Annotated in this window: 57 protein-coding genes; 46 read left to right on the forward strand and 11 right to left on the reverse strand. The window is 46.6% G+C overall.

The window, feature by feature from the left end:
- The first annotated feature begins 18 nt into the window (after nucleotides 1–18).
- The 7 genes from ACDJ59_RS29970 to ACDJ59_RS30000 all read left to right on the forward strand — a co-directional run bounded on the left by ACDJ59_RS29970 (nucleotide 19) and on the right by ACDJ59_RS30000 (nucleotide 4,356).
- On the forward strand, nucleotides 19–342 hold the full coding sequence (locus ACDJ59_RS29970) for an ArsR/SmtB family transcription factor (protein WP_036606795.1): 324 nt from the start codon (nucleotides 19–21) through the stop codon (nucleotides 340–342).
- A gap of 315 nt (nucleotides 343–657) precedes the next feature.
- Nucleotides 658–846 carry a hypothetical protein gene (locus ACDJ59_RS29975; protein WP_074096524.1) on the forward strand — a complete coding sequence of 63 codons (189 nt, stop codon included), beginning with the start codon at nucleotides 658–660 and terminating at the stop codon, nucleotides 844–846.
- Nucleotides 847–929: 83 nt separating this feature from the next.
- A complete protein-coding gene (locus tag ACDJ59_RS29980) occupies nucleotides 930–1,850 on the forward strand; it encodes a helix-turn-helix transcriptional regulator (protein WP_413407137.1) in 921 nt (306 codons plus the stop codon).
- Nucleotides 1,851–1,878: 28 nt separating this feature from the next.
- Nucleotides 1,879–2,877, forward strand: a complete 999-nt coding sequence (locus ACDJ59_RS29985; RefSeq protein WP_413407138.1) for a hypothetical protein — start codon at nucleotides 1,879–1,881, stop codon at nucleotides 2,875–2,877.
- A 24-nt stretch (nucleotides 2,878–2,901) separates the two neighbouring features.
- Nucleotides 2,902–3,714 carry a hypothetical protein gene (locus ACDJ59_RS29990; protein WP_413407139.1) on the forward strand — a complete coding sequence of 271 codons (813 nt, stop codon included), beginning with the start codon at nucleotides 2,902–2,904 and terminating at the stop codon, nucleotides 3,712–3,714.
- Nucleotides 3,699–3,926: a hypothetical protein gene (locus ACDJ59_RS29995; protein WP_413407140.1), complete on the forward strand. Its 228-nt coding sequence runs from the start codon at nucleotides 3,699–3,701 to the stop codon at nucleotides 3,924–3,926. Before ACDJ59_RS29990 ends, ACDJ59_RS29995 begins: the two co-directional genes overlap by 16 nt.
- A 238-nt stretch (nucleotides 3,927–4,164) precedes the next feature.
- Nucleotides 4,165–4,356, forward strand: a complete 192-nt coding sequence (locus ACDJ59_RS30000; RefSeq protein ID WP_341129914.1) for an aspartyl-phosphate phosphatase Spo0E family protein — start codon at nucleotides 4,165–4,167, stop codon at nucleotides 4,354–4,356.
- A gap of 45 nt (nucleotides 4,357–4,401) precedes the next feature.
- On the opposite strand, the gene ACDJ59_RS30005 is transcribed toward ACDJ59_RS30000, so the two are convergent.
- A complete protein-coding gene (locus ACDJ59_RS30005; protein ID WP_047841631.1) occupies nucleotides 4,402–5,280 on the reverse strand; it encodes a carbohydrate ABC transporter permease in 879 nt (292 codons plus the stop codon).
- 34 nt (nucleotides 5,281–5,314) lie between these two features.
- Nucleotides 5,315–6,235: an ABC transporter permease gene (locus ACDJ59_RS30010; RefSeq protein WP_036668173.1), complete on the reverse strand. Its 921-nt coding sequence runs from the start codon at nucleotides 6,233–6,235 to the stop codon at nucleotides 5,315–5,317.
- Between the two features lie 318 nt (nucleotides 6,236–6,553).
- Between ACDJ59_RS30010 and ACDJ59_RS30015 the strand changes: the two genes are divergently transcribed.
- The 3 genes from ACDJ59_RS30015 to ACDJ59_RS30025 all read left to right on the forward strand — a co-directional run bounded on the left by ACDJ59_RS30015 (nucleotide 6,554) and on the right by ACDJ59_RS30025 (nucleotide 11,654).
- Nucleotides 6,554–8,314, forward strand: a complete 1,761-nt coding sequence (locus ACDJ59_RS30015) for a sensor histidine kinase (RefSeq protein ID WP_221820682.1) — start codon at nucleotides 6,554–6,556, stop codon at nucleotides 8,312–8,314.
- Nucleotides 8,289–9,881: a response regulator transcription factor gene (locus tag ACDJ59_RS30020; RefSeq protein WP_413407141.1), complete on the forward strand. Its 1,593-nt coding sequence runs from the start codon at nucleotides 8,289–8,291 to the stop codon at nucleotides 9,879–9,881. The genes ACDJ59_RS30015 and ACDJ59_RS30020 overlap by 26 nt, the downstream gene beginning before the upstream one ends.
- A 120-nt stretch (nucleotides 9,882–10,001) precedes the next feature.
- Nucleotides 10,002–11,654, forward strand: a complete 1,653-nt coding sequence (locus tag ACDJ59_RS30025; RefSeq protein WP_413407142.1) for an extracellular solute-binding protein — start codon at nucleotides 10,002–10,004, stop codon at nucleotides 11,652–11,654.
- A gap of 367 nt (nucleotides 11,655–12,021) precedes the next feature.
- On the opposite strand, the gene ACDJ59_RS30030 is transcribed toward ACDJ59_RS30025, so the two are convergent.
- A complete protein-coding gene (locus tag ACDJ59_RS30030) occupies nucleotides 12,022–12,264 on the reverse strand; it encodes a hypothetical protein (protein WP_047841627.1) in 243 nt (80 codons plus the stop codon).
- A gap of 286 nt (nucleotides 12,265–12,550) precedes the next feature.
- Here ACDJ59_RS30030 and ACDJ59_RS30035 point away from each other — a divergent pair, with 286 nt between their 5' ends.
- The 3 genes from ACDJ59_RS30035 to ACDJ59_RS30045 all read left to right on the forward strand — a co-directional run bounded on the left by ACDJ59_RS30035 (nucleotide 12,551) and on the right by ACDJ59_RS30045 (nucleotide 16,104).
- Nucleotides 12,551–14,269 (forward strand): DUF6138 family protein, encoded by a 1,719-nt coding sequence (locus tag ACDJ59_RS30035; protein WP_413407143.1) that lies wholly within the window; start codon nucleotides 12,551–12,553, stop codon nucleotides 14,267–14,269.
- Nucleotides 14,270–14,359: 90 nt separating this feature from the next.
- On the forward strand, nucleotides 14,360–15,412 hold the full coding sequence (locus ACDJ59_RS30040; RefSeq protein WP_413407144.1) for a hypothetical protein: 1,053 nt from the start codon (nucleotides 14,360–14,362) through the stop codon (nucleotides 15,410–15,412).
- Between the two features lie 35 nt (nucleotides 15,413–15,447).
- Nucleotides 15,448–16,104, forward strand: a complete 657-nt coding sequence (locus ACDJ59_RS30045; protein ID WP_413407145.1) for a hypothetical protein — start codon at nucleotides 15,448–15,450, stop codon at nucleotides 16,102–16,104.
- Between the two features lie 122 nt (nucleotides 16,105–16,226).
- Here the strand turns inward: ACDJ59_RS30045 and ACDJ59_RS30050 are convergent, their stop codons facing one another.
- Nucleotides 16,227–17,321, reverse strand: a complete 1,095-nt coding sequence (locus ACDJ59_RS30050; protein ID WP_413407146.1) for a stalk domain-containing protein — start codon at nucleotides 17,319–17,321, stop codon at nucleotides 16,227–16,229.
- 202 nt (nucleotides 17,322–17,523) lie between these two features.
- A complete protein-coding gene (locus ACDJ59_RS30055) occupies nucleotides 17,524–17,730 on the reverse strand; it encodes a hypothetical protein (protein ID WP_017692174.1) in 207 nt (68 codons plus the stop codon).
- Nucleotides 17,731–18,065: 335 nt separating this feature from the next.
- Here ACDJ59_RS30055 and ACDJ59_RS30060 point away from each other — a divergent pair, with 335 nt between their 5' ends.
- The 6 genes from ACDJ59_RS30060 (at nucleotide 18,066) to ACDJ59_RS30085 (ending at nucleotide 23,176) form a co-directional block, all read left to right on the forward strand.
- Nucleotides 18,066–19,688: a copper amine oxidase N-terminal domain-containing protein gene (locus ACDJ59_RS30060; protein ID WP_413409944.1), complete on the forward strand. Its 1,623-nt coding sequence runs from the start codon at nucleotides 18,066–18,068 to the stop codon at nucleotides 19,686–19,688.
- 188 nt (nucleotides 19,689–19,876) lie between these two features.
- Nucleotides 19,877–20,326: a disulfide oxidoreductase gene (locus tag ACDJ59_RS30065; protein WP_413407147.1), complete on the forward strand. Its 450-nt coding sequence runs from the start codon at nucleotides 19,877–19,879 to the stop codon at nucleotides 20,324–20,326.
- A 19-nt stretch (nucleotides 20,327–20,345) separates the two neighbouring features.
- Nucleotides 20,346–20,789, forward strand: a complete 444-nt coding sequence (locus ACDJ59_RS30070; RefSeq protein WP_413407148.1) for a FixH family protein — start codon at nucleotides 20,346–20,348, stop codon at nucleotides 20,787–20,789.
- Nucleotides 20,790–20,959: 170 nt separating this feature from the next.
- Nucleotides 20,960–22,447 (forward strand): alpha/beta hydrolase family protein, encoded by a 1,488-nt coding sequence (locus ACDJ59_RS30075; protein WP_413407149.1) that lies wholly within the window; start codon nucleotides 20,960–20,962, stop codon nucleotides 22,445–22,447.
- Nucleotides 22,448–22,473: 26 nt separating this feature from the next.
- Entirely contained in the window at nucleotides 22,474–22,875 is a 402-nt protein-coding gene (locus ACDJ59_RS30080; RefSeq protein WP_413407150.1) for a MerR family transcriptional regulator, read from the forward strand.
- Between the two features lie 166 nt (nucleotides 22,876–23,041).
- Complete coding sequence (locus tag ACDJ59_RS30085) at nucleotides 23,042–23,176, forward strand: hypothetical protein (protein WP_413407151.1); 135 nt, start codon at nucleotides 23,042–23,044, stop codon at nucleotides 23,174–23,176.
- Between the two features lie 158 nt (nucleotides 23,177–23,334).
- On the opposite strand, the gene ACDJ59_RS30090 is transcribed toward ACDJ59_RS30085, so the two are convergent.
- The 4 genes from ACDJ59_RS30090 to ACDJ59_RS30105 form a co-directional block, all read right to left on the reverse strand.
- Nucleotides 23,335–24,012 carry a succinylglutamate desuccinylase/aspartoacylase family protein gene (locus ACDJ59_RS30090; RefSeq protein ID WP_413407152.1) on the reverse strand — a complete coding sequence of 226 codons (678 nt, stop codon included), beginning with the start codon at nucleotides 24,010–24,012 and terminating at the stop codon, nucleotides 23,335–23,337.
- Between the two features lie 96 nt (nucleotides 24,013–24,108).
- On the reverse strand, nucleotides 24,109–25,077 hold the full coding sequence (locus tag ACDJ59_RS30095) for an ATP-binding cassette domain-containing protein (RefSeq protein WP_413409946.1): 969 nt from the start codon (nucleotides 25,075–25,077) through the stop codon (nucleotides 24,109–24,111).
- Between the two features lie 22 nt (nucleotides 25,078–25,099).
- A complete protein-coding gene (locus ACDJ59_RS30100; RefSeq protein WP_124118164.1) occupies nucleotides 25,100–25,900 on the reverse strand; it encodes an ABC transporter permease in 801 nt (266 codons plus the stop codon).
- A complete protein-coding gene (locus tag ACDJ59_RS30105; RefSeq protein WP_036606839.1) occupies nucleotides 25,897–26,673 on the reverse strand; it encodes an ABC transporter permease in 777 nt (258 codons plus the stop codon). The genes ACDJ59_RS30100 and ACDJ59_RS30105 overlap by 4 nt, the downstream gene beginning before the upstream one ends.
- 305 nt (nucleotides 26,674–26,978) lie before the next feature.
- Here ACDJ59_RS30105 and ACDJ59_RS30110 point away from each other — a divergent pair, with 305 nt between their 5' ends.
- The 10 genes from ACDJ59_RS30110 (at nucleotide 26,979) to ACDJ59_RS30155 (ending at nucleotide 36,030) form a co-directional block, all read left to right on the forward strand.
- Nucleotides 26,979–27,830 (forward strand): DegV family protein, encoded by an 852-nt coding sequence (locus tag ACDJ59_RS30110; RefSeq protein WP_307542048.1) that lies wholly within the window; start codon nucleotides 26,979–26,981, stop codon nucleotides 27,828–27,830.
- A 152-nt stretch (nucleotides 27,831–27,982) separates the two neighbouring features.
- Nucleotides 27,983–28,699 (forward strand): response regulator transcription factor, encoded by a 717-nt coding sequence (locus ACDJ59_RS30115; protein ID WP_340028326.1) that lies wholly within the window; start codon nucleotides 27,983–27,985, stop codon nucleotides 28,697–28,699.
- Entirely contained in the window at nucleotides 28,696–29,628 is a 933-nt protein-coding gene (locus ACDJ59_RS30120) for a sensor histidine kinase (protein ID WP_413407153.1), read from the forward strand. The genes ACDJ59_RS30115 and ACDJ59_RS30120 overlap by 4 nt, the downstream gene beginning before the upstream one ends.
- Before the next feature lie 126 nt (nucleotides 29,629–29,754).
- Entirely contained in the window at nucleotides 29,755–30,678 is a 924-nt protein-coding gene (locus ACDJ59_RS30125; RefSeq protein ID WP_413407154.1) for an ABC transporter ATP-binding protein, read from the forward strand.
- Entirely contained in the window at nucleotides 30,662–31,369 is a 708-nt protein-coding gene (locus ACDJ59_RS30130; RefSeq protein ID WP_413407155.1) for an ABC transporter permease, read from the forward strand. Before ACDJ59_RS30125 ends, ACDJ59_RS30130 begins: the two co-directional genes overlap by 17 nt.
- A 105-nt stretch (nucleotides 31,370–31,474) precedes the next feature.
- Nucleotides 31,475–32,287 (forward strand): bifunctional hydroxymethylpyrimidine kinase/phosphomethylpyrimidine kinase, encoded by an 813-nt coding sequence (gene thiD / locus ACDJ59_RS30135; RefSeq protein ID WP_017692191.1) that lies wholly within the window; start codon nucleotides 31,475–31,477, stop codon nucleotides 32,285–32,287.
- A 251-nt stretch (nucleotides 32,288–32,538) separates the two neighbouring features.
- Nucleotides 32,539–33,219 carry a response regulator transcription factor gene (locus tag ACDJ59_RS30140; RefSeq protein ID WP_036606855.1) on the forward strand — a complete coding sequence of 227 codons (681 nt, stop codon included), beginning with the start codon at nucleotides 32,539–32,541 and terminating at the stop codon, nucleotides 33,217–33,219.
- Complete coding sequence (locus ACDJ59_RS30145) at nucleotides 33,216–34,964, forward strand: HAMP domain-containing sensor histidine kinase (RefSeq protein ID WP_341073975.1); 1,749 nt, start codon at nucleotides 33,216–33,218, stop codon at nucleotides 34,962–34,964. The genes ACDJ59_RS30140 and ACDJ59_RS30145 overlap by 4 nt, the downstream gene beginning before the upstream one ends.
- 21 nt (nucleotides 34,965–34,985) lie before the next feature.
- Nucleotides 34,986–35,531, forward strand: a complete 546-nt coding sequence (gene pssA, locus ACDJ59_RS30150) for a CDP-diacylglycerol--serine O-phosphatidyltransferase (protein WP_036606859.1) — start codon at nucleotides 34,986–34,988, stop codon at nucleotides 35,529–35,531.
- A 13-nt stretch (nucleotides 35,532–35,544) separates the two neighbouring features.
- Nucleotides 35,545–36,030 carry a DedA family protein gene (locus tag ACDJ59_RS30155; protein ID WP_413407157.1) on the forward strand — a complete coding sequence of 162 codons (486 nt, stop codon included), beginning with the start codon at nucleotides 35,545–35,547 and terminating at the stop codon, nucleotides 36,028–36,030.
- A 214-nt stretch (nucleotides 36,031–36,244) separates the two neighbouring features.
- On the opposite strand, the gene ACDJ59_RS30160 is transcribed toward ACDJ59_RS30155, so the two are convergent.
- Nucleotides 36,245–37,435 carry a cation:proton antiporter gene (locus tag ACDJ59_RS30160; RefSeq protein ID WP_413407158.1) on the reverse strand — a complete coding sequence of 397 codons (1,191 nt, stop codon included), beginning with the start codon at nucleotides 37,433–37,435 and terminating at the stop codon, nucleotides 36,245–36,247.
- Nucleotides 37,436–37,809: 374 nt separating this feature from the next.
- Between ACDJ59_RS30160 and ACDJ59_RS30165 the strand changes: the two genes are divergently transcribed.
- From ACDJ59_RS30165 to ACDJ59_RS30190, 6 genes are all read left to right on the forward strand, one after another.
- On the forward strand, nucleotides 37,810–38,382 hold the full coding sequence (locus tag ACDJ59_RS30165) for a DUF420 domain-containing protein (protein ID WP_017692198.1): 573 nt from the start codon (nucleotides 37,810–37,812) through the stop codon (nucleotides 38,380–38,382).
- A gap of 73 nt (nucleotides 38,383–38,455) precedes the next feature.
- Nucleotides 38,456–39,199, forward strand: coding sequence for a 2,3-diphosphoglycerate-dependent phosphoglycerate mutase (gpmA, locus tag ACDJ59_RS30170; protein ID WP_076328872.1), 744 nt, complete (start codon nucleotides 38,456–38,458; stop codon nucleotides 39,197–39,199).
- 173 nt (nucleotides 39,200–39,372) lie between these two features.
- Nucleotides 39,373–39,546, forward strand: coding sequence for a hypothetical protein (locus tag ACDJ59_RS30175; RefSeq protein WP_179088546.1), 174 nt, complete (start codon nucleotides 39,373–39,375; stop codon nucleotides 39,544–39,546).
- A 179-nt stretch (nucleotides 39,547–39,725) separates the two neighbouring features.
- Nucleotides 39,726–40,634 (forward strand): aldo/keto reductase, encoded by a 909-nt coding sequence (locus ACDJ59_RS30180; protein WP_413407159.1) that lies wholly within the window; start codon nucleotides 39,726–39,728, stop codon nucleotides 40,632–40,634.
- 85 nt (nucleotides 40,635–40,719) lie between these two features.
- Complete coding sequence (locus tag ACDJ59_RS30185) at nucleotides 40,720–41,046, forward strand: thioredoxin family protein (RefSeq protein WP_047841605.1); 327 nt, start codon at nucleotides 40,720–40,722, stop codon at nucleotides 41,044–41,046.
- Between the two features lie 224 nt (nucleotides 41,047–41,270).
- Nucleotides 41,271–41,453 (forward strand): hypothetical protein, encoded by a 183-nt coding sequence (locus ACDJ59_RS30190; protein WP_036606873.1) that lies wholly within the window; start codon nucleotides 41,271–41,273, stop codon nucleotides 41,451–41,453.
- 281 nt (nucleotides 41,454–41,734) lie between these two features.
- On the opposite strand, the gene bacA is transcribed toward ACDJ59_RS30190, so the two are convergent.
- Nucleotides 41,735–42,544 carry an undecaprenyl-diphosphate phosphatase gene (bacA, locus tag ACDJ59_RS30195; protein WP_017692204.1) on the reverse strand — a complete coding sequence of 270 codons (810 nt, stop codon included), beginning with the start codon at nucleotides 42,542–42,544 and terminating at the stop codon, nucleotides 41,735–41,737.
- A 214-nt stretch (nucleotides 42,545–42,758) separates the two neighbouring features.
- On the opposite strand from bacA, the gene ACDJ59_RS30200 reads away from it, so the two are divergent.
- From ACDJ59_RS30200 to ACDJ59_RS30250, 11 genes are all read left to right on the forward strand, one after another.
- Complete coding sequence (locus ACDJ59_RS30200; RefSeq protein WP_339191351.1) at nucleotides 42,759–43,391, forward strand: TetR/AcrR family transcriptional regulator; 633 nt, start codon at nucleotides 42,759–42,761, stop codon at nucleotides 43,389–43,391.
- Nucleotides 43,392–43,507: 116 nt separating this feature from the next.
- On the forward strand, nucleotides 43,508–44,359 hold the full coding sequence (locus tag ACDJ59_RS30205) for a substrate-binding periplasmic protein (RefSeq protein WP_076253558.1): 852 nt from the start codon (nucleotides 43,508–43,510) through the stop codon (nucleotides 44,357–44,359).
- A gap of 32 nt (nucleotides 44,360–44,391) precedes the next feature.
- Entirely contained in the window at nucleotides 44,392–45,036 is a 645-nt protein-coding gene (locus tag ACDJ59_RS30210; protein ID WP_017692207.1) for an amino acid ABC transporter permease, read from the forward strand.
- Between the two features lie 16 nt (nucleotides 45,037–45,052).
- Entirely contained in the window at nucleotides 45,053–45,799 is a 747-nt protein-coding gene (locus tag ACDJ59_RS30215) for an amino acid ABC transporter ATP-binding protein (RefSeq protein ID WP_047841601.1), read from the forward strand.
- A 278-nt stretch (nucleotides 45,800–46,077) separates the two neighbouring features.
- Complete coding sequence (locus ACDJ59_RS30220) at nucleotides 46,078–46,500, forward strand: OsmC family protein (RefSeq protein WP_036606882.1); 423 nt, start codon at nucleotides 46,078–46,080, stop codon at nucleotides 46,498–46,500.
- A 326-nt stretch (nucleotides 46,501–46,826) separates the two neighbouring features.
- A complete protein-coding gene (locus ACDJ59_RS30225) occupies nucleotides 46,827–48,617 on the forward strand; it encodes a sensor histidine kinase (protein WP_413407160.1) in 1,791 nt (596 codons plus the stop codon).
- On the forward strand, nucleotides 48,610–50,208 hold the full coding sequence (locus ACDJ59_RS30230) for a response regulator (protein WP_413407161.1): 1,599 nt from the start codon (nucleotides 48,610–48,612) through the stop codon (nucleotides 50,206–50,208). The genes ACDJ59_RS30225 and ACDJ59_RS30230 overlap by 8 nt, the downstream gene beginning before the upstream one ends.
- Nucleotides 50,209–50,362: 154 nt before the next feature.
- A complete protein-coding gene (locus tag ACDJ59_RS30235) occupies nucleotides 50,363–53,293 on the forward strand; it encodes a glycoside hydrolase family 2 protein (protein WP_413407162.1) in 2,931 nt (976 codons plus the stop codon).
- Between the two features lie 278 nt (nucleotides 53,294–53,571).
- Nucleotides 53,572–54,555 (forward strand): ABC transporter permease, encoded by a 984-nt coding sequence (locus ACDJ59_RS30240; protein WP_169481450.1) that lies wholly within the window; start codon nucleotides 53,572–53,574, stop codon nucleotides 54,553–54,555.
- A gap of 15 nt (nucleotides 54,556–54,570) precedes the next feature.
- Complete coding sequence (locus tag ACDJ59_RS30245) at nucleotides 54,571–55,473, forward strand: carbohydrate ABC transporter permease (RefSeq protein ID WP_036606894.1); 903 nt, start codon at nucleotides 54,571–54,573, stop codon at nucleotides 55,471–55,473.
- 186 nt (nucleotides 55,474–55,659) lie between these two features.
- Nucleotides 55,660–57,348 (forward strand): ABC transporter substrate-binding protein, encoded by a 1,689-nt coding sequence (locus ACDJ59_RS30250; RefSeq protein ID WP_340018542.1) that lies wholly within the window; start codon nucleotides 55,660–55,662, stop codon nucleotides 57,346–57,348.
- Nucleotides 57,349–57,671: the final 323 nt, after the last annotated feature.

A 57,671-nucleotide genomic window follows, 5' to 3' on the forward strand; every position in this document is an offset into this window, starting at 1 on the left:
AAAAAAGGAGACTACAATATGAAGATTTTACATCATCCACAAGTATCAGATATTGAACTTTCCTCCGTATTGTATGCGTTAAGCGACCCGACCCGTCTTGGGATTGTTGCCGAAGCAGCGAGAAGCGGGGAGCAGCCGTGCAGTCATTTTCATGCACCTGTTGTGAAGTCAACGATGTCGCATCACATTCGGACCCTGCGAGAAGCTGGAGTCATTCGGGTCAGAGTGCAGGGCACACAGCATTTTCTCACCCTGCGATCCGATGATTTGGAAACGCGCTTTCCAGGACTCCTGCAACCGTTATTGCAAGCCGCAGCTCAGTCGAGCACAGATCCTTCCTAAATGTTGTCCTTTCTTCAGGTCGAAGAGGGGACATTTTTATTGTCTGATACTGCATGTTCAAAAAGTTAACGATTCAGCACCGAGAAGGTTGCGAGAACCTGAAGGAGGAGGAGCGGAGTGTAGGCAAACCTACATGAGCACCGGACTCCGAAGGTGAACGCAAGATTCGATGTCGAGTTCGCTTCGTGGTCTACTTCGTGATCAATTGGGGACTTTTTGAACTACCTCTAATACTGCTGCGACATTCTGTGTCGTACCTTGCCCTATATAATAACGGTGAACACACAAACCATATCGAAAAGAGGTTCACAACCATTGGCAAAAACTAAAAGAGGACGCGTTTTGTGGAGTCTTCCTTCCAGGGGCCGGGGAACATGCCCGGTGTGCAGCAGTACCCGAATTAAATTGTTGTATACGCAAACAAAAACAGACGGTACAAGTCTGAAAGTATGCAAGAAATGCTTCAAAGCCGTGCAATCCAGAGTGGATAAGGCACATGTATAACATAACTGGCCTGTTCTTCGGAACGGGCCATGTCTTTTGATATAATCGAATATATTAGGAATGGATGAGATGGGGGCGGGAAGATGAGTAACATGCATCGGATTCACTGGTTTGACGAACAGATTCGGGGGGGACGTTTTCCGAATAGTAGCTGGCTTGCCCGTGAATTTGAAATCTCCCGTCGTCAGGCTCAGCGTGATATTGAATATATGGCAAGTTCCTTGCGAGCCCCTTTGGTGTATATGGCAAAATATCGGGGCTATTGTTATGAGGATCAGACTTTTCGATTGCCCCATTTGTATATGACCGAAGAAGAGCAGCGTGTGCTGAAATATCTGGCGCATCGTTACCGGCATTACGATTATGATCAATCGGACGCAGTGAAACGTGTAGCGCATTTGCTGGAGCGTTTTACGTTGGAGGAACAACAGATGGGAAGTAGCGAGCTTCCGGTATTTTCGGCGCAACCGAAGCAACTGCAATTCTTTGAATTATTGTCCCATGCCATAACTGACTTGCGCAGAGTACATATTCATTACAGGGATCACGATGGAGAACGGCAGTTTTCCTTGTGTCCATTAAAGATGATATCCCAGTTTAACGCCGATTACGTGGTGGGTTATGAAGCAGATCCTGTGCAGCAAGTGGCGATTCGCTTGGAGGGCATTGTTCATGTATCGATCTTGGATGAGAGATTTGAGTACAGGTCAGATGCCCTCCTAGGTGGATGGGAAGAACCACTGCCTGTGCGTAAACCGTTTGTAGCTGAGATTCGCTTGAAGGAATTGCAGCACATGGACCTATGGCAAGGATATCGTATTCGGGCTAGGCAAGATCAGATTTATTCAATTGAATTTTATGACACGGATGCTTTCTTGCAGCATTTGTTTGTTAGCGAATGGGAGGAACTTTTATCTCCTGGGTGGCTTAGACGCAAGCTTCAGCAAAGCGCAGAAGGATTAATGGACAGGCTCGCGATACAACGTAAGCAAAACGTGGAATAAAGCAGCATAGAGAGGAGAAGATACTTCCTTGGCTGAGAATATTTTAGATAACCTCGTCATGAAGCGGGAGTCCAAATCATACGTGGATAGTTTGCATGCGATACTCACCCATACAGGCCAGTTTCAAGGTTCCAAGGTTGTACTTGCCGGATATACGGGCATGGCTTTCAAGCTGTCGGTGCATCGCAGACTACTTCCCATGTCGGTTACAGCGTATGGACAATGGGGGGAAGCGCATCGTCCCGGAGTTGATAACCTGGGGATATTCACGATCTGGGATGGGGGACGTACACGTCATTCCACGTTTGGTTATTATCAGCAGGATGCAGTGAATTGGGTGAGACGGAGTATTGATGAAGGCACTGGTGTGATTTACTGGATTCCTGAGTTCGGTGTTATTCATGGATATGATGACAGTGACCGCATCTTTTATGTGCAAGACGGATGGAGCAAGGAACCTCAGATTTTGTTGTATGACAATTTCGGTTTGAACTTTACCGGATTTTGGTATTGTCAGGTGTTTGGTGATCAGGTCCGCATCCCTGAACAACAGATGCTGCTGGAATCCCTGCGACTGGCGATTGAGGATTGGGATACCCCCTATCGTCTGTTACCTGATCAGAATATTGCTTCAGGTAAAAAGGCATATGATGTGTGGGTGGAGGCCCTGCGGAGTGGGGATTTCGATGAATCCGGTGCAGGTTATATTTTGGAATCCTTCTGCCATTCGCGAACCGAAATAAGGATGTATTTGCAGGGTGTTCGAGGGATATGGAACGAACTGGACCAGACTTGTGCATATTATGAACAGCTTGGGACGTTAATTGACCAAATGAAAGGATATATAGTTCAGCAGGAAAATAGACGTGTCTTGCGATCAGATACGACAGAAGATCTAGCACAGGTACTCGTGAAGGCGAAAGTACTGGAAGAGCAGGCTATTGATTATTTTCGAGTGATATCCAGGAAGTATCCTGACCGTAAAAGGTCCACTATACCACGGTGGGGAGCACATTCCGCGCGATAGGATGAGAGAGGAAGGGAGTGAAGGATGATGGCGACAAAAGTAGTATTACAGGACTGGATTCAATCCCCGCAAGCTGTGAATTTTGCTGATGAATGTAGATCATGGAGCGGTGTGAGCGCGTATACAGATGCGTTGTATCGCATTTTATTACATAAACAGTGGATGGATTTCCCGCACCACATGATTGCAGGTATGACGGCAAGTGCATTCCGATTAGTGGTGGATCGGCGTCTGACCGCAGAATCAATTCCGACATACAACTGGATGGCAGAGAACTTTGTCGCAGCAGACTTCATTGGTGTGAAAACGGGACAACATGGTGGATTTTCATTTGAACCGACTTTTCCGCTCTATCAGAAGCATGCTCTGCTGGACATTAAAGCTTCCATTGACCGGGGCGTAGGTGCGATTCTCTGGCACGATCAATTTGTCATTGTTACTGGATATGATGATGCGGAACGGGTGTTATTCATCTGTGAAAGTAAAGGTAATGAAATCATTCGTCTGCCCTATGATTCGTTTGGGAGGAACAGTACACCCTACTGGTATTATCAGATTCTGGAAGCCTGTGCACCTATCGATTTATGGGAAGTTTGCAAGGAATCGTTAATCCAGGCCGTGTACAAATGGGAAACTCATGACTATATGCTGCCGCCCCAAGATTATGCCTGTGGGGCGGCTGCGTATGCCGCTATTGCTGCTGCTTTGCAGTCAGGAACATATGACGCTGAACAAGCGGCAACTGTACTTTTTGCTATTATGCCAAATCAAGATTGGATATTTCCCCTTATGTTGCAGGACTTAAGCATCTGTCCATTCAAATGGACCAGGTCATAGACGAGTATGAGCTACTCGCAAACCTGTACACAATGATCATTGAGGAAATAGACAACTTCATCTCTTGGGATTCGAGAGAACCGGAATGTGTGCAAAGGGTAATTGAGCTTATCCGGAAGGCAGGGGCTACGGAACAACGTGCCATTGATGCCATTAAACGTGCCTTTCCAGAGACGATAGGCAATCGTTTTAAGGATGTTGGATTAAGATGAATGGAGCATGATAGAGAAAATTGAAAAACTCAGCAGGAATAAAACCGGACAGGCTACAGCCGATCCGGTTTATTTGTAATGAACATCAACTCATGTGATCCAAGCTAATCATAACTTTTACAAGAAAAAATAACCAAAATTTTAATTTTGGGGTAATCCAAATCCCCTCTTGTTCCGAATATTATATTAGATGGTCTTTTTTGGATGATGATATTCAAGGACAACAGGGGGCGGGAGTATGGTACATAATCCGGAAACCATTCAGGAATGTATCGAACATGCACGGCAAAGGCTCTACCAGATTGCAAGTCAATACCCGGAACTATGGCATCCGGAGGTTATTCGCCAATCCATGGTGCTGGATGAGTTAATTAATGAATATAACAATGCAACTCGCGGGAGAACGATCTCGAATCAACTGAAATCATGATCTTTCTGAACAAAGAATTCCAAGAAGGGATTCCGTGTGTTTGCCTTACTCTTTTACCGCCCCGAGCACAATCCCCTTTACGAAGAAACGCTGCAAGAACGGATATACGAGCAGAATCGGCAGAGCCCCAATAAAGATCTGAGCCGCGTTCACCGTACGTTGAGACATGTTCTGGAGCTGCGTTGCATCCACGTTCATGTTGGAGAAATCTTGCTGTACAATTATGGTCTGCATTAACGTGGCGAGTGGATATTTGGAAGCATCATTCATATAGATCAAACCGTCAAACCAGGAATTCCATTGACCTACCATGGTGAATAAGGAGATCGTGGCAATGGCGGGCATGGAAACAGGCAGATAGATTTTGAACAGGGTTGTGATATGGTTGGCTCCATCGATGAATGCGGCTTCTTCCAGCTCTTTTGGCACGTTGCGGAAAAAGTTCATCATGAGAATCAGGTTCCAGACAGCCACCGCTCCCGGCAAAATGAGAGCCCACATCGTATTCATCAATCCAAGCTTCTGGATCAAAATATAGGACGGAATCAATCCCCCGCTAAATAGCATTGTGAAGATGAAAAACCACGCATATAACGAGCGCCCCTTGAAGTGAAGACTTTCCTTGGATAACGGATAAGCTGTCAGGAAGACAAGTGTCATACTGAGCAGTGTGCCCAGAACCGTACGTTGGACTGAGATCCAGAGTGCACTGAGAAAGTTACTGTTACCAAATGTTTTGGTATAGGCGTCCACCGTAAAATCAATCGGCCACAGTGTCACCAGATTGGCGGATGCTGCCGCTTTACCACTGAAGGAAACCGCCAGAATATGGACCAGCGGCAGGATGCACAGGATCGAGACGGCCGCGATGAATATCAGGTTAAAACCATTGAATATACGGTACCCGGTTGTTTTGTGATACACCTTGATTCCTCCTTAATGCGTTATGCTAACTCTTTTAGAAAATACGGTAATTGGCGATTTTGTACGCCATCCGGTACGCAGAGATGACCAGGAACATCGCGACAAATGATTTGAATAGTCCAACGGCGGTCGCAAAGCTCATTTTGCCATTCAGAATCCCCATCCGGTAAACAAAGGTATCGATAATATCGCCTTTTTCATATACCAGCGGATTGTACAGGTTAAAGATCTGGTCAAAGCCTGCATTCAGGATATTGCCCAGCGATAACGTACCTACCACGATAATCATCGGCACGAGTGCGGGCAGGGTAATATGTAATGTCTGTCTAAGTCGTGTTGCCCCATCTACCTCCGAAGCCTCATACAATGCCGGGTTAATACCCGCCAGTGCTGCTAGAAATACAATCGTACCGAATCCAAACTCCTTCCACACATCACTGACAACCACCGTTACACGGAACCAGTCGCCATCCCCCAGAAAGAAGATCGGTTCAACGCCAGCCGCCGCTAACACCTGGTTTACCAGCCCACCTTCCGGTGATAACATATCGAGCAGAATGCCGCCCAGGACAACCCAGGACAGGAAATGGGGCAGATACACCAAGGTCTGTGAGAAACGTTTGAACGTAGAGTTCCGAACCTCGTTTAGCAAAATGGCGAACACCACGGGGGCCACAAGTCCGGCCACAATTTTCATCGAAGCAATCAACACCGTGTTCCAGATGACCTGAACGCTGTCGGGATATTCGAACATGAACCGGAAGTTGTCCCAGCCCACCCATTTGGAGCCAGTGAACCCCAGCCACGGTTTGAAGTCCTGAAAAGCAATAATAATGCCGCCCATGGGCACATAGGCGAACAGTAAAGTGAGCAGTACAGCAGGCAGCAGCATCAGATGCAGCGGCCACGTGCGTTTGAAATTCCAGCGGGTACGTTTGCGTGGATGGGGTGTCATCTTTCGTACCGGCGTATTGGTTGTTAACGGTTGTTCGATAGCCATCAGGGTCCCTCCTTTATCTCGTCCAGCCCGGGCAACATGAGGCGAGAAAGCCTCAGCACAGAGTGGAGCAACTGAATTATAGCAACGGAAAAGGGCGGACTATAGAACAACATTTCAATGCGGATGTTGAAATATTAACTTGTTGATGGGAATAGAGGATTTCAAGCCACTGGAAAGCGAGAGAACATAAAATCATATAGAAATGTAAGGGTTTTCAATATAAAATAGGACTTCGGTGTAGAAAGACTTCAAATTCAGAGACAGGGTGAAACGATGAAATTCACAGTATTTGCGAAGACGGTCATTCTCTTAATCTGCCTGCTCGTACCCATTCTGCTGCTCTATACATACGCGAATCAGGCAAATGTGGATATGGTCGTTGAAGAGAAACAGCAGTCGAGTCTGAACCAGTTCAATTATTTCAGTTCCCAGGTGGATAAAAATATTGAACAGCTCTCACTGTATGGTCTGACATTGTTGCGAGATCCGAGTATCCTGCATTACCGTTACATGACGGACTCAACCAGCCAATATGAGAAAAACAGCATCTATCTGGATATTCTCGACAAATTATCGTTGTACCAGTCTACCAGCCGCTGGAAGAACGATATTACCATTGTGCTGCCGCAAGCGGAACTTGTGTTATCCACCATGTCCAGCCGGACAGTCTACGATGAGAAGATGTTGACGTTCCCACAACCTGGCCAATGGCAGCTGGAGCAGGGGAGTTTCACCTACTTTTTCACGGATAACTACGAGTGGAATGAAAAACCGGTGAACACAGGTGTACGAACGGTGATGGAGATTAATTTTGACCCGATGAACGTGGTTGCCATGTTGGATGATTTCAAAGAAACGCAGGGAGGAGATCCCTTCTTGCTGGTACCAGGTAACGATCCGTTGCTGAACCGTACGGCGGACCCCGAACTGGTCGAAGCAATCATGCGTGATATGCCTTTTAACGGGCCGGAGAGGGAAGGCAATCATCAATTGGAGGTGGGCGGTAAACAATATCTGGTCAGTTACGTGCACTCCAAACAACTGCAAGCGGTATACGTGAACCCGGTGGTATTGGATGATTTGTTAACCCCGATGGACAAGAGCCGAAATATGTTTATTACCTCCATTCTGTTACTGCTCGTACTGAGTATCGGGGCCGCACTGCTTTTGTATCGAAAAGTTCAGGTGCCCATCCATCGCTTGATGAGAGGGCTGCAACAAATTCGCAAAGGCCAGCTGTCCACTCGGATTCCGGTCGATCACTCCCGTGACGAATTCGCGTATCTCACCCAGAGCTTTAACCATATGGCAGAGCAGATTCAGGAACTGATCGAAAAGGTATACGAGGAACGTATCCGCTCACGGGAAGCCACACTGAAGCATCTGCAATCACAGATCAATCCGCATTTCCTGTACAACTGCCTGTTTTATATTAAAAATATGACCCAGCTCGGCAACCGTGAAGCGGTTATTGCCATGTCGCTAAGTCTGGGAGACTACTATCGCTACATTACGCGGGGCGAGAATGATATGACGACAGTAGAGGAAGAAATCCGGCTGCTGGACCATTATCTGTCCATTCAACAGATGCGGACCAACCGGCTGACCTACGAGATCGCCGTACCGCAGCAACTGATGTTGCTCCACATTCCGCGGCTACTCATTCAACCGATCGTAGAGAACGCGGTGATCCACGGCATTGAGCCGATGGAAGGCAGTGGGCATGTCGTCGTAACGGGGATGGCGGTACCCGAACATATTGAGGGACGAAAATATACAAGATATAGCCTGTTTGTAGACAATGACGGTGTCACGCTGACAGCGGAAGAGATTGCGGAATTGGAACGGGAGATCAATGAACCAATGGGCGAGGAGATTGGAACAGGCACGTGGAATGTGCACCAGCGTCTCGTTACGCGATATGGGCTGTCGTCCGGGCTTCATTTTGGAGCGATTCCCTATGGTGGACTTAGTGTAGAAATTCGATGGTTTGAGGAGGAACAACCGCATGATGAATCTGATGGTCGTGGATGATGAACATTCCGCAGTAGAGTCGATCGCTGTCTCGATACCGTGGAGAGAACACGGGATTGGTCAGGTATTCAAAGCCTATTCAGTCAAAGAGGCACTGGAACATATGGCAACACACCAGGTCCATATTATTATCACGGATATCCGCATGCCGGGTCTGTCCGGTCTGGATCTGGTCAGTCATATCCGGAAAAAGTGGGAACAGACGAAATGTATTATTTTATCGGGGCATGCTTCCTTCGATTATGCGAAGCAGGCGCTCAAACATGGGACAGTCAGTTATCTACTCAAACCGGTTCGGGATGAAGAACTGATCGAATCCGTACAGCAGGCCGCAGTGCAGATTCGTCTGGAGGGTGAGAAACAAATGCTGCATCAGCGGGCCATGTATTCGGTAAGGGAACATCTGCCCGAGAAGCGGGCGGAGCTGATGAAGGATGTACTTTTAGGGCATAAATGTGCGGATGCTGAACTCGAAGGCAAGCTGGAGCAATTGGAGATCGGGTTCCGTCCACAGGATAAAATGCAACTGTTGCTCATCCGATATGATGACCATCAACCCACACATAAAGCGTTTCGACTGATGAAGTACGCCATCTCCAATGTGGTGGAAGAGATCTACGGCAGTACCTACCATCTCTGTCACACGGATGACGCCTACGATGATCTGGTCTTCATGGCCAGTCCCAAACAAACCCAAGCCGAACCGGAAATTTTAATGGGCCGACTTGGGGAACGATTGCTTCACAGTGTGAGGCAGTATCTGAACGCGACCATTTCCCTGTCCGTTAGTCGTATGGGGCGTTTCCCAGATCAGGTGCCGCAGTTATATCATCAAGCCGTCAGTGCGCTTCGCAAACAGGCCGAGGCGGGCAAAGGATTACATCTGAATGCGGCGGCAGGAACCAACGGGGCCACGTTGAAGTCTCTTGCAGCGCTGTATGAACCGCCGGGTCTGACGACGTTACTGGAAGCCGGGCGCATGGAGGATGCACACCGTAAGATTGATCAGATCTTTGCCGAACTGTCGAACAGTGTGTTTCCGGAACATGTGTATGTGGCTTTTCATTATTTGGCGGCGGCATTCTCCTATATGGCTCATCGGGAAGGAAGGCAGTTAGCTGAAGTGCTTGGGGAGCAGTACCAGCAGCTGCTCAAGGATGGTTATGGTATCTCGCTGCGTAGTCTGGAAACGTGGACTCGGTCTGTAATGCAGCAGTGGGCAGAGAGTGCGAACGATACGGGACAGGATGCGGGATCAACCCTCATTAGGCAGGTGCAGCAATGGATTGACCATCATCTGGGCGAGGATCTATCGTTGCAGGTCATTGCCGGAGAAGTGCATCTGCACCCGGTATATCTGTCGAAAATGTACAAACAATCTACAGGTGAAGGCATTAGTGATTATATTATCCGTTCCAGAATGGAACGTGCGGTTCATTTGCTGAAGCATACGGCGATGAAGATCTATGAAGTTGGTCAGGAAGTGGGGTACAACAACACGCCTTATTTCATTCAGGTGTTCCGCAAACATTATGGACTGACCCCGCAGGATTTTCGGAACGGTTAACAAATCAATATGAACATTGAAATTGTGATATATGTTTGCCTCCCCGGCTGCACTATCCTTTTCATGTAAGGTGCATTTGGCACATAAGGGTATCCAAGTTACCTGAGGAGGGGTTAGTTCATGTATAGAAAAATGATGACGGCATTGCTCGCAATCACGATGGTTGCTGTAACGGCATGTAGTTCGGGAGCCAAGGAAGAACCGGCGAAGGAAGCCGCTGCACCACTTGCTCTGCAAGACGGGAAGTATGAACCGGCGGTACAGATGAGTTATTTGCGGGCCTGGAATGATGATACAAAGTTCAAGAACGGGGAAACGGCACAGAACAATGTGCATACGAAATGGGCCAAGGAACGACTTGGCATCGATCTGACCACGCCATGGGCCGTATCGGTGACCAATGATGCATTTTACACGAAATTGCGCTTGTCCCTGTCCGCTAACGAAGAACTGCCGGATATCGTCTCCATTCGGGGAGACTACAATCTGGTACGAGAATTAATTGAGTCTGGCAAATTTGCCAATGCAGGCGAGTTGTTTGACAAATACGCTTCGGACACATGGAAACAGGCATCCGAATCAGCATCCGAGGAATGGTATCCATACATGTATGAGGGCGAGCGTTATGGCATTCCGATCTTCGATTATGCCTACAACGGCGATTCTGTCATGTTTATTCGGGAAGACTGGCTGAAGAAGCTGGGACTGGAAGAACCGAAAACCATGGATGAGCTGGTTACGGTCATGGATGCTTTTACGAATCAGGACCCGGATGGGAACGGCAAGAAAGATACGTATGGTCTGACCGTGGGCATGAAGAATGCGCTCAATACCTGGATGACAGAATCGGGCTGGATCTTCGGCATGTACAACACCATGCCTGGACAATGGAATGATGCTGGAGACGGCACACTGCAATATGGCTCCATTCAGCCAGGTGTGAAGGAAGGCCTTGCGACGATGAAAGATTGGTTGTCCAAAGGCTATCTGCCCAAAGAAGCGGGTGTCTATGACGAGATCAAGGCAGCAGAACTGTTCACCGCAGGCAAAGCTGGCATTATCGTGGGACCACACTGGATGCCAAATTGGCCGATTGATGATGTGAAGAAAAATGTGGACGGTGCCACGTACAAGGCCATTGCCCTACCTACAGGACCAACAGGCGAGAGCCACCAACATGGATCTGGTGCAAGTAACGGGGTGGTGCTGATTAACAAAGACATGGCGAACCCGGAGATTTTCTTCACGTATCAGAATTATCTGTTCGACAACTTTGCCAATCCAGAAGTGGGCAGCGAATTCGAACATGGCTTCGCGCAAGGATATGACTATGACATCGTGGATGGCAAAGTCGTTGGTGAAGCTGAAGTGAAGGACGGCGTATCCCCGCTCAAATATACGATTACGTATGATGGTGCGCGAATTCCGAATCTGATGATGGATACGCTGGCGGAACTTGCGAAGGGTAAAGAGCCGGAGACCCCTTTTGAGAAAAATACGAAAATTGCAAACAAACCGGAAGTGTTTGTAGCCGCTGAAGTCGTCGTTGCAAATAAAGATAATGCGATCAAGAGCAAGTTCACGGGAGCACCGACCGAGACGATGAAAATGAAACAGGATGCGATCGACAAGCTGGAGAAGGATACGTTCAGCAAGATCATCTATGGTCAGGTGGGCATTGAGGAATTTGATGCATTTGTGACGAAGTGGAAGTCCATGGGCGGCGATGATATTACCGCCGAAGTGAACGAGTGGTATAAGACAGTTAATTAATTTACAAAGCAGGGGAGAACTGATGAGTTCATCAGTTCTCCCCTGCTTTTTTAGTAGACATTTTAATAACAAAAAACAACAAGGATAAGAAAAATAGAGCCTTTGAAGTAAATACCAATAATCTATATAAATTGAACTAAAACATTCACACGAGAACGAAGAGGGCAGAAATAACCTGAAGAAGCGAAGCTAAAAGCTTTCTGAAAGAAAGCTGCATCGGAAGCATAGTCTCGCCTTTATCCCTAGATTTTCACCTTTGTAAGAGTGAATGAAAAAAATCTGGGGATAACAGCGATCGGAAGGTTGTTCTGTCATTGGAGTTGTAAGTGTGAATAACCTTTAGTTCAATCTATATCGTACAGATCGATTATGACTCGCAGCGAACAAAAGTAACGTTTTTTCCTAAAATCACATTCTCAACCTTCCATCCAGCATTTAACCAGGATAGTGCTTGTGTATGATTATTGGAATTATTCACCCACCATTGTTCGCGATTATACGCTGTAGGGGGTAACGTAAACCCGAGAATCTCCTCAAGCTCTGCATATGTAAGGGTGATTGAAACCTGATTCAAATAGTTTTCCAAGGGGAAGTATTTGCTGTAGCTCATTTAGTCGGACCTCCTGAAAAGGAATACAATGATTATACAACGTGGGGATGATGATAGCGAGGGCATGCCGAGAGCGTACATAGTTATGAAAGCAACCGTAGATCTCTTTTACTGAACAACCGTGCATAAGCCTTATTGTTCCGGGTGTACTTGAGAGAGTAAAATAATAGGTAATATACGAACATCAATACGTATTTATAAAATAGGTGCCTCGGATTGATCCGGGATTTATAGAGGTTCAAGTGTGGTTGGTGAACATTAGATGCATGGGAAGGCAGGAGATTAGATGAGTACACTTTATGATCAGGCGATGGAAGAGATGATTACGACGATCCATGAATGGTTTGATGAACAGGAAAAGCGGGATGACCTGGAAAGTGTTGTGAAGCGAACAACGCTGCAAATGGGTATTTTTAATGATATTGTACTGGATTATAGTCCTGGCCGGACCACCGTAGACAGCCTGGATCTGGGTTTGGATGATGATGATGTGAAATCAAAGCAGGGAGGAGCCTTTACGGAGGAACAGGTACGGAACGAGATCGGGCCTAAGCTTGTAGAGGTTATTCAAGGAAGATTGGACAAGCTGGCTGACACACCTTTGATTGACTACCGCTTCACCTTTCGCGGGAAATTCCCTACAACCGAAGGCAAGCTGCAACTGACTTTATTGGAATGGATAAACGAAGAGAAAAGAAAGCTGCTCCTTGAGCGTATTCATACCTATGTAGATAAGAATTTGGAGAACAGTACATATCCAACGAAGCCATTGGAATCCTTCTTTTTGACGAGTCATCTGCTCGATCCAAAGCTGTTCCCGGAGTTGGATGTAGCATGGACCATCAGGCAGTATGACCGGATTCAAGAGTTGAATCAGGGGCGTCCGGAGGCACTTGCGGAACATCGTGGTGAGATAACTCGTGCGGTGACGGCATGGGCGGAGAATCAGTTTTTGCCACAGTATTATGATGTTCAGTCTTCGCCTTATCGTACCAATGAGTATTCACTAAAACCAGGAGCAACGCTGGAGTCGAACGTTGAGACACAGGAAGGCCAACATTTGGACGAGCCTGGGAAGGCGCAAACATCCGAAACTCAACCAATCGATCTGCTATTATACGCGGCGGTCATGATTCTACGTTTTGAGCCCAGTTATAGCAAATCCAAAGGTGTGACTTTTCTGGAGCTCGCGAAGCAACTCGGTAGCAAACGTGCGGCGCGTATGATGACAGAAGGTAGCGGAACGTATGCGAAGGACGGTATTCATGTGAGAACGGAAGAAGTGGAATGCAAAGCAAATGATGTATTTGCTCTGATGACCATTCACATTCGTAAGGAAGGGGCTGGTGCCTATCAACAGGCACTTACCTTTATCACTCATTTATTGAAACAGGGCTTTCCGAAAAGTTATAAGATCAAGCTCAAGTCCAGCGTAAAGCGGTATTTGCCGATCAAAGGGCTCGCGAAGTCGGATACCCACCGAATCTTTGCCAATGCACTGGAGTACCCGGAATTGCATCCACTTCTGGAAGAGTATGCGCGTGAGGCTATCCAGGAGTTTGAGTTCTACGAGGATACAGAGGGAGAGAAAAGCTGTATGCCGGGCAGTTATGCAACCTTTGGACTGGGGCTTGTGGATGAGCAGTATTTCCCGTTGGTTGAATATTACATGGGTGAAGTGGATGATGAGCATCAGTTGATTCAGGATAAGTTCATTGCGGCATTTCTGGAAAAACAGGGTGTCACGGCTCAAGCCATACCTGCATTAGTCGCCAGCTTGCGTCGTTCGACCGATAGTCTGAAGCTGAAGATTCAGCCCGAACTGGAGAATGAGGAAATACTTGAACTGTTGGTTAGACAGATTCAAGGACTTGAGCATTATGAAGCGGAACATGTACTCTATCCGATCTTCGGCAAGGTGGAGAAGCTCACAACGCTCGCTCGCAAAGCGGAGGGAAGACGGAAGGAATTATTGCTGGAACTGTTGCAAGTCGCAGGGAAATGAAGATGTGCACAAGACAAGTAAGATTGTGATGTGCGAGCCAGTAAAGCATTTTAGAGAAGTGAAAGTGTATAAGGAAAGGTGGGGAGAGTTATGGAAACATTGAGACGAAACATGTGGCAGGGGTTGAATGCTCGGGACAAAGAGGCTTGGATGCGTAAGCTTGTTCGTCAGTTACCAGATGCTATGGTATATGAGGGTCTCGAGACATTTGAACGATTCGGTCAGCGGATGGAGACAGGTGTATTTACGGAGGATGGGCTGAGATTTGTGTTTGTGCCTGGGGATCAAGTAACACTCGGCTGGGATCGTTGGCAGCATGGTATGAACGAAGAGACCTCAACCGACTTGCATGAAACGGTCAGTGAGTATGGTGTCGAGGATGTGGATTCGTTTCTGGCGAGTCAAATGTCACCCGTGAGAGAAGTTACTATTGCACCGATGCTTGTTGAATGCGAACTGATCTCGCTAGGCTGGATTGAAGTGTCCGAGGAGGAAGCATTTGCACAGGAAAATCCTGATTTCCCGTCAGCACTGGAGCAGTTCAAGCAATCGGAAATACGTGAATATGAATTGCATCAACAATTCCGTCTGATTCGCCAAAGTGAGAATGAAGTCCAAATCCTGTGGTTCAACGAAGGAATAGAACTGGAAGACGTTGTGAGGGAGGAAGCTGCGGCGGGTTTTGGTTTGCTGACCGAAGACGAATGGGAGTATATCTATGGCGGCGGTTGTCGCACGTTATTTCCCTGGGGTGACAGCTTCGACTATACGATGAGATTGAAGCACTTTGGAAGTCTGGAAGGCGTGGATGAGATTGTGGATGGATCGGCAGAGACGGCCTCTTCACGGGTTGAAGAAAAGGATGATCGTCCTTATGATCTGGAAATGCCAAATTTCTTCGGGGTGCAATTTGCTGGTGATCCCTACAAGTATGAGCTTACGCTCGATTCGTCTGGGGATGTGATGCCCAAAGGCGGAGACGGCGGGAGCCTGATATGTGGTGGAACAGGGCCGCTGGTTGGTTTCTTGCCTGCTGCTGCGGTCTATTATCGAGACGTTAATGCAAGTGAACTTGACTGGGAGGATTTGATGGATGCGATGATGTATCGCAGGGTTATTCGTTTGGCTGAACTGGCATTGTAGTCATGACGAAACGAATCTATCAAGGAAGAGCTATAATGGCGAACAATAAACGTTCAAAACCGTATGATGATTCACCTTATGTTATCTATACGGTAGATGGTATTCGGCTGAGTGCAGGCATACTTGTCCTGTTTTTTCTTAACGTATTTCTGCTTATTCCCGTGTTCAGTGTCCCGTTCCAATCGCTGTATACGTATATTCTCTTGCCACCGCTGGGCTTTATGAATACATGGGCGATTGCCCTGATTGCTGCCCCACGCAGACTCCAACTGAATTATGTATTGTTCCGAGGTGTATTTGGCATCGTTTGTTCTGTGGGATTTATGGTAATTATACAGAAGTTTGCCTACGGGATACTTGGTCTGTCGACACCTTGGTACGCTATTGGATCATTTGTGGTATATGGTTTTGCCGTGTTCCAGTACGTGAAGTTTCGTTTGCGTAAGCTGCAGCAGCCCCCTCAGCGTAAAAAAGGGGATAAAAGCACGGATGTGCCTGGTGCCACAATAACGATGATTACGGGCGGAGCATATCTCCTGGCCAATATTTCACTGGCCTTTGTTACACAGCAGACTGTGGCTGTTGTGCTAATGTGTGTATACATTATGCTGGCTTTTGTGGTATTTCATTTTATCATGGACTTGCATCGGTATTACTGGCTTCGCCAGATCATGAATAAGGCAGAGAGTTAATTGCAGGATAGGGACAGACGAACAGGAAGCGGTCTTTGTAGCAGAGCTTGAGCATACGTAACACACATCAAATCAGCCCCAGCTCATAGAGCGGGACCGAAATGATGTGTGTTTATTTTTGTTTATTTCACTTTTTGTACGGATACCGCCATTTGCTCCAGTTGAGTATGAGTTAATTGGTTATTCGGTGAGCTGAGTGTTACATAACGATCATCCAGCTTGAATGTGAGCATGTCCGTTTGATCCGGTGTGTACCATTTGGCTGATACGCCATTAGGCAGTTTTACCGTTTTACCATCATAGCTGAACGAGTAATCTTTAGGGGATACCGTTACATTCATACGATTAAAAACAAAGTTTACACCATCACCGCCTGCACCTACGCTTATGAACGTATCTCCAGCAACCATATGTTGTGGGGCATAGGCTGTTGTGAACCCGTCAAACTTCGCAAATGCTTTGCGAATGTTATCCAATTGTTGTTTGCTATAGTTCACATCTGCGAATGCAGTGATCCCTTGATCATTGTTGCTGTTGGCTTTTTGAACAGAGACAGCGACTTGTTGCAACTGAGCTTGACTCAGCTTATGATCCGGCGAGCTAAGGGTAACGTAACGATCATCCAGTTTGAATGTGAGCATACCCGTTTGATCTGGTGTGTACCATTTGGCGATAACGCCATTGGACAGTTTCACGTCTTTGCTCGTATAGCCGTCCGAATAATCTCTTGGAGATACATCCACTTTCATATGGCTAAAAATAAAGCTTACACTGTCGCCACCCGCACCTACACTTTTGAACGTGTCACCTGCGATCATCTGCTGAGGGGCATAAGCTGTCTCGAACCCATCGAATTGTGCAAAAGCCTTTTGAATCGCCTCTTTTTGTGCTGCGCTATACGTTACATTTGTCAAAGCTGATGGGTTGCTTGTTGCTTGGCCGATAATGACCTGTCCTTTTTTGCCGTCATAGGATACAGGCACATGCAGTGCATCGGCAAGTACTCGTACGGGCAGATAAGTAGAGTTGTTATAAGTAATTGGCGCAAGTTTGTTGCCATTGCCATCCGTTGGTGAGTAAGCCGCTCCATCGACATTAAAGCTGATTCCATGGTTAAGGTATGCAGAGATTTTCTCTAGTTGCGTTCCGGCGAATACACCCGTTGCTCCTGTTAATGTCATGCCCAGTACCATCATCGTAGCTACGGATTTCTTCATGTTTTTTTTCATCATATATCTCTCCTTCAAGGTTGGGGTTTGTTTTGTTTAATGGGCTCGCTGTCCCTTATGACTTTATATTAAACCCCGAACATATCCAGAATAATTCTGAATTATCTCCAACTTGTAAACATGTGTATATATACGGAGAATGTAGAACGAAAACTGAAGCTGCCTGGCGTGTTTGCCGAATCGAAACATTTTAGTTAAAAAGATAGAGGATTAGTCCGCCAAAACCAAGTACAATCGCACCAACGTATACATAGGAAAGTTTGCTTAGGTTTTGCTTTGTGCGGCGGTCATATTCGGGGTTGCTGGTCTGATTGGCTTTGGAATTTCCGATGATCATGGTAGCAATACCTCCAAATAAGGCGATACCCACAATTAAAACATAAGGCAACCAGGTCATGAATGGACCTCCTTTGCGAATAATATGATATGTCTTTATTGTACTTCAAGTTAACCTTTGATGTAAGATTTAGTTGATAAAATAAGGTAAATGAAGTATCTGTCTTACAGTGTGTATGTAGTCTTGGATCGCAAAGATCACTACAATTTTATATTTTTTTAATTCAAAAAAACCTTGATACAACAGGCATTCGCAGCTTTCTTCGCTGAAGGCTGTGAATTTTTTTGTCCACAGAGTGATCTAGAATAGAGAACCCTGCGTTACACCCTATGAAGACAACGACGAGGAAAAAAATTATACACAAAACATAATCGAGGAGTGAACACGTAATGAAAATGAAAATGAAGAAATTTATCGCACCTGTACTTAGCTTGACACTGTTGATGCCGGGGATCGCTGGAGCAGCTGCCGCACCACAGACACCAATGACCATAATGAAAGCATCCGTGAACACACCTGCGGCTGACTTGAGAGCAAACCTGGACCACCTGTTGTCCGAGCACTTTGCACTCGCAGTAACGGCAATGGCCAAAGCATATGACGGAGCAAAAGATGCAGATGCAGCCTACAAAGCACTCGACCAGAATGCACTGGATATGCAACCAGCAATCGCTTCCCTATACGGTGACGCAGGTGCCAAAGAATTCGAACGCATCTTCCGCGCTCATAACAAATACACAGATGATCTGGTGAAAGCAACCAAAATGGGCAACCAGGCTGGAATCAAACAAGCACAGGCAAACATCAACGGTTTCGTGGATGAGTTCTCCACATTCCTGAGCACAGCAACCGAAGGCAAGTTGCCAAAAGCAGCAGCTAAACAGGCTCTGCAAGTGCATGAAGATCTCGTGCAAAAAGTATTTGATGAGTATGTAGCTGGAGATTACGCTGATGCATACAAGGCTTACCGTGAAGGTTTCAAAGAAATGTTCGACGTAAGTAAGGCACTCTCCACAGCAATTACGACACAAATGCCTGAGAAATTTGAAAATACCAAAGCGGATACAAAAGCAGCTGATCTGAGATCTGCACTCAACCACTTGGCTTCCGAGCACTTTGCGCTTTCGGCTCTGCAAATGCAAGAGCAATATGATGGACGTACAGCCGCTTCCAATGCACTGATTACAGCTGAAGCTGGAAACACAGCTGACTTCAAAGCAGCGATTGCTTCCGTTTACGGTAACGATGGTGCCAATGCTTTCGAGAAAATTTGGGTAACCAATCACGTTAACGCGCAAAGCGATTATGTAAAAGCTGTTAAAAACAACGATGCTACGGCTCGTGCAGCAGTAGAGAAACGTATTGATGGATTTACAACAGAGTTCGCTACATTCCTGGATTCAGCAACAGCTGGCAAGTTGCCAAAAGCAGCAGGACAACAAGCGCTGACAACACATGAAAATCAAGTGCAAAACGTATTGGATCAATATGCAGCAGGTAACTATGGTGCTTCGTACACAACGAACCGTGAAGGCTTCAAAGTGATGTTTGGTGTAGGTCAAGCCCTGGGTAACGCCATTGTGACTCAATTCAACGACAAATTCCAAGAGCCAGCAACACCTGCACCAGCGCCAGAAATGACAACGGTGTGGATGCAATTGAACAGCAAAATGCTGAAAATTAACGATAAAACAACCAACATGGATACCACACCAGTGCTTTGGAAAAACACAACATACATTCCATTGCGTTTCCTGAGTGAAGGTATCGGTGCAACGGTGAAATGGGACAAAAAAGCACAACAAGTAACGGTAATGGCTGGCGATGATACCCTTGAATTCTGGGTGAACAACAACGTTATGGAAGTGAACGGCGTGAAGAAAAACGTAGGTGCAACTGTATTTGTAAACAAAGATGGACGTACGCAAGTACCCCTGCGTTTCATTGCTGAACTTTTGAACTGGGACGTGAAATGGGCACAAAAAGATGGTTCCATTACGTTGACTAAATCGATGTAATCCAACGTTTTTCATATGAATCAAACAAAAGAGCTGCCCCATACGGCAGCTTTTTTGCATTCACCCAAAAGTTCAAAAATTTGGTATAATCATCGAGTAATGACCTACATAACAGCTTGAATAGCCGATGGAGTCTAGAATGATGTATGATAATTTGGTATAAGCAAAATGAAGAGGGGGACAGAGGAATGAGTACATCATCAAAATCGGAGCGTCCAGAGAGAAATGTGGATACCCGGTTATTTGTTGCTTGGGCCGTTTCCGTTATTGCAACAGGGGGCAGTCTCTATTTCAGTGAGATCAAGGGCTTTCTTCCATGTGATCTGTGCTGGTACCAGCGCATATTCATGTATCCACTAACGATTTTGCTGGGCATTGCCTACTTTAAAGATGACGTGGGTATCACAAAATACGTACTCCCACTGAGTTTCGTCGGTGGCGGCATTTCGTTATATCATGTAACGATCCAGCGTATTTTTTCAGCTACAGGTAATGCCGTCGCGTGTGGTAAGGTCCCATGTTATACCGACTATTTGAACTGGTTTGGTTTCATCACGATTCCATTACTGGCACTGATCGCCTTTATTATCATCATCGTGATGCTGTGGGGTATCGGCAAAACACCAAAATCTTCTTAATAAGAAAGGATAGATGGTGATGAGCGGACTAGCTCGTTGGTTCATGCCCTTCCTGGTGCTAATACTTTTGGTCGCTGGCTGCTCCTATGAGGAGCAATCTGCTTCTGGGGAGATGCCGGAGATGATCCGGGTGAAACTCATGATGCCGGATAAGGCGAAAGTGAATGAAGAGGTCGCTTTGCAGATCAAGCTGACACAGGGAGAACAGCCTGTAAATGATGCCGATCATGTGCAGTTTCAGGTATGGAATGAACAGGATGAGCCCGAAGCACCTTCATTCGATCAAGGAATGATGAGTGCCGAAGAACTTGAATCTCGGGGAGCGACGAAGGCTGTATCTATAGGCGATGGTATATATGAAGTAAAACATGCGTTTCAGGAACCCGGAGTGTATGTCGTTCAGGCGCATGTAACCTCAGGAGCGATGCATACCATGCCTAGAACAAAGGTAACCGTGGAGTAATCGTTGTAGTTCACCCGATGAATATACCGTGCAAGCTCTTCCAGGCGGGTATGGCATATTTACCGGGTGTTTCAGTGTGTCTACGATTTTTCGTCATATATTCAGCCTTGACCTTGAAGTATACTTCAAGGTTTATTCTTTTTTTATCAAGAAATATTGGAGGCTGAATAATGAGAATTTTAGAATGGATTTTGGTATTGGTAACCGTAGCTGCTACGGTACTCATGCTGGTGTTTCCGAAGCGCCGAGCAATGACAGTGGGGACACTCACAGCTCTGGTTCTGGCAGTGCTTCTGCATGGCTTGATCAATTCATTTCGCGTGCAGATGATACCAACCTATATCGTTACACTTGTATTATTCATTACGTTAATCATTCAACTCATGAAATCATACCGCGGTGATCGTTATGTTCAGAGCGTGCGGAGACCCAACCGTCTTTCAAGAATAAAGATGACGCTGATATTGATTCTGCTTCTGGCCTTCAGTGCAGGTTCAATCATACTGACCTGGCTCTTACCTGCTTTTACGATGCCTGAACCAACCGGCACATATGCCATTGGCACATTCTCTCAACACCTGGTGGATGAATCTCGTGAAGAGACCAAAACACCCGAGGCAGGAGATAAGCGGGAGCTTATGATTAATGTGTGGTATCCGGTGGATCAGGAGGCCGCTCAAGGTCTGCCACTGGAGCATTACCCTAGTGAGCTGGGCGAAGCGATTAGTCTGGTGTTTGGCATTCCGTCTCAGGTGTTCAGTTATCTGGATACCATTCCAACACATGTGGTGCAAGGAGCTGAGATGTCCGCCGTCCAAAGCAAGTATCCGGTTTTGCTATTCTCGCCGGGTATCCGCTCAGCCCGTTTTCAGAGCATGACGATGATTGAGGAGCTGGTTAGCCACGGTTACATTGTCGTGGGGATAGATCACCCTTATACGTCAGCACAAGTGACATTCCCCGATGGACGTGCAGTCTCCTATCAGGCTGACCCTGAATTTGCAACGTCAGCGGAATTATATCAATATAATGTAGAAGGCATAGGTATCCGTGCAGATGATGCAAGCTTTGTTCTCAATACGCTTACCCAGTGGAATTCACATGACCCGAATCAACTGCTGCAAGGCAACCTTGATCTCGATCACGTCGGCATCATGGGTCACTCTTATGGTGGAGCTACGACAGCGGAAGCCTTGGCACAAGATGATCGATTCAAAGCAGGACTTAGTTTGGAAGGCGGTTTCTGGGGTGAAGTATCCACAACAGCCTTGAAACAACCGTTTATGTATATCATGTCGGGTGGAACGGCCAAAAGTCTGGACCCGGAAGCCACTGCCAAGGATAAAGTATTTTATCCCGAGTTTGAGCCTGATTTGGATCGGGTGATGTTAAATAGTCTTAATGATACCTATTATCTGACAGTGGAGAATTTCTTCCATCAAAGCTTTACGGATATTTCGTTAATTTCACCGAAAATGTTTGCCAGAGGCATGACGCCAGAACATAATGTGGATATAACAAGATCCTATGCGTTGGCATTCTTTGACCGTTATCTGAAAGGGAAAGAGCAGCCATTGCTGCAAGGTTCTTCAGCGCAATTTCCCGAGGCCACCTATGATGCCACATATACCAAGATACGCAACGAACAAACACAATAAATCCGCAGAAGGGTGGAGGAGCAGACATGGAAACCATGACAAGAGGAACGTTGGCTAAGCGTACCGGTGTGAGTATGGCAACCCTCCGTTATTACGAAGATAGTGGAATTCTGCCTGCTCCCCGTCGTTCCTCCAACGGATATCGGGTGTATACCGAGGATTATCTGGTCAAAATTAAGTTCATTAAGGATGCCCAGTTGCTGGGTTACTCCTTAAAGGAGATACAAGAGACCCTGCAACTACTCAGCCAGGAAGACATGGAAAAGGATACGTTAAAAACCCTTGTACGCGAACGCATCGCTGACATTCAGACACATATTGACCATCTGGAACAGATGCAGATTCATCTGGCACGACTGTTGCATACACCGGAGGACGATATCGATAATTATATTCAATCGTTCAGGGTGCAAAAGAAAGAGCCGTAATCGCGGCTCTTTTCCTGTTTAGGAGAAAACAGGCGTGGACTATTGAGCAGGGAAACGGAGATTTAGAAAGAATACATAGTGTAGTTTGCCAATACATAATGGTGGTTAACGTGATTTCAATAATTTCAATAATGAAATTCACACCACAAAAGGAGTAACATTTTCTATGAGGGATTTACAAGGTTTTGTATCCGATTACATCAAAGGAAAGAAACATCTGCATCTTGAGATTGGCGTTATTACAAAGGGAGATATCGAATATCATTCATTAGGCAATCCCCAAAAGAAGAGCGTGTACTAAAAAAGACCTTTATCCACTCATGCCGCTAGACCCTGTGGGTATAAAATACTGGAAGCCATGATGCAGAGAAAAAAAAACACCTCCAACAGAGAGCACCTGAGGATGTACTTCGGCGCTCTCTGTTGGAGGTTTTTTTCGTTCTATCTTAATAGTCTTGATCATGACATACTCGCTTCACGCAGAAAATGGTGCACAATCTTCGTCTGATACTTGATACGGGTCGAGCGTTTCAGACTCCAACAGGTCTCCACCGTGACGGAACGGGCTTGTAATAGTCTTGAAGCCGCTGTACGGGCAGATCCCGGCAATTCATGCTGCTTGAGGTTAAAATGACGATCACGAATGGCAATCGACCAATTCATCCGTTCGATAACTCTTCTGCAAGCTCGAATCGTCCGACTGCCGGGATTAGTGATCAACGTCTGTCCAAGCACCCGTGAACTAAGCTGTGACAGGCCGTTGGCTTCATGCAGATCGAGCCACCAGTCGGCCCGATGTTCACGCGCCAGCTGAAAAACTGCCGCAGCTAGCGGATGCTTGGCCTTGCCTGACATACGGCGTGGAAACGTACGATTCAGATCTGGTTTGCCTCTGATTTTCTTAGCGTAGGCTTGCTGGTTCACGCGTGGCACGATAATTAACAGCCCTCGCTGAATGGCGTGACGACCTGTCGCAATATCATCTGCGAGTTTTTGCGCAGCGGCCATACTCGCCGTTTCATTCCCGTGAACCCCGGATGTAATGAACATCACGGGTCCCGGCATCATGCCACGTACAATGAAGTAGGGAGTAGCGTGTACGGTGGATGCTAGAAGGACATGTTTGGTCACAAGCATGACGCTTCACCTCCATTATTACAGTACGCCATGTCCCTCTTTCATGTAACGGCGTAAGAACAGGTCTTCATCCTATTTCCTCACAAAATGGGCCGACTAATACACCCGATGAATGATATCTTCAAAATCGGGTTCTTTCATCTCTACATCTTCAATCTCACCCCAGTGCTCCAACTGTTTCAGAGTGTCCATTGTGCTCCATTCCTTCCGGTTCACTTCGACGGTGACAATCTGTCCTTCCATTCCAGTAATATGTATCGCGGACGACACAACATCCGGGATATGAAACGCTCCTCGGAACGTTACCCGAATCAGCGTAGGTAGTCCGATGGTTTCGCGAAGTGACGAGATCGTGCCGTCATAGGTCAGTTGACCATGGTTAATCACCATGACCCGGCTGCATAACTGCTCAATGTCGTCCATGTCATGTGTGGTCAGCAGAATCGTTTTACCAAACGTTTCATTTAATGTACGTAGAAACTGGCGAATGTTCCGCTTGGCGTTCACATCCAGTCCAATCGTCGGTTCATCGAGAAAAAGCAGTTCCGGATCATGCAGCATGGAAGCTGCGAGATCCGCACGCATGCGCTGTCCAAGCGAGAGCTTGCGGACAGGCGTGGCCCAGAACGATTCGAGGTCCAGCAGCTCGGCGAACTGGGACAGCCGTTTCTTTTTATCCTCGGCACGCACGCCGTACATCTCGGCCAGAATATCATATGAATCTTTCACGGGCAGATCCCACCAGAGCTGGCTGCGCTGTCCAAACACAACGCCCAGTCGACCAACGGTCCTGCGCCTGTCCTGATGCGGGTTCATACCGTCAAGCCTTACCTCACCCGAGGTTGGGTGGAGGATACCTGTAAGCATTTTAATCGTGGTAGACTTGCCAGCTCCGTTCGGACCGATGTAACCCACAAATTCCCCTGGGCCGATATCAAAACTGATATCGCGTACCGCTTCCTTGGACACATACTCACGTGAAAATAACGTACGTAGACCTGAGAAACGTCCTTCGCGAATAACAGGAGTTTTGAATTCCTTTTGCAGATGCCGTGCTGTGATCATGTTCATGATTCGTTACGCCTCCTTAGCTACCTGTACTTTGATATTTGGTCATGCCGAATTGCCAGAAACGCAGACTTGCAGCCAAACTCAGTACGGCAACCGCCGCAACAGCAACAAGAATCCACGCTCCTCCTTCACCCCGTAACAGGTAAAGTGACGGAATGTAGTTGACGAATCCTACCGGAATCACCGTTAACAGAATGCCAGACATCCATTTGGGATATAACGTTAGCGGATATTGGGCAGCCGTTCGAGCGGCATCTTCAGTGATCGTCTGTAATTCCTCGATACGTGTGGTCCAGAATCCCAGTGTGGCGGTAGCAAGTCCGATGGAAAAGAGAATGACTGCACCGGTCAGGATAATGAACAGGGAGAAGGGAATGGCTATCCAGCCAATCTGTCCGCTATGCATCATGCCTGCCAATGACCAGCAGAGAATGAACCCGCCTTGCAGGACTTCCCCAGCCATGATGCGGAAGTTTTGCGGCAGCAGTGCCAGCAATACGGGCATGGGACGAGTTAACAGTTGATCAAGCTCACCATTAACCAGGTATTTTTCCAGATGGTGAACCTCATTGCCAAATGTGCGGTACAGTGTTTTGGATAACGTCATGATGGCAAAGAGATAACCGATCTCATGGAGGGACCAGCCTTTAATTGCTCCGAATTTGTGCAGCACGAGAGCAACCATCAGAAACTCGGAGATCTGAATTAAAGCGGCCAGTACGGACGCCATGATGAAATTGAACTTGTATTGCATCCGGCTGCGGATGCTTGTTCGAATGAGCATTTTATATAAATTGAACCAGGAAGTCCGTTTCATCCGCCTTGTACCTCCACTTTACGACGTAACACTTGGGTAATCGCAAGACAGATCAACGTCATGAAGACACACCAAAGCAAGGTTCCCCATAACAAGGAGCCATCTTCGAAACCAAGATAGATTCGAGTAGGTACATAGAGCAGGAAAGGGTAGGGAGATATCCAGGCAAGTTGTTCAAGCCAGTTCGGTAGCCATTCCAGCGGAATGAAAAAACCAGCCAGCAGATTCATCATCGCGTGATTGCCCCAGTGAAGCCAAGAGGACTCCGTGGTCCACATCGACGTGGCACCAATGATGTAGTTCATACAGATGGATAAGTATGCGGCGCCGGCAAGACCAAGTGCGGCATAGAATAGTGTTGAAACGTCTGAGGGCCAATGCAGGGAAAAGACAATGGAGAAGAGCAGGTAGATCGGGATGCTTTTGTACACGAACTGGTAGGCAATCTGCCCCCATTCGCGTGCCATCAGGTGGGTGAACAGATGAACAGGCCTCATCAGATCCAGTGCGATCTGCCCTGTCCTGACGGATAAGGGAATACCCAATCCGTTCGTGAGAAAACCCGAGATCCAGAGAGAGGATTGCGTGAACGCAATGTAACTGATCATCCCCTGTGTCCCGTATTCTCCGAGAGTATGGTCGGCCCCGATGCCGATCCAGAGGCAGGCATACATGTAACCAAACATGGCGCTTGCCAAGTTATGTACCATGTGTGCCCCGCGGTATTGCAGATTCCGGGAGTAGGCTTTGGAAGCCAAAGTGAAATAAAGCATGTGACACCTCCGATAAGTGGATTGAACGGCGTTTCCGTTCACTTCAGTCAAGGCGAAAAAGAGAGAAGGACAACAGCATACCAATTTATTCCTTCACAGGCAAGACATTTTTTTAGCTAATAATGGTATTAACAGGGGTGTTCATGATTGCGCCACAAGACAACGGTCTGTCCGTTCATTTATAATTGAGAGGTAGTATCGCAAACGTTTACAATGTGAAATATTCAAATTTTAAATAAACCGCCGGGCTTGTGCTTGACGATTGAGGATACAGAACGAACAATCCGGCAAGAGAGAAGGATGTCATGAAGAAAATTGCATGGGTCACCGATAGTACCAGTACACTGGATCCCGTTTTTGCGGAGCAAAATCATATCTACATCGTACCGCTGCGCATCGTATTTGGAGAGGAATGTTACCGGGAAACCGATGACATTACATCTGAAATGTTCTATGAGAAACTTGCGGAGGCTTCACGTGCGAGCAGTTCGCAGCCACCCATTGGCGAATTCATTGAACTGTATGAATCGCTCAAAGACAAGTACGATGAGATTATTACGATTCATTGCTCTACAGAGCTTAGCGGAACGCTGCATACGTCCATGCAGGCTGCAGAGATTGCAGGAGTGACGGTGACCGCAATTGATTCGAAGGCAGGTGCCTATCCTCACCGTGAGATGATTATGCAAGGACTGGAATGGCAGAAGCAGGGATGTTCAGCTGCCGAGATCAAAGTAAACATTGAACAGATGATTGATAACATGTCCTTTTACCTCATACCGGCCAGTCTTCAACATCTTCACCGCAGTGGCCGGGTGTCGGGCACACAGCTGATCATCAGTCAACTGCTCAAGATCCATCTGCTGCTTCGATTTGAAGAGGGCAAAGTGGTTGTGAATGAGAAGATTCGCACGTTCAAGCGGACAAAAGAGCGCATGCTGGATATGCTCAAGCTGGATATGGAGAAAGTAAAGCATGTGTGCATTATGCATGCGAACAATCAGGAAGAAGCCGTTACAATCAAAAAACAGATTGCAGCTCTGCTGCCTAGATTAAAGACCGAAATCATGCCGTTTATCCCTGTGGTGAGTATTCATGCAGGTGCAGGAACCATTGGACTGTGCTGGATCCACAGTGAGAACGGATATAGAGAATAGAAACACCAGCATTGATCTACAGACACTCATAGACCTGGCAGGAAACACACTTATACCAAAGTGGTGCTCCTGTCAGGTTTTTTCGTATGTCATTGCCAATTCAAACAAACTGTGAGGTAATAAAGAAAACTGTTCATGTTGGAGGGAAACATGTGTTAAGTCACCGCTTGTTGCTTGTTGAAGATGATCGTTCAATTAGTGAGATGGTCGGGCCATACTTGGAAAAAGAGGGCTACGACGTCACTTATGCATATGACGGCTTAGAGGCAGAACGTCAGTTCAGCCAGTCACAACCCGGGTATGACCTGGTTATTCTGGATCTGATGCTGCCCCGCAAAAGTGGGATGGATGTGCTGCAAACCATTCGGGCAGTCAGTCTGGTACCTGTGCTCATTCTGTCTGCGAAGGATGGGGAGGTGGACAAAGCGTTAGGTCTGGGCTTCGGCGCAGATGATTACTTGAGCAAACCTTTCTCGTTAATCGAATTGACTGCCCGCATCAAAGCTGCGATTCGCCGCGCCAATTATACCACTCCGCCTGTGGCTGAAGTGGCTAAAGATCAGCGTATTCACATTGGAGGACTCGTAGTTGACATGGAGACGTACGAGGTGGAACGTGAAGGTACACCCGTCAAGCTGACATCCAAGGAATTTGGCATCCTGAAGCTGTTGGTTACCCATCCTGGCAAAGTGTTCACCAAGGCTCAGATCTACGCTTCCGTCTGGAACGATCATTATTATGGAGACGAAAATATCATTAACGTACATATGCGTCGTCTGCGTGAGAAACTGGAGGCAGATCCTTCGGATCCCCAGTATATCAAGACACTCTGGGGCATCGGGTATAAGTTGGAGGCGGAGCAGGGATGACACTGATTTTTGCCATCACGACAGGTATTCTGGCCATTGCCGTCATTGGATTGTGGATGAGATTGCGGAAACGCACCCAACACCTGTCCTATATTCATCAGAAAATATTAGCAATTCTGGATCAAGGCACCTTTGAGCGCTTGCTCGTATTCAACAGTGATGATCAAGTTAGCCGGCTTCTGAAAGACATGAACCAGCTGCTGGATCATGCGCACCGCGCTAAGGCCGGTTATGCAAACCAGGAGAAGGAGATGCGTAATATGCTCTCCAACATTTCGCATGATCTGAAAACGCCACTCACGGTGGTGCTGGGTTATAGTGAGACCTTACTGCACAGTCCATCATTGACTGATCAGGAACGGAAGATTATGACGGAGAAAATACAAGATAAGGCGCAGGAAGTGCTGCGTTTGATCCATTCCTTTTTTGATCTGGCGAAGCTGGAATCTGGAGACACGGAGCTAGTGCTTAGTCGAGTGAATATAAGCGAATTATGCCGGTTGAAGATGCTTTCCTTTTATGAAATGTTGACGAATCTGGGGTTGCACGTGGAGCTGGAGATACCTGATGGTGATATCTTCGTGCAAGCGAATGAAGAAGCATTGGACCGTGTGCTGGATAATCTCATTACCAATGGAATGAAATATGGAGCAGAGGGTAAGGTACTGGGACTTTCACTTGATCATTCGATAGGTGGACCTGTGACGCTACAGATCTGGGATCAGGGAAAAGGGATTCCTGAGAGCGAGCATAGTCGTGTGTTTGAACGCATGTATACACTGGAGGATTCCCGCAATCGACTCTATCAAGGCAGCGGCCTGGGTCTGACCATTACGAAACGGCTAATTGAGCGTATGGGTGGAAGTATTCACTTGCATAGTGTGCCACATCAACGGACTGTATTTTCAGTTACCTTAAAGGCGTGGTAGACCCTGCGTTGGCGTGTCCGGACAGACTTAAGGTTTTTGTAAGATTTGATTAATAAAAAAGAAGACTTTTCTCTTTACAATATAGATATAGGAACCCGGACAGGGGACGTAAAGGAGAACAAGACGATGAATTATATCGCACGAACAATAGATGTGACCAAAGTATATGAAGGGGTGGAGGTTGTATCCAACGTCAATATGAATATTAAGCAAGGTGAGATCTATGGATTCCTCGGTCCGAATGGTGCAGGTAAAACAACCATCATGAAGATGCTCACCAATCTCGTCAAACCAACCTCAGGGGAGATTGAATTGTTTGGGGAGAAGCTTACGCCGACCTCTTATGAAGTGCTGAAGCGAATGGGCAGTATTATTGAATATCCTTTTTTCTACGATAGACTGTCTGCTGGCGAAAATCTGGAACTTCACTGTGAATACATGGGGTTCTACAACAAAAAGATCATCGACAACACGATGGAAATGGTAGGGCTGAAGGATACGGGCAAGAAACCGGTCAAAGACTTCTCTTTGGGCATGAAGCAAAGGCTCGGACTGGCTCGTGCACTAATAACCACACCTGAACTGCTCATTCTGGATGAACCGATCAACGGATTGGACCCTGTAGGGATCCGGGAAATGCGAGATTTGTTCAAGCGCCTTAGTAATGAATATCGCATTACCCTGCTGGTCTCCAGTCACATTCTTGGCGAGATAGAGCAGATTGCGGACACAGTTGGTGTCATTCGCGGCGGTCGTTTGGTGGAAGAAGTATCGATGGAGAGCATTCGTGGAAGTCAAAATGAGTACATCGAGTTACAGGCGGTGGATATCCGCAAAGCGACCTATGTCATTGAACACCAGCTTGGTTTGAGTAATTATAAACTGGTTGATGACCGAACGTTACGTATCTATGATCCGGGAATCATTCCATCGGAACTGAACACCAAGCTGATTCAGCATGGCATTGAGATCGAATCGATATCCAAACGGGCTCATTCCCTGGAAGAACACTTCATGAAGCTTGTGAAAGGGGATGAAGACGTTGCTTAAACTAATCAGACTTGAGATGCGGAAGCACCGTTTTGTACGTAATTTTGCAGGTGCAGGTATTGCCAATATAGCCGTTCTTCTTTTCCTGATCATGATTGGATTCGTGGATGTGGGAGCAGAAGATTATGCCTATGGTGATTACCAGACCGCCTTTATGATTATTGATACGTTTGTGAGAGCGACCTTTATCATATTTGCAGGAGCTTTATTATCCAAGCTGGTGATCAGTGAGTATAGAAATAAAACGATGAATGTCATGTTCACCTATCCCATCCAGCGTCATAAAATCATTGCTGCCAAATTGATTATCGTGTTTGGTTTTACATTTGTGATGATTATGGTTACCGATCTGTTGATGGGTTCACTGTTGTTGATTGTTAATCATTTCTACTCCTTCATTCCTGGATCATTGACAAATCAGGATATATTGGGACTTCTGGTGAAGTACAGTATGAGTTCTTTATCGGCTGCGTGTATGGCACTCATTCCCCTATTCTTCGGTATGCGTAAGCATTCTGTCACAACTACAATGGTCTCGTCCATTTTGCTGGTTTTGATTGTCTGCTCCGGATTCAACGGGTCGGAAGTTTCCATTCATTCGCTTATTATTATCCCTCTGACCCTTGGAGCAATAGGGATATGGATTGCTTCGATGTCCATGGTTCGTCTGGAGACAAAAGATGTGAACTGAATCATTCGGAAAACCATGCTCTGTATGGCTTCAGATGCCATTGACATCCGCTCGTACAAGGGATAGGATAATGTCAACTGAGACACGAAGGAGAATGCAACTACCATGACGATTCCAAAAACATTAACAATAGCTGGTTCGGACACGAGCGGCGGTGCAGGTATTCAAGCTGATTTGAAAACTTTTCAGGAGCTGGGTGTGTATGGCATGACCGTACTGACTACGGTTGTGGCAATGGAGCCCGAAACATGGGATCACCAGGTCTTTCCTGTTGAATTAAATGTAGTTGAAGCGCAGCTTCGCACTGTTCTGGACGGCATCGGTTTTGATGCAATGAAGACAGGTATGCTCGGTTCTGTAGATATTATTGAATTGGTAGCAAAACATATTCGCCGCAGCGGTCTGCCACAGATCGTTATCGATCCGGTAATGGTATGCAAAGGTACAGACGAAGTACTGCAACCGGAAAATACGGAAGCGATGATCGAATTCCTGTTACCAGGTGCTGATCTGGTTACACCTAATCTGTTCGAAGCATCCCAACTGGCGAAGAGTGGACCGATTCGCTCCAAGGAACAGATGGAAGCAGCGGCAGCAGCAATTCATGCCCATGGCTCGAAACATGTTCTGATCAAGGACAGAGGTGTCATTAGCCCGGGTAAAGCAATGGATCTACTCTATGATGGAACCAACTACGAATGGTTTGAAGCCGATGTTGTCGGCTCCGGATATACGCATGGTGCAGGTTGCACGACGTCTGCGGCGATTACCGCAGGATTGGCTCGTGGTCTTTCAGTGAAAGAGGCTGTTCGTGAAGGTAAAGCCTTCGTGACCAAAGCGATTGCCGGCGGATTCCCGCTGAACCGTTTTGTTGGCCCGACACTGCATGTGGCACACCGTCTGGAGCAACAACGTTAAGTGTTGCCAGGGAGCGCGCAGTAGCGCATCAATTCTGGATAACACACTTCGATTTCATTCAAGTAGCTGTCAATGAGCAGGAGCTTGCTCGTTGATGGCTTCTTTTTTTATGCGAATTTTTATAAAAATTAGTAACTTTTGGCTTATATTAATCGTATATATCATGGGAGCATTCCAAAACATGTGTGGACACATGAACGACACATGGAATAGGTATGTTATCATCAGAAATCTAAAAAGGAGAGTCGGCCATGATCAGAACAGTGCTTCTGGTGGAAGATGAAAGCCGCATTCGTGAGATTGTGGCCGATTATTTCATAAAAGAACAATGGAACGTCATAGAAGCAGAACATGGAGTACAGGCACTGGAACTGTTGGCTCTGCATGAGGTGGATCTGGTTATTCTGGATGTTTTGATGCCTGAAATGGATGGATGGACGTTATGTGGGCATATTCGATCCCAATCCACCGTACCTATTATCATGCTGACTGCGCGGTCCGAGGATGACGATAAAATTCATGGGTTTCAGCTGGGCGTAGACGATTACGTCACCAAGCCGTTTAGTCCACGTGTGCTGGTTGCACGTGCAGAGACATTAATGAAGCGTGTTGAAGGTGCATTTGGACGAGAGCAGGGTGTGATTCGCTTCGGACAGGTAACCCTTGATCCATGGGCCAGACGCCTGGAGAAGGACGGAATTGAAGTGGAACTTGCACCAAAGGAATATGATCTGTTGCTTTATCTGGTACGTAATGCAGGCATTGTGCTGTCCCGGGATGCCATTTTGAATCGGATATGGGGATTTGATTTTGAAGGGGACTCACGTGTTGTAGATACCCACATCAAGAAGTTGCGCAGCAAATTGGGTGATGAAGCCAAGTGTATCCGGACGGTGATTGGCACTGGATATCGTTTCGAGGCAGAAGCATGAGAAGAAATGGCGTAACGATGAAGCTTTTCCTGGTCATGGCAGGATGTCTGGTTCTTCTATATGGGACGACGGTTTTTGCCCAGTTGGTCTGGTTCCCCGACTTCTATCAGCATCAAAAGGTCAGCAGTATGAAGAAAAAGCTGTCCAAGTTCGAACAGCAATATTCCAATGGACATTGGAGTGATCTACAGCTAGCCAAGGAGACCGGGAAATTCATGCGTCAGAATCAGTCACATCTTGTCATTCTGACGAATAAAGGAAGACTGGTTAATGACCCGTTCCACATTACGTTGCTTCAAGAGGATGGGAGTCACGTGAAGGTGTCCTTGTCCTTGTTTATCAATAGTGAGAATGCTGGCTGGATTACATCCCATCTGAAATATGGGCAAGAACTGACGGTGAGAGGTCCGGCCAGCGGGTCCATGGTCTATCCATTCAAAATCCAGGATGCCACTTCTGCCGCTTGGGGAACAGAAAGCTTTCAGGAATCAATTGAGCCGGTAAAGGAATGGTCAGGCGTATTGACCGAGGTCGTTCTTCCCAATCTGGCAACGTGGAGTCAGAGGCAGGGACTGCTGGTGCAAGCCCTGGATAGCCGGTTCCCATTATCCACCGAAGACCAACTGGCCTTGGCGAATGGCAAAATGCTTAATGAAGAATGGATGGATAGCTGGAGCGGTGTTCGCAATGTCATCACCATTGCTCCAGTGCATCGTTCCGGACCAGAGCAACAACTGATCTTTTCGCTCACCTCTCTACAGGAGATGAGGGAAGCAAATGAGGCAACACGTTTGTTCTATGCGTATTTTGGCATTGGGGCATTTATATTGATTCTGTTGCTGGCGTTACTCCTGTCCCGGATTGTAACGAAGCCGCTCTTGGCCTTGAACCATGTCGCCAAGAAAATGTCTACGCTGGATTTCACGGTGAAATCACCCATCCGGCGTAATGATGAGATCGGCAGTCTGTCTAACAGCCTTAATGCCTTATCGGGAACCTTGGGTCAGACACTGGAAGAGCTGAGGCAGGCCAACACGCAGATGCGTACAGATATGGAAATGAAGCAGGAGATTGAACAGCGTCAGCGCAAGTTTTTTGCCGATGCATCACATGAACTTAAGACTCCAATCAGCATTATTAAGGGATATTCTGAAGGGCTGAAGGATGGCGTGAGTGAGAGCAAACGGGAGCGTTACATTGAGATCATTGCCGATGAGGCGATCAAAATGGAAACGATGGTTGAAGAGATGCTGGATCTGGTGCGACTGGAATCCTCAGCGGTGCAATTGAATACGGATGCTGTTGCACTGGCTGACATGATTGAAGATATCGCCGGCCGTCTGGGTCCGCAACTGAAGGACAAAGGATTGGATGTGGTGCTTGTATCCACAACAGAACAGACGGTTGAGGGTGACCGAAGCAAGCTGGAGCAAGTTATTTTCAATATCATGATGAATGCTATACGTCATGCGATACCACATACCGATATAACTATTGAGATTAGCAGGCGTGAAGGTTTTGTCCATATTTCCATTGAGAACAAGGGCGAGCAGATAGCTGAAGCTGAGCGGCAGTATATATGGGAGAGGTTCTATCGGGTAGAGCGCTCACGTAATCGTAAAATGGGGGGGACTGGGCTCGGTCTGGCCATTGCGAAGCAGATTCTTGATCTGCATGGGTGCAGTTATGGAGTGGAGAATACACCGGATGGAGTCCGTTTTTATATTATTTTTCCTAAAGCCTAGTACGAAAGGGAGTCAAATCTTATGAAGTCTTTACCATCGATTTTAACCTTGGGGAATCTGAGTTCAGGCATGCTGGCAGTCATTATGGCTATTCATGGTGAATTTGCCCTGGCTGTGATGATGATATGGGTAGCGATGTTCTTTGATCTGTTTGACGGGTATGCGGCTCGTAAATTGCATTGTGAGGGTGAGTTCGGCAAGTCCCTGGACTCGCTTGCGGATGTAGTTTCATTCGGAACAGCGCCCGTGCTGATTCTGTACCTGAATTCCATGATTGAAGTGAGTGTGCTGGGGATGGCACTGACTGCATTGTTTCCGATTTGCGGTGCTTTGCGTCTGGCCCGTTATAACTGTCAGAAGACAGCAAGCAGTGGTTTTGTCGGGATGCCGATTACATTTGCCGGAGGTCTGATGTCCTTTTTCGCACTCTGGAGTCCTTATTTCACACATGGTGTAGCCTATCTTGTCATTATTGTATTATCCGGTCTCATGGTGAGCCAAATCCGATTCCCGTCTCTAAAACAAGTGCTAGCCTCACATGAGAAGGATATTGTGGAACCGAAATAAGGAGCGAGTCAGTATGGAATTTGCAAAAGAATTTATTGGTCAATATGGTTATTTCGCAATATACGGACTACTGGCTCTTGGCGTTATTGGCATGCCGATTCCGGATGAGGTGATGATGACTTTTGTCGGTTATCTCGCCTCCATCTCGGTATTGGATTACTCCGTATCCATCGCCGTCAGTTTCGGTGGCGCATTTACCGGAGGGCTGCTTAGCTACATGATTGGCAAGAAAGCGGGCAGGCCGCTGGTTGAAAAATACGGCAAGTGGGTCGGCGTTAATGCCAAACGATTCAGCAGGGTGGAGTCGTGGTTCCTCAAATATGGGTATTGGTCCATCATCCTGGGTTACTTCATTCCAGGCATTCGTCATCTGATGTGCTGTTTCTCCGGGATTAGCAAGATGGCAATTGGCAGGTACGTAGTTGTATCGGGCATTGGTGCATTCGTCTGGTGTGTTGTCTTTATCTCGATTGGTTTTTATGTTGGCGTGTTAACTTAAAATGGGACAGCCTGTTGTAACAACAGGCAAAGATCGAAGACCTCTTGAGTGTAAGGTGGTCTTTTTTTGTTTTTCCATGAGTTTAGCGAACTTGAATGAGTAACGGCTACGGACGGATAACTTTGTGAATATACAAAAAGCCGCTCTGACCATTTCCAACCTTCGAGATAGAAGGTGAGAATGGATCAAAGCGGCGTGTGCTTCACAACTGACCTTACCCACTTAAATGAGATTCTTCAATTCCTCTTTCAACTTGCTTTTCCCCTTTTTTACGTGCAAAGGTGATTTTGAGGAGTGGCGGAGTAACCAGTGTAGTCACAATAACCATGATCACAACGCTGGTAAAGTACTCCGAATCAAGCAAGCCCGAAGCAAGTCCGGTCGAAGCAATAATTAGAGCAACTTCCCCTCTGGAGATCATGCCTGCTCCAATAGCAATAGAAGAGGAACGGTCGAACCCGGTCAGCCGGGCACCAGCTCCACCACCGATAAGTTTGGTAACAATGGCGATGAGGCTTATAACGACAATAAACCAAATTTGTGAACCCACACCATCAAAGGTGACATTTAAGCCGATACTAACAAAGAATACCGGGACAAAAATTCCATAAGCAATCGGCTCTATTTTAGTTTCAACCTCATGTTTGAATTTGGTTTGGGAGATGGCGATACCAGCGGCAAATGCACCAATGATTCCAGCAACACCCATCCACTCTGCAAAGTATGAAAAGAGGAAACAGATAATGAGTCCTGTCGTTATCACGGTTTCCGTGACCCGCAGTGGGGCCATCCATTTCATGACCCGTGGCACAAGCCACCAGCCTGCTGCAAAGATGATGACAAAGAACAGAAGTTTCTTACCAATCAACAATCCAATAGAGACATCCCCTGCACCTGTGCCGAGCAAGCTCATCATGACGGCGAGCAGAACCACAACGAGCACATCATCCACAACGGCTGCACCCAGAATGGTGGTACCCTCCCGTGAACTCAGTTGATTCATATCCTTCAACGTTTGCACTGAGATACTAACTGACGTTGCACAGAACAGTAGTCCAAAGAACAGCGCGTGTGTCTGCGACATACCAAATGCTATGGCCGAACCGTATCCTCCGATAAAAGGCAAAATAACACCGCCGACCGCTACGGCAAAGGCCGCCTTCCAGTTTTTCTTCAACTGCTCCAGATCGGTTTCCAGTCCTGCAATGAACATTAACAGCAAGACCCCGATCTCAGCCATATAATGCACGAAATCACTTTGCTGAACCCAACCGAGCAGGGCAGGGCCGAGTATGACACCTACAATCAGTTTCCCCAAAACGGATGGCTGACCCAATCTTACGGATAAATCACCAGCGAGTTTGGTAAAGATTAAAATAAGTGCAAGAACCAAAATAAATTCCATAGGTGTTCTTCCCTCCAGTAGTAGCGTCTATAGGTTAACCAACCCAAGGGCGATCCATCCTCCGTTTCAAACAGACAAAAAGGCACAGAAGGCATTAGCAGAGTGCCGTTCTGTGCCTGAAAAAGACAAAGAGGGGCCCTTGGTGACAGGCTCCTCCAGTTTCAACGCGTATGTGATTAATTGCGTTAATTATACCACAAATGAAGGATTCGGTAAATGGGAGCCGGATTGGATTTGAGTGAAAATGGCCGCAAAGGGGCATTTTATAGTGGGGCGCAGCGGTTTTTGTTCAGAGTGTTGTCACTTAACAGCCCGGAATTGCCGAGATATAATGATATAGAACATAGAAGTTAGGATATGAGGAGGATTTTGCATTGGGCAAAAACAACAAAGGGGAACCGAACATTCCATCCCCGACGAGCAATAAAAATTTTGCAGGCATCATTATCACGATTTCCATTCTTGCTAATGTCATTATTTTATTATTGTTCTTCGCACCGTCGATTGGTTACAAAGGTGATGTAACCTTTGATATTACGGTGTTGCCGCGGTTTAATGCCGTGTTTAACAGCTTTACCTTCATCTTCCTGCTTGCAGCGCTTATTGCTATCATCAAGCGGAATGTGAAGCTGCACAAACGATTTATTCTTGCTGCATTTTCAACGACACTGTTATTCCTCGTGACCTATCTGACGTTTCATTACCTCTCACCAGAGACGTCCAAATACGGCGGTGAGGGCATCATTCGTTCGATCTATTTCTTCATTCTGATTACCCATAGTATACTGGCAGCCCTGATTGTTCCTTTGGCGTTGTTCACACTTGTGTGGGGTTGGACGAATCAATTGAAGAAACACCGCAAAATTGCACGTTGGACGATGCCAATCTGGCTGTACGTCAGTTCTACAGGTGTCGTAGTATACCTGATGATGGCACCATATTATTAATGTGATGAACGTTTCACTGTGCTAATTAGTTTGACTTGCAGGTAATGTTTCCATGGAAGGAGGGTTCACGGTTATGTACAGAGTTGTTTTGATTCGCCATGGACAGAGCATGTGGAATGTGGAGAACCGATTTACCGGTTGGACAGATGTGGATCTGACGACCGATGGTTACGCCGAGGCTCGTAAAGCAGGGAAGATCATGAAGGAGCAGGGGTTTGATTTTGATTACGCCTATGCATCCGTGCTGAAACGTTCTATTCGAACACTCGATATTGCGCTGGATGAAATGGACCTCATGTGGATTCCCATTACGAAGACTTGGAAGTTAAATGAACGCCATTATGGTGCGCTGCAAGGACTGAATAAACAGCAGACTGCTCTGAAGTACGGGGAAGACCAAGTAAAGGAATGGAGACGATCCGTTAACGTATCTCCCCCGGCACTGGACGAAACCGATGATCGATATGTGCAGGATCTGGACAAGTACAAGCGGCTCGGATGCACCATCCCTTTTACGGAGAACCTGATGGATACCTCGAAGCGTGTACTGGAGTACTGGAATGCGGAGATTAAACCGATGGTGTCTGCTGGCAAAAGAGTGCTGATCTCTGCGCATGGTAACACGCTCCGTTCACTCGTCATGCATCTGGACCAATTGTCCGAAGCAGACGTGATGGCGCTCAATATCCCGACAGGCATTCCGCTTGTCTACGAATTGGATGAAGATCTGCATCCCATCGGACACTTTTATCTGACCGCCGATGGTTCGACCTACAAACATGAAGAAATGACCCATGTGGCAACGCCATCTGATTAATTGGATGTGAGCGTTTATGCCTCAACAGAGCAAGTGAAAGATGACCGCTGAATTTTAATTCGGAGGTCATCTTTTTTTTCTGCGATCAAGCCTGTACTTCGTTTCGTTTTGCTCCCAAAGGGTAATTGTCAAACAAGACACGATGTACATTTATCCTGAAGGAGGAGAAGCACATGTCTAAAAGAAGAGGAATTATCATGACGGCTATCGGCGCAGGTGTGACTTATCTGATGAGGAACAAACAAGCAAGAGATAAGCTGTTTAGCACTGTCTCGGGTATGATGAAAAACTCCAATTCGTCGTCCAATGGAACAAGTAAAACCAGACCACGCGTGGAAGTGAAATAGATTGCGATATTTCGTTTATCGTTGAATTAAAATGATGATCATGAGAAACCTGGAGATGAAGTCGTTCCAGGTTTTTTTGTGCAATCAAAAGCAATCCCTTGCTTTTGTGTGTAATGCGATTTTTGGCAGCAAGAATGATACAATGGATACTTGCAGAACGTATGGAGGGAGATGCACATATGAAGAAAAATCGTCTGGGTACATCCGAACTGATGGTGTCTGAGATTGGGTTGGGATGTATGTCACTTGGAACTGAAATGGAGCCTGCTATGGGCCTGATTCATGAGGCTCTGGACCATGGGGTCAATCTGTTGGATACAGCCGATCTGTATGACGAAGGGCGTAATGAAGAGATTGTAGGACAAGCTATTAAAGGGCGTCGGGACCAAGTCATTGTGGCGACCAAAGTAGGTAATCGTCGTCTGCCTGGCAAAGAGGGCTGGTCATGGGACCCATCCAAAGCCTACATTAAGCAGGCTGTACATGAAAGTCTGAAGCGTCTGCAGACCGATTACATCGATCTGTATCAGCTGCATGGCGGGACCTTGGACGACCCTATCGAAGAGACGATCGAAGCGTTTGAGGAACTGAAGAAGGAAGGACTTATCCGATATTACGGAATTTCCTCCATTCGTCCCAATGTGATTCGGGAGTATGTAAAGAGGGCAGCCATCGTCAGTGTGATGAACCAGTACAGCATTGCTGACCGCAGAGCGGAAGAAGAAGTGCTGCCTTTATTGGAACAAAAGGGGATCAGCGTAATTGCCCGTGGGCCCGTAGCTAGCGGTGTGCTTGCCGATTCCGGATCTGCCAAGGCAGACAAAGGTTATCTGAACTACACGCCAGAGCAACTATATACCATTCGGCAAGGGCTAAGTCGTCTTGTTACAGACCAACGGAGCATGGCTCAGACGGCTATTCGCTACGCGTTATCCCATCCTGCCGTAGCAGCTGTTGTCCCTGGTGCCAGTTCAAGAGAACAGTTACTGCACAATATTGCAGCTTCGAATTCGCCTGAACTCACCGCTGCGGAAATTCAGGAAATACGAGAACTCAGTCCCGCTAATCTGTACAAGCAGCATCGTTAACTCCATTAAGCCTATTTTCAATTGTAACTATACGAGGTACAATGAAGATCAGCCAAAAAAGGAACATATAAGGGGGAGAAGACATATGGAAAGAATTCAAAGTGAACAGCAGTATTTGGATACAATTAACTCTGATGGTTTTACCGTCATTAAATTTGATACAACCTGGTGTCCGGATTGCAAAAACCTGGATCGTTTTATCGGGGACGTTATCGACCAACATACGGACAAAACCTTCTATGCGCTGGATGCAGAAAAGTTCCAGCCGTTTGCTGAAGAGAATGGTGTACGCGGCATTCCAAGCCTGCTCGTCTTCCAGAACGGCAAGAAAGTCGCACATCTGCATAGCAAATGGGCTAAAACACCTGCTCAAATCTCCGAGTATCTGGAGACGCTTGAATCCAAAGTTTAAGTGTACAAAGGCATTAGCAGTTTGACTAATTAATTTAGCTAAGGAGACCTCTTCTTGTCCTGCGACAGGAAGGGGTTTTTCTGCTTCATCCCAGCACGCATGATGTGCATTCAAATGTGCATTTGAATAACTGAAGTTGAGAAACAACGCTTGTTTAGAATTTGTTCAGTGCTCCCATGTATACTGTGAGAACAAACTGAATATTTGGAGTGAACAAGATCCGTATGAAGAATGAAATTTTTGAAGAAATGCACCAATTAAGTCACAATGATGACCGAAGATACCGATTGTTGATGATCGGGGTGAAGCAATTGCTGCAGGAACAAAAGGAGAATAGATATAATCTGCGTGAGAGATTGAAGAGTCGAAAGAAACACCGGAACTTTCAAGTAAAAGAGTGGTATTAGACAGGGTGCTTTTCAGAAGTGAACATAAATATGGTTGTCCATGATACATAGTAAACCTAGTCGGCATCACCAATGATCCAACCCAGCAAAGAAGGAAGTAATGAAGAATCAGACTTCTTCTAATTACGGGTATTGCTGTCTCTGAAGCAGCAACAGAATCGTGAAGCAACAGAAACATGAAGTAACGGAAGTACAGCAATATAAAATATGGCGGCCTCGCTTCCCAAGGGAGCGTGAGGCCGCCATTGATTTTGCCTGTCTAATTACTTGAATTGTAATACTTACATCAAAATAATAAAGAACACGGCTGCCAAGACAAAGCGATACACAGCAAAGACGGTCAGACTCAATTTTTTCAAAATGGACAGGAACGTCTTGATCGCAAGCATGGCGACGATGAAAGCAGCGATGAATCCAATCGCGAAGATTGGGAAATCACTGCCGTTCAGGTGATCGATACTTTTGTACAGGTCATATCCCGTAGCACCAATCATAATTGGCACAGACACGAGGAATGTGAACTCCGCAGCGGCTACACGACTTACCCCTGCAAAGAGACCGCCTGAGATCGTTGACCCGGAACGAGAGAAGCCTGGCCACAATGCCAAGATCTGAAATATACCCACCGCGAATGCCTGTTTGTAGGAAATATCATCGACATCATGGGTAGTAATCCGCCCACTCTTCCGACTCCAGCGTTCGGCTACGATCATCAATATACCACCTATAACGAGGCTGTACAGCACTGTTTCCGGACCAAACAAATGTGCCTTGATCCAGTCGCGGAATACAAGTCCGATGACTACGGCAGGAACCATCGCCAGGAAGATATGTCCCAGATTGAGGCGGCGGGAGTAGGGTCTGCTCCCTCCGGTGAAGCGGAACATATCAATGAATTTGTTCCAATACAGTACAACAACAGCAAGTACAGCTCCGAGTTGAACAACCACCTCAAACGTTTTGACTGACTCGTTGTCCTCCGATAAACCCAGCAAGTGGGCAGTCAGAATCATGTGTCCAGTGGAGGACACGGGCAAAAACTCAGTCAAACCTTCGATGATGCCCATAATAATGGATGATATAATGTCCAATTCTCTTCCTCCTTGAAATGCAGGTGACAGCACAGGCTGTCCTGCTTGACCATGCCTGTTCATTTGAACAAGGCTATCACCTATTATGATCACAAATGCACTCAACTTCAACTTATGCTTGTAACCATTTGTTTAAAACTATATTGACAAAAACCTAGTTATCCCATAGGATATAATTTAACTGACTGACTGATCAATCGGGAGGGTTACATGAATGACCAAAATTAACGGTTTGGAACCCGGTGAAGAACGCCGGGACCAAATAATACGCATAGCGATGGAGCGTTTTGCAACCCAAGGCTACCATCAGACGAAAATTTCCGATATCGTCCGCGAGGCTGGTGTGGCGCAAGGGACATTCTACTGGCACTTCAAGAGTAAAGAAGCCATTGCTTCGGAGATTGTCTTAACGGGCAAGGAGGAGTTACTTGAGTCGATTGGACAAGGGTACCGCAAGGATGCCGGATCGGTAGAGGATATGGTGAAAGCATCGGAAAGGCTGTTCACTGACTTGTTCTTGTTTGCCGCGCAGAATCGTTATTTTATGGAACTGTTGCTCAAAGGCATCGTGACGGAAGAGTCCGTACAACGCCTGGTCGAGGAGACACGTAATGCTGTCGAAACGGCGTTTCGTCACAATATGGAACGTGCCATCGAACTCGGCATGTTGCCTAAGGGCATGGATGTACCGCTTCGAGCAGCACTACTGGTAAGCATGATTGAAGGCATGATATCACGCTGGTTGTTCGGTTCCGATGAGTTGCACAGCAAATTCTCAGCCATGACAGCTTCATCGCTGGCAGCTGAGGCAGCAAGCTTTGAGTTTTACGGACTTCTGGGCACGTAATTATTCACATGATTAAGCAATTTACAGGGAATAATGGGTACATTGCGGTTTAATAACAACGAAGTATCTACATGCACACCAAGAGATGAATACACGAATGAGAGGAAGTTAACGTAATGAACAACACATATGGATCGAAAACTCGTAAAGGCTGGTCTTTGACAGCAATTCTGCTGATGACCGTGCTGGTACTTAGTGCTTGTGGAAGTAAGGCAACAGATGGTGGAAGCACAAATGGTGCACAGGCAAGCAATGAACTGGAGCAGATCAAGTCGGCTGGCGTTATCAAAGTGGGCATGATGGGCACATACGCACCGTACAACTTCCTGAACGATAAGAAAGAAATGGACGGCTACGATGCCGATATCGCACGTGAAGTTGCGAAGCGTCTGGGTGTAGAGGTTGAATTTGTATCCCAAGAGTTCTCCGGTCTGACACCAAGTCTGCAAGCCAAAAAGCTGGATGCGATCATTAGCCAGATGACCATTACCGATGATCGTAAGAAAGTATTGGATTTCAGTGATCCGTATATTACGAACCAAGTTAAAATTATTGTAAAAGAAGACAATAACGATATTACCAAGCTGGAAGATTTCAAAGGAAAAACGATTGGCGTAGGTCTGGGTACAAATGATGAATCATATCTGCGTAATGAAGTGTTGCCAAAAGTGGGAGACTTCACGATCAAAACCTATGACGATGTCATCTCTTCACTCAAAGATCTGAATGCTGGGCGAATTGATGCAACAATCAACAATATGTACGCTCTGAAACCGATTGTGGATGCCAACGGATTGAATATCAAAGCTGTAGGTGAAGCTATTAAGAGTGACCAGGCAGGTATTGCCGTTCGCAAAGACAATCCGGAACTTGTAGCAGCATTGAATGATGCTCTCAAAGGCATGAAAGATGATGGCACGTACAATACCATTTTCAAAAAATGGTTTGGTGAAGAGCCTGCGCAATAATGAACCTGCAAGGCGAAGGGAAGATTTGACCCATGGAACTGGTATTTGAGAATATCCCCTTCTTTCTGAAGGGGGCTTATTATACGCTGTATGTAACTGTGATCTCCATGTTTTTTGCGTTCATCATCGGGGTGCTTGTTGCGATTGCTCGTCTGAAGGGACCGATGTGGCTTAGGTTGATCGCAAGGTTTTATGTATCCATCATGCGGGGAACCCCGCTGCTGGTGCAATTATTCGTTATTTATTACGGATTGGTCGATTATGGAGTGACCTTGGGATCACTCACCGCAGCATGTCTGGGACTGAGTCTGAATGCAGGTGCGTTTCTGTCGGAGACGTTCCGTGGAGCCATTCAGGCTGTACCAAAAGGACAGACGGAAGCTGCATATGCAACGGGAATGACCCCGGCTCAAGCGATGAGACGGATTATCTTCCCGCAGGCTGTGCGCATTGCGATTCCTCCGATGGGGAACACCTTTATTGGCATGTTGAAGGAAACTTCACTTGTGGCGGCGATTGGTGTTACCGAGTTGTTGCGTTCAGCACAACTGCTGGTATCACAATATGCATTGAATATGCCTTTTTATCTGGCCATTGGTGTGATCTACTGGATCATGAGTATCGGCTTCTCGGCCATTCTGGAACAAGTGGAGCGCCGGTTGGCCCGGGCTTACTGATGGGAGGAGAGAACCGATGATTACAACAACTGGACTTACCAAACGTTTTCAGAAAAATGAAGTACTTACGAACATCGATCTTCATGTCGATGCCAAAGATATCGTTGTATTGCTCGGACCGAGTGGTTCTGGCAAAAGTACCTTGCTGCGCTGTCTGAATGGACTCGAAGAGTTGTCCGGAGGACAGATCGAAGTGAACGGCATTGTGGTTAACAGCGCAGATCCGCTGCGAGTCCAACGTGCCCGTGTACTGGAGATTCGTCGCCAGACCGGCATGGTATTCCAGCAATTCAATCTGTATCCGCACAAGACAGTGCTGGGTAATGTGATGGAAGGTCTTGTTACGGTGAAAAAAATCAAACGTGACGAAGCGGCTGAACGCGGCCGGATTCTTCTGGATCGGGTCGGCTTGTCAGACAAGCAGGATGCGTATCCATCCCGATTGTCCGGTGGACAACAGCAGCGGGTAGCCATTGCACGTGCACTTGCGATGGAGCCAGAAGTGATGCTGTTTGATGAGCCCACTTCAGCTCTTGATCCTGAACTGGTAGGAGAGGTGCTTTCCGTCATGAAGGAGCTGGCAGAGGAAGGTATGACGATGCTGGTTGTGACGCATGAATTGAAGTTTGCCCGTAATGTGGCGAACAAAATCGTCTTTATGGCGGACGGGTCAATTGTGGAAGAAGCAAGTCCACAGGCGTTCTTTGAACAGCCGAAGCAAGAGCGCACCCGTCGTTTCTTGCAACAGATTACTGAATTTTGATGAAGATAACAGCGATCGGAAGAACGAACGTACCCGGAGCGGGTATTTAAGGTCGTGAACGATATCAGTTCAACTAAACTTTTTGCACAAGAACGGAAAGGACAGAAGAAGCCTGAAGAAGCGGAGCGTGCGCCTTTATCCCCTGATTTTCCCCTTGAAGAAGGGAATCAAAAAAATCTGGGGATAACAGCGATCGGAAGGTTATTCTGTCATCGGAGTGGCAAGTGCAAACCTTTTTCGCTTGAACTTAACCTATTCTAAGAAAGAAGGATAACATCATGAATGTAACAACCGTATGGAAAGGCAAACGCGCGTTTACTTCCGAAGGACCCTCTGGCTACGCGGTTGGCATGGATGCCACTGCTGCTTATGGTGGTGACAGCAAGGGTGCGACCCCGATGGAATTGTTGCTGGCGGGTCTCGGAGGCTGTATGGGAATCGATATTACGATGATTCTGGATGCTTTCCTGGACAAAATTGAATCGATTGAGATTGAAGCACAAGGCACACGCAGTGAAGAGATGCCTAAAGGTTTCACATCCATTGATCTGATCTTCAAAGTAGATGGGGATATCCCGGATTATCGCATCTGGAAAGCCATCCAAATGGCCGAAGAGAAATATTGCGCAGTCTCCGCTTCGCTTAGCGCCGATATTCATCCTAAACTGATCCTCAATGGGGTAAGTACACCTCGTCCTTAATAACACACGAACCGATTCTATACTAAGCAGGCACTTCCAATCGTGGGAGTGCCTTTTTTGGCTTTTCTAACACTTCAACAGGGATTTCGCCCATCTAGGAGTCACTAAACTTCTGTCAGTAGAAAATAATTCGGTAAGCCCGGTCGCCATGTTAATGGCGGCCTCTTCTACTAGAGGTAGGCTCGCTTGTAGCCTGGCAATAAAGTACCCATTGCAATGACAATCCGAATTCTGACGGTTATGTGGTATGATTAATTCTGAGGACAGAACATCCTGATCCTGCTGTTTATATGTAAGCGCTTATACAGATGACGGAAGGTGCAGACATGTTTAAAAGGCTGATACGAACCACCAATAATCTCAAATTAAAGCATAAATTGCTCATTTCTTATGTACTGGTTGTCATGATTCCGGTCCTGATTGTTGGTCTTGCTGTGACCAGTTATTTTCGCCAGCAAGCCCTGGACAATGCGATAGGACAGACGATCATCAATGTGGACAAGATCAAGAGCCAGACGGCAACCATGCTGCGTGTACCAACCGATATATCCAATCTTTTAATGTTTAATGCGGATCTCAAGGAGATCGTGAATAAACGGTACAAGAGCGTTGTGGAGTTAACCTCAGCGTATCTTGCATACAAAGACTTTCAGGAGTACAGGCGTTTGTACCGTGAGATAGCGGGCATTCGTTTTTACTCAACTAACCCAACATTGATCAACAACCTCGAATTCATCCCGGTAGACAAGCAGACGGAAGAGAGCTACTGGTACCAACAGGCACTGAAAACAACCAGCATCGGTTGGTTCTACATCCCAGACAAGGAAGATAATCCTGTACACAAGCTCAGCCTGGTGCGCAAAGTACCTTTTGCCGAGTATCGGACAGAGGGCGTGTTGATGATTGTGATCAATCAGGATGAGCTGAATGGATTGTTGCGTCAGGAACAGTTTGAGACGATGATTACGGACGAGCAGGGTTATGTGGTTGCAGCCAAGAATACCGAGCTGGTGGGTAAAACGCTGGACGAGCTTGATTTTGGCGTTGATCTGCAGAATCAGGCAAAAGGCACCATAGAGGGTGATTTCCGGGGGGAACCATCTAATATTGTTATTGATGAGCTGGGCCCTGGATCGAGTATGAACAGCCTGAAGGTGATTTCGGTTTTTGCCACCAAAAATATCGTCAAAGACGCCAACACGGTCAGCTTGATCGGCATGATTTTCATTATACTGGTGCTGGTGATCGCCCTATTATTCGTATATATCATCTCGTTCCTCACTTCGAACCGATTGCTCCGGCTGAGTAAACACCTCAACAAGCTGGCATTAGGAGACCTGAACGTGACTTCGCGGATTGATGGAAACGATGAGATTGGGCAACTGTCGCGACAGTTCAACTATATGGTGAAAAGTATCAATGAACTCATGACGCAGGTGGTAGAAGCGACCGAACAGAACAATCAATTGGAAATCGCGCAAAAAGAGATTAAACTGAAAATGATGGCGAGCCAGATCAATCCCCATTTCTTGTTTAATGCACTGGAGTCCATTCGGATGAAAGCGCATATTAAGGGAGAAGCAGAGATTGCCAACATCGTTAGGCTGTTGGGCAAGCTAATGCGTAAGAGTCTGGAGATTGGCAGTGGAAAAACAACCTTCCGGGCTGAACTTGAAATGGTACGTTCCTATTTGGAAATTCAGAAATTTCGTTACGGTGACCGCCTTGCATTCCAGATCCATATCGATCCTGAGGTGGAGAAGATGTACATTCCGCCTTTGATTATTCAACCTTTGGTTGAGAATGCGATTGTCCATGGTCTGGAGAACAAAGAGGGTACAGTCCGTGTTCATATAAGTATTCGTTTAGTAGAGAACATTGTGCAGATCCGTGTGGATGACAATGGTGCAGGCATAACGCCAGAACGACTGGCTGAGGTGTTGCAGTTTATCTGTGGACCGGAGGAGCAGGAGAAGAGTCGGATCGGCATGCGTAATGTACATCAACGCTTAACATTGACGTACGGCGAGCCATATGGAATACAGATTACGAGTGTATATGGGGAAGGAACAGAGGTTTCTTTCACTTTGCCAGCAGGAGGGGACCAACATGTATAAAGTATTTTTGGTGGATGATGAACCGAGCATACGTGAGGGACTGACAACCATTATCGAGTGGGAAAAATACGGATTCCAGGTCATCGCTACAGCTGCCAGCGGGCGTGAGGCCATCTCCCGGTTTGAGGAATTGGAGCCTGATCTGACGATTATTGATATTCGCATGCCCGGTATGACCGGGCTGGATGTGATTGAAGAAGTGCGCCGGAATCATCCAGATTCGCACTTTTTAATATTAAGTGGTTACGCAGATTTTGATTATGCCAAGAAAGCCATCAGTTTTGGTGTGGATGGTTATCTGCTCAAACCGGTGGATGAAGAAGAGATTATTGGTGAACTGGAGCGTATTGCTGCAATCCTGACCCGTGAACGGGAGACAATGGCACGTCATGCTGGTGAAGATACCGTCTTTAGGGAGCATCAGATCGAGGCTTTGCTCTTTGACAGTCTGGAGGGTGCGGGCAGCATGGAAGAAGATAGCCTGGGGCTGCACTGGCCTCACTATCAGATTGTGCTGCTTGAGATGCATGTAACCCCCGACCTGCAACGGGGAAGTGTTATGAAACGCAAACTGATTGAAGCATTTGACCATAAAGACCGAGGCATTGTATTCTCGTTCCATTCTGGTCTGGGGCTGTTAAGTAAGGAAACAATCACATCCGAGTCATCTGCAAGAAATCTGTATGATGAGCTGGAAGGACTGCTAGGAGAATGGGAGGTTCACATGTACGGTGCTGCGGGAGAACCTGTACATTCCACTTCTGAAATTGCGCGGTCCTACACGCAGGCGAATCGTTTACTCGGGGAACGCTTCTTGTTCACGGAGCAACGCATCATTCTGTGGACTGAAGGTAGCGAAGACGAAGGCGTTGTTAAGCCAGAAGTTGAAGCTGTGGACGGAGCACATGAGCCAGTTGAGGATGAACTCGCAGACAAGCTGTATTATGCGTTAGACATCCGCAGTAGTGAGTCCGTTATGCGGGTACTGGGTGAGATGGAAGAGCGCCTGGTTCCATATCACCGAACAGAGCAAGCGATCAAGACGGCGTTCTCACAGGTATTTTCCCTGGCGTTCAACAAACTTGCAGCCACGAATCAACATATGCACTCCATTATGCAGGAACATTCGGTTCTGATTAATGAAGTCTATCATCAATTTACGATGTCTGATCTCAAAGTCATGGCATCGGAACATTTGAATCGACTTATTCAACGTATGGGTGGGGGAAGCAAGGATACTGTATTGAAACAGATGATTGAATTTATCCAGCGTAACCCTGGCGAAAATCTCAAGCTCGAAGTGCTGGCAGAAGTGTTTAACTATAACAGCAGTTACTTGGGTAAGTTGTTCAAGAATCATACTGGAGAGTATTTCAATGCATTTCTGGACAAGGTTCGTATGGAAAAGGCCAAGGAATTGCTGGACGAAGGACTGAAGGTCCATCAGGTCGCGGCGAGAGTGGGATATGCTAATGTGGACTATTTTCACGGTAAGTTCAAGAAGTATGTAGGGGAATCCCCATCCGCTTACAAACAGGCCAAAACCCAATCATCAATTAAAGGAACGGCTACGGATATAAACGAGGAATAAGTACGGAGTGTTGGGCGTTGCCCTTGCCTATTGTGTAAAACGTTTTCGGTATTCCTGAGAAATTTCCAGATTCATCATATTGTCCATGCACTTCCCATGATAAGCAATGGTCACGGAGCGTTTCACATTTTAGACTGGATTTACAAGAATCCAGATGAAGGGATGGCTATACGATATGAATTTGTCTGATATAGGCGCTGTACGTCATACATTGAACTTAAATGGAACATGGCAGTTTTGTTTGGATCTGGAGTCCGATACACTCGTTGAACAAGAGATATTACCGCCTTCACAGTGTGAAAATACATCATGGGAGACCATTCAGATTCCCGGTTCATGGGAAGAGCAAGGATACGGAGATGAGCCTGAATACGAAAGGCTCGATACCTGGACCAAGGTACGCGAATATGAAGGCTCAGCCTGGTATGCTCAGGATGTTCATGTTCCATCAGACGATCCCGGATGCCACTATGTATTCAGATTGGAAGGTGTCCGATGGACAACGCATCTCTGGATCAATGGACAATATGCAGGGCAGCAGGATAGTCTGGTGAATCTACAGAAGTGGGATGTTACCTCTCTGGTGAAGCAGGGGGAAGTGAATCGGATAGAGATTCGCGTGGATAATACGATGAAACTTCCGCTGGCGGGTAGCCATATTCATTCATTGCATACGGCCACAGCCTGGGGTGGAATCACGGGTGGTGTTTATCTGGACAGTCTGCCCTCATGCCGATTACAGACGTTACGTATTCAACCAGATGCTGAGAACGGAACCATTCTTGTTGATTGTACTGTAAGCGCTCCCGCAAATGATTCCGCTAGATCGATGCAATTACATGTGGATATCCAGCATCCGGACGGCACATGGCTTGATCGATATAGTTGTAATGTGAATCTGAGTGATCCATCACATATGGATATAAGCTCAGCAGGGTTAACTGAAAGCAACGCTGTAATAGATCAGTGGCGATTGGAACTTGGAACAGAAAAGTCTATCGCAAGATGGTCGGATGAATCCCCTGAATTATACAAGGCTGTGATCCGTCTCCATGACGGTGAACAGGAACTGGATCGGCTGGAGCAATCATTTGGTGTACGCTCCTTTGCAGCAAAAGGGAAGCAGCTTGAGTTGAATGGGATACCAGTATACCTGCGTGGGTACGTCGATTGCTGTATCTTCCCACTGACGGGTTATCCCGTCTGGGACAAGGAGCATTATCTTCAGCAATTTAGAATCGCCAGATCGTATGGCTTCAATCATGTCCGACTGCATGGGTGGAGCGCGCCGGAGCCTTTCTGGGATGCTGCTGATGAAGCGGGCATGCTGGTGCAGGCAGAACTTCCCCATTGGTCTCGTTTCTTTGAGCAATCGGATCAGTCTGCGCCAGCTGAAGTATTGTCCTATCTGACACAAGAACTGGACGGGTTGCTTCAGTCGCTGCATAGACATCCTTCATTCGTCATGTTCTCCATGGGGAATGAACTCATTGGTCCGAATGGCCACCCTGAACTCAATGCATGGGTATCGAGGGCAAGGGATATGGACCCGACCCGGTTATATACGGACAATACAGGATTTGGACAGCTTCCGGCGCAAGGGCGGGAAGGTGATTATTATATTCAGTCGTTGAACTGGCATCCCCCGTTGGAATCCGCATATTCTGCTGTGCCGGATACCACGCTGGACTATCATGCAGTCACTCGGCTCGCGGAGCATCCCGTCATTGGGCACGAACATGCACAGTACACCATGTATGTGCGGCCCCAAGAGCGAGCCAAGTATACTGGCGTATTGCGTCCTAGCTGGTTACGACCGATCGAAGAATCGTTAACAAACAAAGGCATGATGGAGGACCTGGAGCATTTTCAACAGGTCAGTGGTACCCATCTGGTACGTTCCTTAAAAGAAGCCATGGAGCGGATTCGGCGAACACCGGACGCTGCGGGTGTACAGCTTCTGGACATTCGCGATTTTCCAGGGCAGGGACATGCTACGACGGGCATTCTGGATGTATTTTGGGATGACAAAGGCATTACAACACCAGAAGAATTCATGCGTTTCAACGCAGATGTGGTGCTGTTGTTAAGCTGCAAGGAGCGTACATTTTACGCTGGAGAACCCATTCATGTCGATGTACGCATCTCTCACTACGGTAAGGAGCCGCTTAAGGACGCAGTTATTCAGTGGAGGTTAATAAGCGATGATGTGATACTTACTGAAGGGGCATGGAAGACCGGAGATATCCAATGTGGGTCTGTCATGTCACTGGGAAGCATCGTCGCTACAGCACCTCGGGAAGCAGCAGCAGCTTTTCGGATTGAAGCGGAGATGATATCAGGCGATTTGGAAAGAACTGTAGCGAATGTATGGCATGGCTGGTCGTTTCCTTTTTACCAGTCTCATCCGGGTTCGAATCGGTTCTGGAATACCGTGGCAGAGTTGAAGCCATTCCTGGGTGAAGCGCATGATGATTGCGTAGATCGCATCGATGGATTTCAGTTGTTGAAAAATCGGGAGATTGACTTGGTTATCGTTCAGTCGTTAACACCCAATGTCGTTGATTATGTGGTCAACGGGGGGAGTGTTTGGCTACAGCCAACCGCAGAAGGGTTATATGATTCAGTGGAGACCAAGTATCTGCCTGTATTCTGGAATTACCTGATGTTTGCTACGCAGCCTGGTGCAACGATGGGCATGTATTTGAGAAAACAGCTAGCACTACTAGGCTCCTTCCCGCATGATGGGGCTTCGGACTGGCATTGGTATCACTTGGTGAACGGTACACCAGCGATATGTTTGGATACGTTGCCCGGGGTGGAGCCGCTGATCGAAGTGGTGGACCATTTCCATCGGGCCAAACGACTCGCTTATGCCTTTGAGGCAAAAGTAGGGAAGGGCAAGATTTTGATATCCTCACTTCCGTTTGCCAATCTGGCTGTAATGAAGCGTCCGGAAGCCGCCTACTTATTTCAGGAGATACTTGCCTATCTGAATGGAGATCAATTCCGTCCAGCAACCTCCATATCCGTAGCGCAATTACTCGGCATCGTTAAACTGCAAACCATTCAATTTACATTGTAATCAGAGGGACCCGAAAGGGTCCTTTTTGTATGCCATGTAATTGAAGTAAACGATTACTATAAAACGGTTTCGGTATTTACCACTTTAGATGGTAGTTTACCTTAATATTACTTTTATCTCATTTAAAAGTAGAATTTATCACTGATTTTAACGAATTAATGTCTGATTATATATGTCTATATCTAATTTTTATATGATTTTCTCTAAAATCCAGATGGTATTTTGAAAACGCTCTATCGAGTATGATTATTTTATAAAACAGAGGAGGGGGAACGGAGATGGAAACGCTAACAAAAAAATCCGCTTCCGCGAACAGAAGCAGTGACCCCAAACCGCCTTTAAAGAATCGGCGGAACGGAATTTGGGACAGAATGAAACAGCAGAAATATCTCTATCTCATGTCATTGCCATTCGTAGCTTGGGTTTTCGTATTTAACTATCTGCCACTATGGGGATGGACGATGGCTTTCCAAAATTATAAACCTGCCAGATCATTTGGTGATCAAGAGTGGGTTGGTTTTAAACACTTTGTAGAGCTGTTCAGTGATGATCGTTTCTATCTGGTACTTCGAAATACGCTTGCAATGAGCTTGATGGGACTAGTTGTCGGTTTTATCGTACCGATATTCTTCGCTATTCTCCTGAATGAAATGAAAGGCATGTTCTTCAAACGTGCCGTGCAAACGGTATCATATCTGCCTCACTTTGTATCCTGGGTTGTTGTAGCCGGGATCATTACGAAGATGCTCTCCACCGATGGAGGGATTATCAATGATCTATTGGTAGGACTGAACATTATCGATCAGCCGATCCAATTCATGGCCAAGGGGAACTTGTTCTGGTACATTGTAACCGCTTCAGATATGTGGAAGGAAACCGGTTGGAATGCCATCATCTATCTGGCGGCGATTACAGGTATCGACAATGAGCTGTATGAAGCTTCCCGTGTAGATGGAGCCAACCGCTGGAGACAGATGTGGCATATTACGCTGCCTGGCATACGGACCACGATTTCTGTACTTTTCATCATGTCCATTGGGCATCTGATCAGTATCGGTTTCGAGAAGCAGTTCTTGCTTGGCAACAGTCTGGTCACAGACTACTCGGAAGTACTTGATCTATACGCGCTCAATTATGGTTTGAATATGGGACGATTCTCGTATGGTACAGCCATAGGTATATTCAACTCCGTTGTCAGTATCATCCTTCTGTTTACTGCGAACGGCTTGTTCAAAAAATTCACAAAAGAAAGCATCATGTAGGGAGGGGACGACATTATGGCGAACAAAGCATTCAATGCTACTCGGGGCGATAAACTGTTCGATATATTCAACATCCTCGCGATGACCATGGTGCTGGTTGTAACACTTTATCCATTCCTTAACGTACTAGCCATCTCACTCAATAACTCGACAGATACAGTACGTGGCGGAATTTACTTGTGGCCTCGCGAATTCACATTACAGAACTACAAAACGATTTTCCAATATGATGGATTGCTACAAGGTTTGCAGATCTCCATTCTGCGTACACTTGTAGGTACCGTGCTCGGATTGATCAGTTCATCCATGATCGCCTTTACACTGAGCAGACCAGATTTTGGACTTAGAAAATTTGTTTCCACAACGCTCGCGCTCACGATGTATTTCTCCGGTGGTCTGATTCCGGTGTACATTCTGATGCGTGACTTGAACCTGATCGGTACATTCTGGGTATATGTATTGCCTGGCATGATCAGTGCATTTAACGTGTTCATCATCCGTTCATTCATTGATGGCCTGCCATACTCATTGCAGGAATCCGCGAAGCTGGACGGAGCGAATGACTTTACAATCTATTACAGAATCATCTTGCCACTGTGTAAACCAGTGCTTGCTACCATCGCATTGTTCCTGGCTGTAGGTCAATGGAATGCGTGGTTCGATACGTACCTGTATAATGGTTCAAAGGCACATCTGACCACGCTCCAATATGAGCTGATGAAAGTATTGCAAAGTACGCAGCAAGGCTCAGGTGCTGGACGAAATGCCAATGATATGGCGCAGCAAATGACACAGATTTCACCGGAATCGATCAAAATGGCGATTACGATCGTTGTAACGGTTCCAATCCTCATTGTATACCCATTCCTTCAGAAGTACTTTGTTGGCGGTATGACACTGGGCGCAGTAAAAGGTTAGACAATTGGGTACAGGCTGCCACATAGAGCGGCCGTACATCTACAAATGAAGCATCAGGATACCCGAAGCGCAGCCATTTGGTCTGCGCTTCACCGTATAGGGCTGCGGTGTGGTATTCATGAAGCTATAGACAGGGACAAAAAAGTCCCGGACAAACAGACATATGAAACAGGGAGGATTACCATTATGGCAAGTTCCAAAATGAAGATTGCACTGGCACCAGTGCTTGCAATGTCTTTACTCGCAGGTTGCGGTGGAGGAAGCGGCAGTGATACGTCGTTCAAGGATACAAGCGCAGAGACAACTCCACTTACTTTTGATTTCTTCAGCGTTGACCCCAGTCCGAACTGGAATGGCATGAAGGATGAAGTAGGTAAAGTCCTTACGGAAAAAACAGGGATAACCCTTAACGGTGAATTTGCCGTTAGTGGTGGTCAAGATAAAATATCCTTAATGGCGGCGAGCGGAGACTATCCGGATATTGTCTCCCCCAAAGGAGAACTCAGCAAACTGGTGGATGCCGGAGCAATGCTCGATCTGACAGATCTGATCGACCAATATGCTCCCAATCTGAAGAAGCTGTATGGTAATTACATGGACCGGTTGAAATACAGTAATGAAGATCAGGCTATTTATGTGCTGCCAACGTATTATGCGGTAGACCAGAAGTACTTTGATGCAGGTGGTGGATTTGGCATTCAGCACCGTGTACTGAAAGAACTCGGATACCCGGAAGTGCGTACACTTGAGGATTACGAGAATGTATTGAAGGCGTACAAAGAGAAACACCCAACAATTGATGGTCAGCCAACTATCCCGTTAACACTGGACGCGGATGATTGGAGAATCATGATTACCGTAACGAACCCGGCCTTCCAGGCAACAGGTGCACCGGATGACGGTGAATACTACATCGATCCAGAGACGTATGAAGCAAGTCTGCATTACAAACGTCCAGAGGAAAAAGAGTACTTCCGCTGGTTGAACCATATGTACAACACTGGATTGCTGGATCAGGACAGCTTCATCCAAAAAACAGACCAATACAAATCCAAAATTGCAAGTGGACGTGTTCTGGGTGTCATTGACCAGGATTGGGGTTATTCCGATGCAGAAAATGCACTGAAATCTGCGGGCAAGGATGAAGCAACGTATTCACACTTCCCGGTAACCCTGTCCGAGGATATCAAGGATCATGCCTACCAAGACCCTGGTTTTGTATCCGGTTGGGGTGTAGGGATTACAACATCGAACCCTGACCCGGTTCGTACGATCAAATTCTTCGATTACCTGGCTTCTGAGGAAGGGCAAGTGCTGATGAATTGGGGAATTGAGGGCAAACAGTATGAAGTGAAGGACGGCAAACGTGTCATTCCTGCCGACATTCTGGATCAGAAAACCAATAATGCAGCCGTATTCCAGAAAGAAACGGGTATCGGATTGTACACCAATATGTCCGGTCACTATGGAGACGGTGTGAAGGATTCAACGGATAACTACTACACTACGAATTTCCCTGAACAGATCGTGGCAGCATATTCCGATGCAGAGAAAGAAACACTCAAAGCTTACGGTGCTACGACGTGGAAAGACCTGTTCCCAAGTGAAGATGAGTTCCCAATCAAACCATGGGGAGCAGCATACAATCTGCCAACACCAGGTGACTCCAACTACAACGTCATCTTCAAGAAAACACAAGATATCATTCGGAAACGTATCCCGGAAGCCATTCTGAGTACTCCTGAACAGTTCGATGCGATCTATGACGGCATGATTGCAGAAGTGAACCAAGCAGGAGCAGAGGATATGGAGAAACAATATACAGAACTCGTTCAAAACCGTGTTCAATTGTGGAGCGGTGAAGAGGCTAAATAAAGGATTAGCAATTCAGATCTAAAACGAAAAAGAATCCAGAATATCTGGGTTCTTTTTTTATCTAAAACGTTTTCTAAAAAACGTTTTCAATTTTATAAATTCACTATTGACAAGGGATATAGGAGCGATTATTATTCAAGTATGAAAGCACTTACATTTGCTTGTACAACACGTGGCATACACCTGAATCTCAAAGTAAACATTTGCAGAATGAAGAGGAAATAAGGCAAGAAGAACATTTTTTATTTCTTAAGAAAACGCTTCTAATGTTATAAAAACAAGAAAATTACATTTGTTTCATCTGGTCACGGTATGTGCAGGTC

The sequence above is a fragment of the Paenibacillus amylolyticus genome, from assembly GCF_047302515.1.
In the GTDB taxonomy this organism is placed as follows: Bacteria; Bacillota; Bacilli; order Paenibacillales; family Paenibacillaceae; genus Paenibacillus; species Paenibacillus amylolyticus_G.

Coding starts and splice junctions, on each gene's coding strand:
- ACDJ59_RS29970 (WP_036606795.1), top strand. CDS start 19: ATGAAGATTTTACATCATCCACAAGTATCAGATATTGAACTTTCCTCC.
- ACDJ59_RS29980 (WP_413407137.1), top strand. CDS start 930: ATGAGTAACATGCATCGGATTCACTGGTTTGACGAACAGATTCGGGGG.
- ACDJ59_RS29990 (WP_413407139.1), top strand. CDS start 2,902: ATGATGGCGACAAAAGTAGTATTACAGGACTGGATTCAATCCCCGCAA.
- ACDJ59_RS29995 (WP_413407140.1), top strand. CDS start 3,699: ATGGACCAGGTCATAGACGAGTATGAGCTACTCGCAAACCTGTACACA.
- ACDJ59_RS30000 (WP_341129914.1), top strand. CDS start 4,165: ATGGTACATAATCCGGAAACCATTCAGGAATGTATCGAACATGCACGG.
- ACDJ59_RS30010 (WP_036668173.1), bottom strand. CDS start 6,235: ATGACACCCCATCCACGCAAACGTACCCGCTGGAATTTCAAACGCACG.
- ACDJ59_RS30015 (WP_221820682.1), top strand. CDS start 6,554: ATGAAATTCACAGTATTTGCGAAGACGGTCATTCTCTTAATCTGCCTG.
- ACDJ59_RS30020 (WP_413407141.1), top strand. CDS start 8,289: ATGATGAATCTGATGGTCGTGGATGATGAACATTCCGCAGTAGAGTCG.
- ACDJ59_RS30025 (WP_413407142.1), top strand. CDS start 10,002: ATGTATAGAAAAATGATGACGGCATTGCTCGCAATCACGATGGTTGCT.
- ACDJ59_RS30030 (WP_047841627.1), bottom strand. CDS start 12,264: ATGAGCTACAGCAAATACTTCCCCTTGGAAAACTATTTGAATCAGGTT.
- ACDJ59_RS30035 (WP_413407143.1), top strand. CDS start 12,551: ATGAGTACACTTTATGATCAGGCGATGGAAGAGATGATTACGACGATC.
- ACDJ59_RS30040 (WP_413407144.1), top strand. CDS start 14,360: ATGGAAACATTGAGACGAAACATGTGGCAGGGGTTGAATGCTCGGGAC.
- ACDJ59_RS30045 (WP_413407145.1), top strand. CDS start 15,448: ATGGCGAACAATAAACGTTCAAAACCGTATGATGATTCACCTTATGTT.
- ACDJ59_RS30050 (WP_413407146.1), bottom strand. CDS start 17,321: ATGAAGAAATCCGTAGCTACGATGATGGTACTGGGCATGACATTAACA.
- ACDJ59_RS30055 (WP_017692174.1), bottom strand. CDS start 17,730: ATGACCTGGTTGCCTTATGTTTTAATTGTGGGTATCGCCTTATTTGGA.
- ACDJ59_RS30060 (WP_413409944.1), top strand. CDS start 18,066: ATGAAAATGAAGAAATTTATCGCACCTGTACTTAGCTTGACACTGTTG.
- ACDJ59_RS30065 (WP_413407147.1), top strand. CDS start 19,877: ATGAGTACATCATCAAAATCGGAGCGTCCAGAGAGAAATGTGGATACC.
- ACDJ59_RS30070 (WP_413407148.1), top strand. CDS start 20,346: ATGAGCGGACTAGCTCGTTGGTTCATGCCCTTCCTGGTGCTAATACTT.
- ACDJ59_RS30075 (WP_413407149.1), top strand. CDS start 20,960: ATGAGAATTTTAGAATGGATTTTGGTATTGGTAACCGTAGCTGCTACG.
- ACDJ59_RS30080 (WP_413407150.1), top strand. CDS start 22,474: ATGGAAACCATGACAAGAGGAACGTTGGCTAAGCGTACCGGTGTGAGT.
- ACDJ59_RS30085 (WP_413407151.1), top strand. CDS start 23,042: ATGAGGGATTTACAAGGTTTTGTATCCGATTACATCAAAGGAAAGAAA.
- ACDJ59_RS30090 (WP_413407152.1), bottom strand. CDS start 24,012: ATGCTTGTGACCAAACATGTCCTTCTAGCATCCACCGTACACGCTACT.
- ACDJ59_RS30095 (WP_413409946.1), bottom strand. CDS start 25,077: ATGATCACAGCACGGCATCTGCAAAAGGAATTCAAAACTCCTGTTATT.
- ACDJ59_RS30100 (WP_124118164.1), bottom strand. CDS start 25,900: ATGAAACGGACTTCCTGGTTCAATTTATATAAAATGCTCATTCGAACA.
- ACDJ59_RS30105 (WP_036606839.1), bottom strand. CDS start 26,673: ATGCTTTATTTCACTTTGGCTTCCAAAGCCTACTCCCGGAATCTGCAA.
- ACDJ59_RS30110 (WP_307542048.1), top strand. CDS start 26,979: ATGAAGAAAATTGCATGGGTCACCGATAGTACCAGTACACTGGATCCC.
- ACDJ59_RS30120 (WP_413407153.1), top strand. CDS start 28,696: ATGACACTGATTTTTGCCATCACGACAGGTATTCTGGCCATTGCCGTC.
- ACDJ59_RS30125 (WP_413407154.1), top strand. CDS start 29,755: ATGAATTATATCGCACGAACAATAGATGTGACCAAAGTATATGAAGGG.
- ACDJ59_RS30130 (WP_413407155.1), top strand. CDS start 30,662: ATGAAGACGTTGCTTAAACTAATCAGACTTGAGATGCGGAAGCACCGT.
- thiD (WP_017692191.1), top strand. CDS start 31,475: ATGACGATTCCAAAAACATTAACAATAGCTGGTTCGGACACGAGCGGC.
- ACDJ59_RS30140 (WP_036606855.1), top strand. CDS start 32,539: ATGATCAGAACAGTGCTTCTGGTGGAAGATGAAAGCCGCATTCGTGAG.
- ACDJ59_RS30145 (WP_341073975.1), top strand. CDS start 33,216: ATGAGAAGAAATGGCGTAACGATGAAGCTTTTCCTGGTCATGGCAGGA.
- pssA (WP_036606859.1), top strand. CDS start 34,986: ATGAAGTCTTTACCATCGATTTTAACCTTGGGGAATCTGAGTTCAGGC.
- ACDJ59_RS30155 (WP_413407157.1), top strand. CDS start 35,545: ATGGAATTTGCAAAAGAATTTATTGGTCAATATGGTTATTTCGCAATA.
- ACDJ59_RS30160 (WP_413407158.1), bottom strand. CDS start 37,435: ATGGAATTTATTTTGGTTCTTGCACTTATTTTAATCTTTACCAAACTC.
- gpmA (WP_076328872.1), top strand. CDS start 38,456: ATGTACAGAGTTGTTTTGATTCGCCATGGACAGAGCATGTGGAATGTG.
- ACDJ59_RS30175 (WP_179088546.1), top strand. CDS start 39,373: ATGTCTAAAAGAAGAGGAATTATCATGACGGCTATCGGCGCAGGTGTG.
- ACDJ59_RS30180 (WP_413407159.1), top strand. CDS start 39,726: ATGAAGAAAAATCGTCTGGGTACATCCGAACTGATGGTGTCTGAGATT.
- ACDJ59_RS30185 (WP_047841605.1), top strand. CDS start 40,720: ATGGAAAGAATTCAAAGTGAACAGCAGTATTTGGATACAATTAACTCT.
- ACDJ59_RS30190 (WP_036606873.1), top strand. CDS start 41,271: ATGAAGAATGAAATTTTTGAAGAAATGCACCAATTAAGTCACAATGAT.
- ACDJ59_RS30200 (WP_339191351.1), top strand. CDS start 42,759: ATGACCAAAATTAACGGTTTGGAACCCGGTGAAGAACGCCGGGACCAA.
- ACDJ59_RS30205 (WP_076253558.1), top strand. CDS start 43,508: ATGAACAACACATATGGATCGAAAACTCGTAAAGGCTGGTCTTTGACA.
- ACDJ59_RS30210 (WP_017692207.1), top strand. CDS start 44,392: ATGGAACTGGTATTTGAGAATATCCCCTTCTTTCTGAAGGGGGCTTAT.
- ACDJ59_RS30215 (WP_047841601.1), top strand. CDS start 45,053: ATGATTACAACAACTGGACTTACCAAACGTTTTCAGAAAAATGAAGTA.
- ACDJ59_RS30220 (WP_036606882.1), top strand. CDS start 46,078: ATGAATGTAACAACCGTATGGAAAGGCAAACGCGCGTTTACTTCCGAA.
- ACDJ59_RS30225 (WP_413407160.1), top strand. CDS start 46,827: ATGTTTAAAAGGCTGATACGAACCACCAATAATCTCAAATTAAAGCAT.
- ACDJ59_RS30230 (WP_413407161.1), top strand. CDS start 48,610: ATGTATAAAGTATTTTTGGTGGATGATGAACCGAGCATACGTGAGGGA.
- ACDJ59_RS30235 (WP_413407162.1), top strand. CDS start 50,363: ATGAAGGGATGGCTATACGATATGAATTTGTCTGATATAGGCGCTGTA.
- ACDJ59_RS30240 (WP_169481450.1), top strand. CDS start 53,572: ATGGAAACGCTAACAAAAAAATCCGCTTCCGCGAACAGAAGCAGTGAC.
- ACDJ59_RS30245 (WP_036606894.1), top strand. CDS start 54,571: ATGGCGAACAAAGCATTCAATGCTACTCGGGGCGATAAACTGTTCGAT.
- ACDJ59_RS30250 (WP_340018542.1), top strand. CDS start 55,660: ATGGCAAGTTCCAAAATGAAGATTGCACTGGCACCAGTGCTTGCAATG.